Source organism: Streptomyces sp. NBC_00096, from assembly GCF_045041305.1.
Lineage (GTDB): Bacteria > Actinomycetota > Actinomycetes > Streptomycetales > Streptomycetaceae > Streptomyces.
In genome coordinates this window covers 5,315,030-5,371,100 of the sequence record NZ_CP108221.1, presented here as the reverse complement: position 1 = coordinate 5,371,100, position 56,071 = coordinate 5,315,030, and the positions used below count along the sequence as shown (strand labels likewise).

Genomic DNA, 56,071 nt, shown 5'->3' with positions numbered 1-56,071 from the left:
AGCTCGGCGGACCGGGCCCCGACCAGCGGGTGCACGATGCCGTTGAGGGTCCGGAGCTTCGCCGGGTCGGCGAAGACGATCGATCCCAGCCCGGGCCGGTCCAGCTCGCCCCCGGAAGTCAGCACGGACTCCCCGAAGGCCGCGACGACGGCCGCGAGCCCGGGCGTGCCCGGTTCCACGACCTCCCGCGCGATCCGGTCGGCGTCCACGACGACCGCCCCGTACCCCGCCAGCAGCCGCGAGACCTCGCTCTTGCCGGCGCCGATTCCGCCTGTCAGGCCAACTTTCAACATGCCCGGCAGACTAACCCCCGCGCCCCGGCCCCCGTACAGCCCCCCGAAGGGAAGGCTTCCGGGGAGCGGGGACCGCTCAGCCCTCGCCCTCGCGCTCGGCCAGGAACCGCTCGAACTCGAGCCCGATCTCGTCCGCGGAGGGAATCTCCGCGGGCTCGGCGATCATGTTGCCCCGGGTCTCGGCGCCCGCCGCCGCGTCGTACTGGTGCTCCAGCCCCTGCACCAGGCTGACCAGCTCCTCGTCGCCCTCCCGGATCTGCCGGTCGATCTCCGTCTGGGTGCGGTGCGCCTCGGTGCGCAGCGCGTGCGCGACCGACGGCAGTACCAGCCCGGTCGCGGCGGTGATCGCCTCCAGGGCCGTCAGCGCGGCGTCCGGGTACGGCGAGCGGGCCACGTAGTGCGGGACGTGGGCGGCGACGCCCAGGACGTCGTGCCCGGCCTGGCCGAGGCGGAACTCCACCAGCGACTCGGCGCTGCCCGGCACCTGCGCCTCGTCGAAGGGGCTGCGGTGCCCCGGCATGAGGTCGGTCCGGTTGCCGTGCGGGGTGATCCCGACGGGCCGCGTGTGCGGGACGCCCATGGGGATGCCGTGGAAGTTGACGGAGAGCCGCACGCCCAGGCGCTCGACGATCTGCCGGACCGCGACGCAGAACCGCTCCCACTCCACGTCCGGCTCGGGGCCGGACAGGAGCAGGAAGGGCGCACCCGTGGCGTCCTGGACGAGGCGCACCTCTAGGAGGGGCTCCTCGAACTCCGTCCAGTGGTCGCGCTGGAAGGTCAGCAGGGGCCGGCGCGCCCGGTAGTCCACCAGGCGGTCCGCGTCGAAACGGGCCACGACCTGGTGGGGCAGCGTGTCGAGCAGCCGCTCGACGATCTGCTCACCGGTCTCGCCCGCGTCGATGTACCCCTCGAAGTGGTAGAGCATGACCAGCCCGGCCGAGTCCTGGGCGAGCGCCAGGTCGGCCACCGCCAGGCCCTTGGCGTCCCATTCGTACAAACCCTGTGGATCAAGCACCGCCACCACTCCTCCTTCGCCTCGTTCCCTGGCAAGAACGTCCAAGGAGCCGTGACCATTCCCCAGTTGACGGTATTCGCGAGAACCCGCAGCGGATCCTCGGTGGGCCCGCGCAACGCGGTAAGGCCCGCCCCCCTGAGGGGACGGGCCTTACCGTTGAACATCAACTCAGCTCACACCGCACGCGAGCGGCGGTGCGTCCGTGCTGCTGCGATCAGCTCTGGCCGCCGGCCAGCTTCTCGCGGAGCGCGGCCAGGGCCTCGTCCGACGCCAGGGCGCCGGAGGTCTCGTCCGCACCCTCGGAGGAGTACGAACCACCCGAGATGCCCGCACCGGCGCTGCTGCTGCCACCGGCGGCCGGAGCGGCCGCACCCTCGGCAGCGGCGGCCTCGTCGGCCTCGCGGCTCTTGATGACCTGGGCCTGGTGCTGCTCGAAGCGCTGCTGCGCCTCGGCGTACTGGCCCTCCCAGGCTTCGCGCTGCTTGTCGAAGCCCTCGAGCCAGTCGTTGGTCTCGGGGTCGAAGCCCTCGGGGTAGATGTAGTTGCCCTGGTCGTCGTAAGACGCGGCCATGCCGTACAGGGTCGGGTCGAACTCGACCGACGCCGGGTCGGCACCGAAGGACTCGTTGGCCTGCTTCAGCGACAGCGAGATCCGGCGACGCTCGAGGTCGATGTCGATGACCTTGACGAAGATCTCGTCGTTGACCTGGACGACCTGCTCCGGGATCTCCACGTGGCGCTCGGCCAGCTCGGAGATGTGGACCAGACCCTCGATGCCCTCGTCCACGCGGACGAACGCACCGAACGGAACCAGCTTGGTGACCTTACCCGGGACGACCTGACCGATCTGGTGCGTCCGGGCGAACTGCTGCCACGGGTCTTCCTGCGTCGCCTTCAGCGACAGGGAGACGCGCTCGCGGTCCATGTCGACGTCGAGGACCTCGACGGTGACTTCCTGGCCGACCTCGACAACCTCGGACGGGTGGTCGATGTGCTTCCAGGACAGCTCGGAGACGTGGACGAGACCGTCGACGCCACCCAGGTCCACGAAGGCACCGAAGTTGACGATCGAGGAAACGACGCCGGAGCGGACCTGACCCTTCTGCAGGGTGGTGAGGAACGTCTGGCGAACCTCGGACTGGGTCTGCTCGAGCCAGGCGCGGCGGGACAGGACCACGTTGTTGCGGTTCTTGTCCAGCTCGATGATCTTCGCCTCGAGCTCCTTGCCCACGTAGGGCTGGAGGTCGCGGACGCGACGCATCTCGACGAGGGAGGCCGGCAGGAAGCCGCGGAGGCCGATGTCGAGGATGAGACCACCCTTGACGACCTCGATGACGGTACCGGTGACGATGCCGTCTTCTTCCTTGATCTTCTCGATCGTGCCCCAGGCGCGCTCGTACTGCGCACGCTTCTTGGACAGGATCAGACGGCCTTCCTTGTCCTCCTTCTGGAGAACCAGGGCCTCGATCTCGTCGCCGACCTTGACGACCTCGTTCGGGTCGACATCGTGCTTGATCGAGAGCTCGCGGCTCGGGATGACGCCCTCGGTCTTGTAACCGATGTCGAGGAGAACCTCGTCACGGTCGACCTTCACGATGACGCCGTCGACGATGTCGCCGTCGTTGAAGTACTTGATCGTCTCGTCGATCGCGGCGAGGAACGCGGCCTCGTCACCGATGTCGTTGACCGCAACCTGCGGGGTGGTGGCGGTGGTCTCGGTGCTGCTCGTCATGTGGGTAAGGGCTCCGGTTACGGACAGAAAGTCGTAGGTACTGCTACGCCGGGAGCCCTTATCGGCATCTGCCGAAGAAGCCGGACAGCCAAGGAAGCCCCAGTTCCGCGTGAGCGGGGTGGGGGCCTCGAAAACCGAGGGGTCATCAACAGATACAAGCGCAGCCTGCTAGGTCTGAGGAGCACAGGCTCGCAGCGCAACTTGTAGCATACGGGGGCAGCCGGACAGGGTCAATGCGCGAAGGCGCACACCCCGGGCAGATCACCGCACAACCGGCACAATTAGTGGGCAGGCAGGCGCCGATGGCCCTTCCCGCCCGCTTTTCGCAGACATTCGCAGACTACGACGACGGGCCCCATGAACCAAGAGGACTACGCCACCGAAGAAGCGTACGAAGCCGGCCCGGCCGCCGGGGACGACTCCGAGGCCACGCGGCGTGACGCGGGGGAAGCGGAGAGCAGCCGGGCCAGCCGCGGCTGGTGGGACCGCAACGCCGACGAGTACCAGAACGAGCACGGCGCCTTCCTCGGCGACGACCGCTTCGTCTGGGGTCCCGAAGGTCTGGACGAGGCGGAAGCGGCCCTCCTCGGCCCCGCCGCCTCCCTCAAGGGCAAGGACGTCCTGGAGATCGGCGCCGGCGCCGCCCAGTGCTCGCGCTGGCTGGCCGCCCAGGGCGCCCGCCCCGTGGCCCTGGACCTCTCGCACCGCCAGCTCCAGCACGCCCTGCGCATCGGCGACGACGTTCCCCTGGTCGAGGCCGACGCCGGAAGGCTCCCCTTCCGCGACGGCTCCTTCGACCTCGCCTGTTCCGCCTACGGCGCCGTCCCCTTCGTCGCCGACCCCGTGAACGTGATGCGCGAGGTCCGCCGCGTCCTGCGCCCGGGCGGCCGCTGGGTCTTCTCCGTGACCCACCCCGTCCGCTGGGCCTTCCCCGACGAGCCCGGTCCCGAGGGGCTTTCCGTCGCCGCCTCCTATTTCGACCGCACCCCGTACGTCGAGCAGGACGAGCAGGGCCGCGCCGTATATGTGGAGCACCACCGCACCCTCGGCGACCGGGTACGGGACGTGGTCTCGGGCGGCTTCCGCCTGCTCGACCTGGTGGAGCCGGAGTGGCCCGCCTGGAACAGCCAGGAGTGGGGCGGCTGGTCCCCGCTGCGCGGCAACCTCATCCCCGGTACGGCGATCTTCGTGTGCGAGCGGGACTGAGCCCGTGATCCGTACCGCCGACCTCGACGCCCTTCCCGTACGGGAAGTCCTGCCCGCGCTCGTCTCCGCGCTCGACGCCCGCGGCGCCGCCGTGCTCTGCGCCCCGCCGGGCACCGGCAAGACCACGCTGGTGCCGCTGGTACTGGCGGGGCTGGTGGGAGCCGGGGCCGCGGGACTCGGTCCGCGTCGCCGGATCGTGGTCGCCGAACCCCGCCGGATCGCCGCCCGGGCGGCGGCCCGGCGGATGGCCTGGCTGCTCGGCGAGCAGGTCGGCGCCTCGGTGGGCTTCACGGTGCGCGGGGAGCGGATGGTGGGACCGTCCACGGTGGTCGAGGTCGTCACCACCGGGGTACTGCTCCAGCGGCTCCAGCGGGACCAGGAACTCTCCGGGGTCGACCTGGTGATCCTGGACGAGTGCCACGAGCGGCACCTCGACGCGGACACGGTCGCCGCCTTCCTCCTGGACGTACGGGAGACCCTGCGACCGGAGCTGCGGATCCTCGCGGCCTCGGCGACCACCGACGCGGCCGGCTGGGCTCGGCTCCTGGGCGGCGCTCCCGTCGTGGAGGCCGCCGGGGTCTCGTACCCCGTGGAGACCGTGTGGGCCCCGCCGGTCCGCCCGCTGCGGCCGCCGCACGGGATGCGGGTGGACCCGGCGCAGCTGACGCACGTGGCCTCGGTGGTGCGGCGGGCGCTGGCGGAACGTTCCGGCGACGTCCTGTGCTTCCTGCCCGGAGTCGGGGAGATCGCCCGGGTCGCCGGGCAACTCGGCGGGACCGACGCGGAGGTCCTCCAGATACACGGCCGCGCTCCGGCCTCCGTCCAGGACGCGGCGCTGTCCCCCGCCCCGCACCGCCGGGTCATCCTGTCCACCGCCGTGGCGGAGTCCAGCCTGACCGTGCCCGGCGTACGGATCGTGGTGGACTCGGGCCTGGCCCGCGAACCCCGGGTCGACCACGCGCGGGGCCTGGGAGCGCTGGCCACCGTACGGGCCTCCCGTGCGGCCGGCCGCCAGCGCGCGGGCCGCGCCGGGCGTGAGGCACCGGGCACGGTGTACCGCTGCTGGGCCGAAGCGGAGGACGGGCGGCTGCCCGCCTACCCCGCCCCCGAGATCCGGATCGCGGACCTGGCGCAGTTCGCCCTCCAGGCCGCCTGCTGGGGCGATCCCGACGCGGCCGGGCTGGCGCTGCTCGACCCGCCCCCGGCCGGAGCCATGGGCGCTGCGCGGGAGGTGCTGCTCGCGGTGGGCGCGGTGTCCCCGGACGGGCGGCCGACCCCCCGGGGGCTGCGGATGGCCCGCCTCGGCCTGCACCCGCGCCTGGCCCGGGCCCTGCTCGACGGCTCCGCCGCGCTGGGGCCCCGGCGGGCGGCGGAGCTGGTGGCCCTGCTCAGCGAGGAGCCGCCCCGGGAGTACGGGGACGACCTGGCCGCCGCCTGGCGCCGGGCCCGTGCGGGCGGCGACCCGTACGCATCGCGCTGGCGTGCGGAAGCCCGCCGCCTGGAACGCGCGGCAACCGGAGGGGGCCCTGCGGGGCATTCCCCCACCCCGCCCCTTCCCGAAACCGGGGCTCCGCCCCGGACCCCCTCGGGGGCTCCGCCCCCGGACCCCCTCGCCTCAAACGCCGGCGAGGCCGAATTGCCCGGTGGGCAATTTCAGCCCGCCCGGCGCTTGAGGGCCGGGTCCGGGCAGAGCCCGGTTTCGGGAAGGGGCGGGGTGGGGGAAGAGTCCCTCCCCGACGACGCCGCCGCCGGGCTCGTGGCCGCACTGGCCTTCCCCGAAAGGGTCGCCAAGGCCAAGGGCCAGGGGGCCTTCCTCATGGCCTCCGGGACCGGGGCCGAGCTCGGCGAGGGCTCGGGCCTGCGCAGCGCGCCCTGGCTGGCCGTCGCCGTCGCCGACAGGCCCCCGCACTCCGCCTCCGCCCGCGTCCGGCTCGCGGCCCTCATCGACGAGGACACCGCCCGCGCGGCCGCCGGCCACCTGTTCCGCTCCGGCGAGGAGGTGCACTGGGAGGACGGAGACCTGGTCGCCCGCTCCGTGGAACGGCTCGGCGCCATCGAGCTCGCCGCCCGCCCCCTGCGCGATCCCGACCGGGCGCTGGTCAGGGCCGCCCTGCTCGAGGGCATGCGCACCGAGGGCCTCGGCCTGCTCCGCTGGACCGCGGACGCGCAAGCGCTCCGGGCCAGGCTCGGCTTCCTGCACCGCACGCTCGGCGCGCCCTGGCCCGACGTGGCGGACGCCGGGGCCCTGCTGGAGCGGGCCGACGACTGGCTGGAGCCCGAGCTGTCGCGGGCCCGTCGCCGCTCCGACCTCGCGCGGATCGACGCCGGGCAGGCGCTGAACCGGCTGCTGCCCTGGGCCACCGGCGAGGCCTCCCGCCTCGACGAGCTGGCCCCGGAGCGGATCGAGGTGCCCAGCGGCTCGCGGATCCGCGTCGACTACGCCGCCGAGCACGGTCAGCCCGTGCTCGCCGTCAAGCTCCAGGAGCTCTTCGGGCTGGCCGAGACCCCCCGGATCGCGGGGGTCCCCGTGCTCGTCCATCTCCTGTCGCCCGCCGGCCGGCCCGCCGCCGTCACCGCCGACCTGGCCTCCTTCTGGCAGGGCGGCTACCGCGCCGTCCGTGCCGAGCTGCGCGGCCGCTACCCCAAGCACCCGTGGCCGGAGGACCCGGCGACCGCCGCGCCCACCCGGCACACCAACGCCCGGCTCAGGCGCTGAACGGCTCCTCGTGCCGGGGGCGCCTGCCGCGCGCCTCCAGCCAGAGCGCGAGCCCGAAGAGCGCGAGCCCGCCGGCCGCCAGACCGGCGGGAGCGTAGGTGTGCAGCGCGAGGACCTTCGTGCGGTTCGCCTTGACCAGGTCGACGGTGTAGTTGCTGTAGTCCTCGCGCATCTTCACGTGGCCGGCGAAGACGGTGAGCCTGCCGTCGGGCGCGGCCGCGGCGATGCTGCCGCCCCGCATCTCCTGCTGGATCTCCTGCTCGGCGTTGACGGGGGCGCCGGTCACCGGGTCGACCCAGAACATCGCCTTGGTCGAGTACCAGAGGGAGGTGCCGGTGGTCTGCTCGAAGGTGGCCGGGTCTATGCCCTCGATCGGCATCTTCTTCGGCAGCGAGACCTTCGTCCAGGGGATCGTCTGCTCGTAGTAGTAGACGTCCATGCCCTTGAACTTGCGCGGGCCCACGTAGTGGATGGGCGAGGAGGTACGGGTCTGCTGGTCGAAGTACAGGTAGTCGCGCGGCTCGGTGAAGAACGGCCACTTGAACTCGATGCCCTCGCGCTTGACCGGGTCCCCGTCGACCGCCTCTCCGGTGGCGTGCACCGGGTCCTGGGAGTGGGCGTCGAAGATGTAGCGCTCGGGGATCTGGGAGACCATCTTCCCGTCCGGGCCCGTGATGTAGGTCAGCGTGTCCCAGACGACCACGTCCTTGCCCGCGCTGGCCTCGATCTCCCTGGACGCCTCGACGTTGCCCTTCAGGGTCTGGACGATGGTGACCTTGTCGACCTTCTTCGGCTGCATGCCCGCGTTGTAGTCGAGCAGGGTCGCGTCCTTCGCCTCCAGGACCACTTCCTGGTACTGGTTCGGCGGGATCTTCGCGAGCCTCGGGTACGCGTACCAGCGCAGCAGCGGTGCGAGGGCTGTGCAGAACACGGCTACGGCTAGCAGGACGAGGCTTGCTCTGCGTCGCATGGCCGGGCCCTCCTCTACTTTCCGGGCGCGGCGGGCGCGGTGGTGAGCAGGGGCTTCGGTGAGGTCTTGCCTTCCGGCGTCCCCATCGCCGTGATGGCGAAGACGAGGAGCACCGCGAGGACGAGACCGCTGGCGGCGGCGACGATTGCGCGCATGCCGGGGCCTCCGGAATCTGATTGGTCGTCAGGGCGGGGGCACCGTAGCAATGCGGGTGACAGATGAGAACCGTTTGCGCCACTGATCACGCGGTGACGCCGGGCGGCCCGGCCCGGGCGCGGGGCCCGGACCGCCGCCGCGGGGTGTCAGGGGGTCGCCGCGGGCGCCTGAGCGGCGGTGGACGGGGACGCCGACGGCTTGGGAACCGGTGAGCCGGACGGGCTGGGCCTGGGCTTCGGCGACGGGGAGACGGAGGCCGAGGGACTCGGCGTCGGCCCGGGCTTCGGGGTCGGCGAAGGCGTTGGGGTCGGCGTTGGGGTCGGGGTCGGCGAAGGCGTCGGGGTCGGCGTTGGAGTCGGAGTCGGCGAAGGCGTCGGGGTCGGCGTTGGAGTCGGAGTCGGCGAAGGCGTCGGCGTGGGCGTCGGCTTCGTCGGCGTAGGCGAAGGGGTCGGCGTAGGCGCAGGTCGCGCAGGCGCAGGCGCAGTACCACCGCTGCCGGGGCCGTCCGGGACCTCGTGCGCGCCCTTCAGGTAGTAGGTGAACCACGACCGCACCGTCCGCAGGTACGCGGAGGACGCGTTGTACGACAGCACGGCCCGGTCCAGATCCCCGTCCACCCGCAGGTCCCGCGTACCCGCGCACAGGTAGCGTCCGGCCGCGAGCGCCGCGTCGTGCACGTTGTTGGGGTCGCGCCGGCCGTCGCCGTTGGCGTCCTGGCCCCACGAGGCCCAGGTGGACGGGATGAACTGCATCGGCCCGACCGCCCGGTCGTACCGGGAGTCCCCGTCGTAGGCCCCGCCGTCGCTGTCCCGGATGTTCGCGAAGCCGTTCCCGTCGAGTACGGGGCCCAGGATCGGCCGCAGCGTCGTACCGCCGGCGTCGACCCGGCCGCCGCGTGCCTGCCCGGACTCGACCTGGCCGATCGCCGCGAGGAGTTGCCAGCGCAGTCCGCACCCGGGGTCGCTCGCGCCGATCGTCCCCTCCGCGTTGCGGTACGCGGCGAGCACGCTCGCCGGTATCCCCTGCGCACCCTCCACCCCGCCCATGGCCACGGGTTCGTTGTGCGGGACCGCCTCGGCGGCGGCCGGTGCCACGGGCGGCGGCGCCGCTCCGTCTTCGGGCAGCAGCACGGCCGGCGGCTCGGGGCTCACCAGTGGCGGGAGGGCGGTGAAGTAGGAGCTGTCCCCGGCGGATTCCCCGGCGGACGCGGCGGGTCCAGCGGCCTGCGGGCCGCTCCCGCCGCCCGCGGTGAGCCCGTCCCGGCCGGCCCCCGGCCCCTGCGAGGCGGTCATCGCGGCGGCCACCAGGGCGGAGACGAGGACGGCTGCCCCGCCCTTGCGCACCGCCCGGCCGAACCGGCCGCCTGCCTGCGCCGGCAGGCGCACGGGCTTGGACACTGCCGGTATGCGGATCCTGGGCGTCATGAGCCGGACCCCCCTCCCCCTCGACGTCCGCGTGACCCTACGTCAACTCGCTGCGCAGGGCACGCATCGTGGGCCGGAATTCACGATTTCCCCATGAGTTCCGCAGCCCGCCCATACTGGTGCGCACCGTTCGAAGAGCCGAGACGAGGTCCCATGCCGTTCACCCTCAGCCACGCGGCCGCCGTGCTTCCGGGCGTCCGCCGGACCGGGCGTGCGCGCGGTCCACTCGTCGCCTCGGCCCTGGTCCTCGGGTCCTTCGCCCCGGACGTCTTCTACTTCGCCGACGCGGTCGTCCCGGGCCTGCGGCCGTACGGCACCTTCACGCACTCCCTGCCCGGCGTGGTCACCGCCGACGCGGCGCTCACCGCCGTCCTCACGGCGTTCTGGCTGCTGCTCCGCGAGCCGCTGATCGCGCTGCTGCCGCGCGGCCGGCGGGGCAAGGCGCACGCGTTCGTACGGGGCGAGGAGTGGCGCGGGCGGCGACTGCCCTCCCTGGCCCTCCGGTTCTACCTCTCGGCGGTCGCCGGTTCGCTCACGCACGTGGTGTGGGACAGCTTCACGCACCTCGACCGCTGGGGTACGCGCGCGCTGCCGGAGCTGGGCGAGCCGCTCGCCTTCGGCCTGCCCCTCTACTCGTACCTGCAGTACGGCACTTCGGCGGCCGCGGCCTGCGCCCTGGTCTGGTTCACGGTGACCGCGCTGCGCCGGCTGCCGTCCTCACCGGTCCCCGCGGCCGTCCCGGTGCTCGGCCGGGCCGAGGTGTACGGAGCGCTCGCGCTGGTCCTGGTGTGCGTGGCCGTCGGGGTCACCCTGCGCGTGCTGCGCTTCTTCACCTTCTTCGACCGGATCGGCACCCCGCTCGACATCATCCCGACGGTCTGCTTCGGCGCGGGCGGCGGGCTCTCGGTGGCCCTGCTGCTCTACGGGGTCCTCGTCCGCCTGCGCCACCGCCGCGGCCGCGGCCGCCCGGGCCCGGACGCGGTCTCCGGCTCCGGCTCCGGCTCCGGCTCCGGCTCGGACGAGGAAACGCGAACGCCCGTCCCCGCCCGGTAGGCGGAGACGGGCGCGGCCCGAACGGTACGACGGGTCAGTGCGCGGCGGACTCCCAGTCCGGGCCGACGCCCACGGACACGTCCAGCGGGGCCCGCAGGTCGACGGCGGCGGCCATCTCCCGGCGCACCAGCTCCTCCACCTGCTCCCGCTCCCCGGGGGCGATCTCCAGCACGATTTCGTCGTGGACCTGGAGCAGCATCCGCGACTTCAGCCCGGCTCCGGTGATCGCCTTGTCCACGCGCAGCATCGCGACCTTGACGATGTCGGCGGCGGTGCCCTGGATCGGCGCGTTCAGCGCCATCCGCTCGGCGGCCTCGCGGCGCTGGCGGTTGTCGCTGTTGAGGTCCGGGAGGTAGCGGCGGCGGCCGAAGACGGTGGCCGTGTAGCCGGTGGCGCGGGCCTCCTCGACGACGCGGCCCAGGTAGTCCCGGACCCCGCCGAAGCGCTCGAAGAAGGTCTCCATCAGGCCGCGGGCCTCACCGGGCTCGATGTTCAGCTGCTGGGCGAGGCCGAACGCGGAGAGCCCGTAGGCCAGGCCGTAGGACATCGCCTTGATCTTGCGCCGCATCTCGGCGTCGACCTCGGAGCGCTCGACGCCGAACACCTGGGAGGCGACGGTGGTGTGCAGGTCCTCGCCCGTGAGGAACGCCTCGATCAGGCCCTCGTCCTCGGAGAGGTGGGCCATGACGCGCAGCTCGATCTGGCTGTAGTCGGCGGTCATGAGCGATTCGAAGCCCTCGCCGACGACGAAGCCGCGGCGGATGGCCCGGCCCTCGTCGGTGCGGACCGGCACGTTCTGCAGGTTGGGGTCGGTGGAGGACAGGCGGCCGGTCGCGGCGACGGTCTGGCTGAAGCTGGTGTGCACCCGGCCGTCGGCGGCGATCGTCTTGACCAGGCCCTCGACGGTGACGCGCAGCTTGGCCTGCTCCCGGTGGCGGAGCATGATCACGGGCAGTTCGTGGTCGGTCTGGGTGGCCAGCCAGGCCAGCGCGTCCGCGTCCGTGGTGTAGCCGGTCTTGGTCTTCTTCGTCTTCGGCAGGTCCAGCTCGCCGAAGAAGACCTCCTGCAGCTGCTTGGGCGAGCCGAGGTTGAACTCGTGGCCCACCGCCGCGTGCGCCTCCTTCACCGCCTGCTGCACCGCGGCGGCGAACTGCTGCTCCATCGCTTCGAGGTGGCTGTGGTCGGCGGCGATGCCCGACCGCTCCATCCGGGCCAGCAGCTCGGAGGTGGGCAGCTCCATGTCGTGCAGCAGCTCGGCCGCACCCACCTCGGGCAGCTTCACCGCGAAGGCGTCGCCGAGGTCCAGGACGGCGCGGGCCTGCGCCATCAGGGCCTCCGCCTCGGCGGTCTCGTCGGCGCCGAAGGCGAGCTGCCCCTCGGCGGCGGCGGGCGCCAGCTCCCGGTGCAGGTACTCCTGGGACAGCACGTCCAGGGCGAAGGACCGGCGGCCCGGCTTGACCAGGTACGCCGCGAGCGCGGTGTCCATGACCACCCCGGCCAGGGTCCAGCCCTGCTCCGGGAAGACCCGCATCAGGGCCTTGGCGTTGTGCACCACCTTGGGCCTGCCCGCGTCGGCGGCCCAGGCGGCGAAGGCCTGCTCGTCGGCCGCGTCCAGTGCGGACGGCTCGAACCAGGCGGCCGCGCCGTCGGCCGAGGCCAGCGCGATCTCGGCGACGTCGCCGGTGCCCAGGGCCCAGCTGTCGACGGTGGAGATGCCGAGCGGGGCGCCCGCGTGGCTCTCCAGCCAGGGCGCGAGCTCGCCGGTGCCCAGGACGGAGCCGTCCAGCTCCACGGCGACCGCCGCGGGGGCGGGAGCCTCTTCGGCGGCCGCGCCCGGGTCGACGGCGAGCAGGCGCTCGCGCAGCGAGGCGTTGCGGATCTCCAGTACGTCCAGGACGCCGGTGACGGCGGTCCGGTCGTAGGGGGCGCGTTCCAGATCGGCCGGGGTCTTGGGCAGGGCGACGTCCTTGACCATCTCGGTCAGGACGCGGTTGAGCTTCACGGCCTCCAGGTGGTCCCGGAAGTTCTGCCCGGCCTTGCCCTTGACCTCCTCGGCGCGCTCCACGAGCTCCGCGAACGACCCGAACTGGGTGATCCACTTGGCGGCGGTCTTCTCGCCGACGCCCGGGATGCCGGGGAGGTTGTCGGACGGGTCGCCGCGCAGGGCCGCGAAGTCCGGGTACTGCTGGGGAGTGAGCCCGTACTTCTCCTCGACCTTCTCCGGGGTGAAGCGGGTCAGCTCGGAGACGCCCTTGGTCGGGTAGAGCACGGTGGTGTGCTCGGAGACCAGCTGGAAGGAGTCCCGGTCGCCCGTGACGATCAGCACGTCGAAGCCGAGGGCCTCGGCCTGCGTGGCGAGCGTCGCGATCACGTCGTCGGCCTCGAAGCCGTCGACCGCGAAGCGCGGCACGCTCATGGCGTCGAGGAGCTCGCCGATCAGCTCCACCTGCCCCTTGAACTCGTCGGGGGTCTTGGAGCGGTTCGCCTTGTACTCCGGGAACTCCACCGAGCGCCACGTCTTGCGGGACACGTCGAACGCCACCGCGAAGTGCGTGGGCGCCTCGTCGCGCAGCGTGTTCGCCAGCATCGAGGCGAACCCGTAGATGGCGTTGGTCGGCTGCCCCGTCGCGGTGGTGAAGTTCTCCGCGGGCAGCGCGAAGAACGCCCGGTACGCCAGGGAGTGCCCGTCCATGAGCATCAGGCGGGGGCGGTCCGCTGCGGTCGGCTGGTCGGTCTTCTTCGATGCTGAATCTGCCACGCCCCCGATCCTAGGCGCCGCCACTGACAAATCCGGACGGGCTGCGCGGCCCGTCCGATGCGGCCGGTCGGATCCGGCATCGGCGATGACGGCGGAGCGTGACAGGATCGGAAGCGGACGAAGAAGACCGCTCAAAGACGAAGAAGACTGCTCAAAGGGGAGCGACATGGCCACCAAGCCGCCCGCAGGTGATCCAGTACAGGACGCGCCGCAGGTCGCGCCCCCCAAACACGCGGCCGCGGGTCTGCCCGCCATCGGGCACACCCTGAAGATCGCGCAGCAGCAGATGGGCCTGGCCCGTACCGCCCGCACCCTCCTCAAGGTCAACCAGAAGGACGGGTTCGACTGTCCCGGCTGCGCCTGGCCCGAGGGCGACAAGCGGCACACCGCCGAGTTCTGCGAGAACGGCGCCAAGGCCGTCGCGGAGGAGGCCACGCTGCGCCGGGTCACCCCGGAGTTCTTCGCCGCGCACCCGCTGGCCGATCTGGAGACGCGCTCGGGCTACTGGCTGGGCCAGCAGGGCCGGATCACCCAGCCGATGTATCTGGCGGACGGCGGCGACCGGTACGAGCCCGTCAGCTGGGAGCGGGCCTTCGCGATCATCGCGCAGGAGCTGCGCGCCCTGGACTCCCCCGACGAGGCCCTCTTCTACACCTCGGGCCGCACCAGCAACGAAGCCGCGTTCCTCTTCCAGCTCTTCGTCCGCGAGTTCGGCACCAACAACCTCCCCGACTGCTCGAACATGTGCCACGAGTCCTCGGGCTCCGCACTGAACGAGACGATCGGCATCGGCAAGGGCAGCGTCTCCCTCGAAGACCTCCACCAGGCCGACCTGATCATCGTCGCCGGGCAGAACCCCGGCACCAACCACCCGCGCATGCTGTCCGCGCTGGAGCAGGCCAAATCCGCTGGCGCGAAGATCATCTCGGTGAATCCGCTGCCCGAGGCCGGCATGGAGCGCTTCAAGAACCCGCAGACCCCCCTCGGCATGCTCAAGGGCACCGCCCTCAACGACCTGTTCCTCCAGATCCGCATCGGCGGCGACCAGGCCCTCTTCCGCCTCCTGAACAAGCTCGTCCTGGAGGCCGGGGCCACCGACCGGGAGTTCATCCGCGAGCACACCCACGGGTACGAGGAGTTCGCGGCCGCCGCCAAGGACACCGACTGGGCCGACACCCTGACCGCGACCGGCCTGAGCCGCCCCGACATCGAGGCCGCCCTGGCCATGATCCTGGCCTCGGAACGCACCATCGTCTGCTGGGCCATGGGCCTCACCCAGCACAAGCACTCCGTCGCCACCATCCGCGAGGTCGTCAACCTCCTCCTCCTGCGCGGCAACATCGGCCGCCCCGGCGCGGGCGTCTGCCCCGTCCGCGGCCACTCCAACGTGCAGGGCGACCGCACCATGGGGATCTTCGAACGCCCCGCGCCCGCCTTCCTCGACGCCCTCGACAAGGAATTCGGCATCACCTCGCCGCGCGAGCACGGCTTCGACGTGGTCCGCTCCATCCAGGCCTTGCGCGACGGCGAGGCCAAGGTGCTGTTCGCCATGGGCGGCAACTTCGTCGGCGCCACCCCCGACACCGAGGTCACCGAAGCCGCGATCCGCCGCGCCTCCCTGACCGTGCACGTCTCCACCAAGCTCAACCGCTCGCACGCGGTCACCGGCCGGCGCGCGCTGATCCTGCCGACCCTGGGCCGCACCGACAAGGACGTCCAGGCCGGCGGCAAGCAGTTCGTCACCGTCGAGGACTCCATGGGCATGGTCCACTCCTCCCGCGGCAACCTCGCCCCCGCCTCCCCGCACCTGCTCTCCGAGCCCGCGATCGTGGCCCGCATGGCCCGCGCCGTCCTCGGTGAAGCCTCCCGGACCCCGTGGGAGGCGTTCGAGCGGGACTACGCCGCCATCCGCGACCGGATCTCCCGTGTCGTCCCCGGCTTCGAGGACTTCAACGCCCGCGTCGCCCGCCCCGGCGGCTTCCAGCTGCCGCACGCCCCGCGCGACGAGCGCCGCTTCCCCACCAAGACCGGCAAGGCGAACTTCACCGCCGCACCCGTGGAGTACCCCCGCCTCCCGGCGGGCCGGCTGCTCCTGCAGACCCTGCGCAGCCACGACCAGTACAACACCACCATCTACGGCCTGGACGACCGCTACCGCGGCATCACCGGCGGGCGCCGCGTCGTCATGGTCAACCCCGAGGACGCCGCCGAGCTCGGGCTCGCCGACGGCTCGTACACCGACCTCGTCGGCGAGTGGCGCGACGGCGTCGAGCGGCGCGCCCCCGGCTTCCGCGTCGTCCACTACCCGACCGCCCGCGGCTGCGCCGCCGCCTACTACCCCGAGACGAACGTGCTGGTGCCGCTCGACTCCACCGCGGACACCAGCAACACCCCCGCGAGCAAGTCCGTCGTCGTCCGCTTCGAACCGGCCTGATAGAACGACCCGAGCACAAGATGGTTAACGAACGTTGACGAACGGAGTCGGCCCATGGGCGAGCAGCAGGGCGAGCAGCACGCGGTGAAGTTCCCGCAGGAGGTCCTCGACGAGTACACGGCCCTGGGCATCGACCTGCCCTCGCTGTTCTCGGCGGGCGACCTCGGCAAGCGGATGGACATCCGGATCCTCGAAGCGTCCGCCGAGCGCGTCGTCGCCACCATGCCCGTCGAGGGCAACACCCAGCCGTACGGACTCCTCCACGGCGGGGCCTCCGCCGTGCTCGCCGAGACCATCGGCTCGGTCGGCGCGATGATGCACGGCGGCAGCACCAAGATCGCCGTCGGTGTCGACCTGAACTGCACCCACCACCGCGGCGCCCGCTCCGGCCTGGTCACCGGGGTCGCGACCCCCGTGCACCGCGGCCGCTCCACCACCACGTACGAGATCGTCATCACCGACGAGCAGGACCGCCGCGTCTGCACCGCCCGCCTCACCTGCCTGCTGCGTGACCTGAACCCGCAACAGGACGGCAACAACTAGACGTTGCCCTCACCGCGGCGCCGGTCTAGCGTTCCCGCATGGGATCCGGACCGGCGCCGCGGCGCACCGCGGCCGTGACGGCGGCAGCAGCGGCGCTGCTGGCCGGCGCACTGCCCGGCTGCTCCCCCGGCAGCCCCTCCGCGACCTCCGGCAGCCCCTCCGCGACCCCCGGCGCCCGCGTGACGACCCCGCCGGCGTCCGTCACGCCCGTCACGCCCGTCGCGCCCGTCGCGCCCGTCGCCCCCGAGCAGGTCTGCACCGAACTCATCACCCTCTGGGCCGGCCGGATCCTCGACGCCGGCGAGGGGGACGACGCCGTCCGCCTGGACTACCAGTCCATGGGCCTGTCCGGCGGCCAGAACGACATCCTGCGCGCCGTCGTCGCCGACGCCCGCGCCGAGCAGCGCGCCAAGGGCCCGGCCGCCGCGCACGAGCTCACCGACCGCGAGGCACGGCGCCGCTGCGCGGACCACTACCGCTCCGGCGCCCCGACCGGCGGTCCCTGGCAGTGAGCGGCGGCATCGGCCCGGTCGAACCCGGAGAGGGCACGGAGGCCCACGAGGGCCCGCGCCCCGGTACCCGTACGCCCCCGGCCGTCCGCAGGGTCCGCGAGGCCTACGAGGGCCACCGCCGGGCCGTCCTGGCCGTAGCGGCCCTGACCTGCGTGTCCGCCGTGCTCGCCGGCGGAGCGGCGCTGTACGCGGCCCGCCCGCGCCCTGTCCCGTACCGGCCGCCCGCGCCCTCGCAGGTGTTCTCCCTCGGCTATGTCGCGCCGGTCGAGCCGGCCTCCGCCGGCAGCGCCTTCGAGTTCACCGTGCGTGTGCGCGTCGCCTCCGGGCCGGCCATCACGCTGGAGCGGCTGACGCAGTCCTCGCGGGCGCTGACGGTGGACGTCCAGCCACCACTTCCGGCCACCCTCGCGCCCGGGGAAGCGCGTGACCTCGTCGTACGGATTCAGGTCACCGACTGCGTGCATGTAGCACGGAATTCCAGCCTCCCATTCCTCGAAGTAACCCTAAGTAATAAGTTTGAGAAAGAGGATCACAGCTACATCCCCGGTGACCGATATGCCAGGGATCTCTCCACCGCTCTGACCAGGGCCTGTCCCGTAGTCCGAGACGCGGACGCCCCGACTCCGTCATGACCAAACAGGCCCAGAGTCCTGGCACGACAGCACTCAAACCACCGAACGGTCCTCACCCGTCTCACCATGCGGACAAGACGAACCGGCCGGAATTCCCCCGTTCCACCCCCAGAGATCCGCTATGTATTACGCCGCGGCATAACAAGAGAGTCACATCATTGGCCTCAGCCCTCCATAACGCCCTGAGACCGGCTTAGAGTCACGGCCAGTCACCGCGACCAGCCGGATTCCTCGCAGTTCGGTTCCCCGCGTTCGACACGGTGCGTCCCACGGGGGACGCAGTGCCAGGAAAGGACTGATCGTGCGTCAGCGTTCTCTCATTGCCGTCACCGCCGCTCTCGCCGCGGGTGCCCTCACTCTCACTGCCTGTGGCTCGCGTGACGACAAGGGCGGCAGCACCGCCGACGGTGGCGACACCACGGTCGTCATCGGCGTCGACGCCCCGCTCACCGGTGACCTCTCGGCCCTCGGCCTCGGCATCAAGAACTCCGCCGACCTCGCCGCCAAGCAGGCCAACGAGAAGAAGTACGTCAAGGGCGTCACCTTCAAGATCCAGGCACTGGACGACCAGGCCCAGGCCTCCTCCGGCCAGCAGAACGCCACCAAGCTCACCGCCGACAAGGACGTCCTCGGTGTCGTCGGCCCGCTGAACTCCTCCGTCTCGGAGTCCATGCAGAAGGTCTTCGACGACGCCAAGCTCGTCCAGATCTCCCCCGCCAACACCAGCCCCTCCCTCTCCCAGGGACCCAAGTGGGCCACCGGCGACAAGGTCCGCACCTACAAGAGCTACTTCCGCACCGCCACCACGGACGCCATCCAGGGCCCGTTCGCGGCGCAGTACCTCTTCAACAAGGCCGGCAAGAAGAACGTCTTCATCATCGACGACAAGAAGACCTACGGCGCGGGCCTCGCCGGCACCTTCAAGGGCGAGTTCACCAAGCTCGGCGGCAAGGTCGTCGGCGAAGGCCACATCGACCCCGACAGCACCGACTTCGGCGCGATCGTCACCCAGGTCAAGAGCTCCGGCGCCGACGTCGTCTACTACGGCGGCGAATACCCCGCGGCCGGCCCGCTCAGCAAGCAGATCAAGGCCTCCGGCGCCAACATCCCGCTCATCGGCGGCGACGGCATCTACGACAAGAAGTACGTCGAGCTCGCCGGCGCCGGCGCCGCGGGCGACCTCGCCACCTCGGTCGGCGCCCCGGTCGAGAGCCTGCCCTCCGCCAAGGACTTCGTCGCCAACTACGCCAAGGCCGGATACAAGGAGCCCTTCGCCGCGTACGGCGGCTACTCCTACGACTCCGCCTGGGCGATCATCGAAGCCGTCAAGGCCACCGTCGACGCCAACAACGGCAAGCTCCCCGCCGACGCCCGCGCCAAGGTCCTCGCCGCAGTCCAGGGCGTCTCCTTCGACGGCGTGACCGGCAAGGTCTCCTTCGACGAGTTCGGTGACGCCACCAACAAGCAGCTCACCGTCTACAAGGTCGAGGGCACCGAGTGGAAGTCCGTCGAGTCGGGCACCCTCGGCGGCTGACCTCCCCAGGTCACCAACCGGTAGCCGGTAGTCCGCTCGAACGGCCAGCCACCGGAGCACCACCCACAACAGCAACACCCGCCGCGCGGGGCGCGCACAAAAGCGCCCCGCGCGGTGTCACATCCGTCGAAAGACTCGGAGGACCTGCGGTGCACGAACTGCCGCAACAGCTGGTCAACGGCCTGCTACTGGGATCCATGTACGGGCTCGTCGCCATTGGCTACACGATGGTCTACGGCATCGTCCAGCTCATCAACTTCGCGCATGGCGAGATCTTCATGACCGGCGGATTCGGGGCCCTCACCGTCTGGCTCATGCTCCCCACGGGCACCACCATGTGGATCGCCCTACCCCTCATGCTCATAGGCGCGATCATCGTCGCCACACTCATCGCAGTCGGCGCCGAACGATTCGCCTACCGCCCCCTGCGCACCGCCCCCCGCCTCGCCCCCCTCATCACCGCCATCGGCCTCTCCCTCGCCCTCCAGCAGGCGGTATGGGCCTGGTACCCGGGAGCGAAATCGAAGGTCGTCTTCCCCGAGATCCCCGGCGGCCCCTTCAACATCGGCAGCATCACCATCCAGACCGGTGACGTCTTCCTCCTGCTCGCCGCCCCCATCTCCATGGCCATCCTCGGATTCTTCGTCAAGAAGACCCGCACCGGCCGCGGCATGCAGGCCACCTCGCAGGACCCCGACACCGCCAAGCTCATGGGCATCAACACCGACCGCATCATCACGGTCGCCTTCGCCCTCGGCGCGGCCTTCGCCGCCGTCGGAGCCGTCGCCTACGGCCTCAAGTACGGCGAAGTCAACTTCCGCATGGGCTTCCTGCTCGGCCTCAAGGCCTTCACCGCCGCAGTCCTCGGCGGCATCGGCAACATCTACGGCGCCATGATCGGCGGACTCGTCCTCGGTCTCGCCGAAACCCTCACCACGGCCTACGTCGCCGACATCCCCGGCTTCGAACAGCTCGGCGGACAGACCTGGGGCAACACCTGGGCGTTCGTCCTCCTCATCCTCGTCCTCCTCTTCAGGCCACAAGGCCTGCTGGGCGAGCGCGTCGCGGACAGGGCGTGAGAACCATGACGACCACCACCACGGACACCACGACCATGAACGCAGCGAACGCACCCAAGGGGTTCATCCCCCTCCCGGAGAAGACCGGCCGCGCCCTCGCCACCGCAGGCGGCGCCCTCACCGTCGTCTCCTGCTTCCTCTCCTGGACCTGGACCTCCGCCTTCCCCGGCGACCTCACCGTCTACGGGTACCCCGGCGGACTCCAGTGGCTCGTCCTCGTCGGCGGCCTCCTCACCACCCTCTTCGGCCTCTCCTCCTACGGGATCAAGGGCCTCGGCTGGCTCACCCCCGCCGGCGCCGACGCAGCGATCAAGCTCGCAGCACTCGCCGCCTTCGCCACCGCCTGGTACGCGATCATCGCGATCGTCACCACGCTCGGCGGAGTGGTCAACCTCGAACCCGGCGGCTACGTCGTCGCCCTCGTCACCCTGCTCGCCCTCGTCGGCGCCCTCGCACTCCCCTTCGAACACCCCGTGCTCGAAGGACCCGACCCCGACGACACCAGCTGGGAACAGAGCAAGCACAACGCGCGCAACCGGCTCACCACCGCGAAGGCCGCATTCGCCTCCGGCCCGGCCAAGCCCGCCCGCGCACTCCCCGCCTGGACCGAGATCCTCCTGATCGCCGGCATCCTCGCCATCGGCCTCGCCGTGTTCACGTACGGCATCACCACCCCGTACCAGGAACTCTTCATCGGCTTCCTGATCACCGCCGCCTTCGGCTTCGCCGCCTTCAACAAGGCCGGCGTCATGGCCCGCATCACCACCCTCACCACCCGCCACCGCAACGTCGCCCTCATCGGCGCCTTCGCAGCCGCGGCCGCCTTCCCCTTCACCCAGTCCGACGACCAGTACGCGACCCTCGGCGTCAACATCCTCATCTTCGCCACCGTCGCACTCGGCCTGAACATCGTCGTCGGCCTCACCGGCCTCCTCGACCTCGGCTACGTCGCCTTCCTCGGCGTCGGCGCCTACACCGCGGCCCTGGTCTCCGGCTCCCCCAACTCCCCCTTCGGAGTACAGCTCCCCTTCTGGGCCGCCATCCTCATCGGCGCCGCCGCCTCCATGGTCTTCGGCGTCCTCATCGGCGCACCCACCCTGCGACTGCGCGGCGACTACCTCGCCATCGTGACGCTCGGCTTCGGTGAGATCTTCCGCATCTCCATGAACAACCTCGACGGCGTCTCCGGCCCCGACATCACCAACGGGCCCAACGGCGTCGCCAACATCCCCAACGTCGACCTCTTCGGATTCGACTTCGGCGCCGCCCACTCCATCGGCGGCTTCACCATCGGACGCTTCGCCAACTACTTCCTGCTGATGCTCCTGATCACCCTCATCGTGGTCATGGTCTTCCGCCGAAGCTCCGAATCCCGCATCGGCCGCGCCTGGGTCGCCATCCGCGAAGACGAAACCGCCGCCGAAGCCATGGGCATCAACGGCTTCCGCGTCAAGCTCATCGCCTTCGCCCTCGGCGCCACCCTCGCCGGACTCGCAGGCGCCGTACAGGCCCACGTGAACTACACCGTCACCCCGGACCAGTACGTATTCGCCAACGCCGTACCCCCGAACTCAGCCTTCCTCCTCGCCGCCGTCGTCCTCGGCGGCATGGGAACCATCTCCGGCCCCCTCGTCGGCGGATCACTGCTCTTCCTGCTCCCCAACAAGCTCCAGTCCCTGGGCGAGTACCAGCTCCTCACCTTCGGCGTCGCACTCATCATCCTGATGCGCCTGCGCCCCGAAGGCCTCATCCCCAACCGGCGCAACCAGCTCGAACTCCACAAGGACATGGAAGCGCCCACGGTCCTCGGCAAGGCAGGGGTCTGACCCATGACGACCACCACCACCGAAACCCCCGCCACCACGGCGGAGACCGTCCTCGACGCACGAGGCGTCACCATGCGCTTCGGCGGCCTCACCGCCGTCAAGAACGTCGACCTCACCGTGCGCAGCGGCGAGATCGTCGGACTCATCGGCCCCAACGGCGCCGGCAAGACCACCTTCTTCAACTGCCTCACCGGCCTCTACATCCCCACCGAGGGCGAAGTCCGGTACAAGGGCACGGTCCTGCCCCCCAAGTCCTTCAAGGTCACCGCGGCCGGCATCGCCCGCACCTTCCAGAACATCCGTCTCTTCAACAACATGACGGTCCTGGAAAACGTCCTCGTCGGCCGCCACACCCGCACCAAGGTCGGCCTCTGGTCCTCCCTGCTGCGCCTCCCCAGCTTCAGCCGGGAAGAAGCCGCCAGCCGCAAGCGGTCCATGGAACTCCTCGAGTTCATCGGCCTCGAGCACAAGGCCGACCACCTCGCCCGCAACCTCCCCTACGGAGAGCAGCGCAAGCTCGAGATCGCCCGCGCGCTCGCCAGCGACCCCGGCCTCATCCTCCTGGACGAGCCCACCGCCGGCATGAACCCGCAGGAGACCCGGACCACCGAAGAGCTCATCTTCGCCATCCGGGACCAGGGCATCGCCGTCCTCGTCATCGAGCACGACATGCGCTTCATCTTCAACCTCTGCGACCGCGTCGCCTGCCTCGTCCAGGGCGAAAAGCTCATCGAAGGCACCGCCGCCGAGGTCCAGGGCGACGAACGCGTCATCGCCGCCTACCTCGGCGAACCCTTCGAAGGCGCCCCCGGCGCCGAAGAAGTCGCCGAGGTCGAAGCAGCCGAAGCACACAGCGAGGCCGCACACAGCGAGACGACGCACAGCACGACGAGCACGGACGGAACGGACGGAGAAGACCGGTGACCGCACTCCTGGAGGTCGAGGACCTCCGCGTCGCCTACGGCAAGATCGAAGCCGTCAAGGGCATCTCGTTCAGCGTCGACGCCGGCCAGATCGTCACGCTCATCGGCACCAACGGCGCCGGCAAGACCACCACCCTGCGCACCCTGTCCGGGCTCATCAAGCCCCGCGGCGGACAGATCAAGTTCCAGGGCAAGTCGCTGAAGAAGATCCCCGCGCACGACATCGTCGCGCTCGGACTCGCCCACTCCCCCGAGGGGCGGCACATCTTCCCGCGCATGACGATCGAGGACAACCTCCTCCTCGGCGCCTTCCTCCGCAAGGACAAGGACGGCATCCACAAGGACGTCCAGCGCGCCTACGACCTCTTCCCGATCCTGGGCGAGCGTCGCAAGCAGGCCGCGGGCACCCTCTCGGGCGGCGAGCAGCAGATGCTGGCCATGGGCCGCGCGCTCATGTCCCGGCCGAAACTGCTGATGCTCGACGAGCCCTCCATGGGCCTCTCGCCGATCATGATGCAGAAGATCATGGCGACCATCGCCGAGCTCAAGTCACAGGGCACCACCATCCTGCTGGTCGAGCAGAACGCCCAGGCGGCGCTCTCCCTGGCCGACCAGGGCCACGTGATGGAGATCGGCAAGGTCGTCCTCTCGGGCCCGGGCCGCGAGCTCCTGGTCAACGAGGACGTCCGCAAGGCGTACCTCGGCGAGGACTGAGCCCGTACCCACGTACGAGTGAGGCCCGCCTCCGGATCCTGGATCCGGAGGCGGGCCTCACTGCTTCTCCCGCGGCTGCTACTCGCCCTTGGCGGCGGCCTTCTTCTCCTCGGCGTCCTCGATGACCGCCTCTGCGACCTGCTGCATGGACATCCGGCGGTCCATGGAGGTCTTCTGGATCCAGCGGAACGCGGCCGGCTCGGAGAGCCCGTACTGCGTCTGCAGGATGCTCTTCGCGCGGTCCACCAGCTTGCGGGTCTCCAGGCGCAGCGAGAGGTCGGCGACCTCCTTCTCCAGCGCACGGAGCTCCGCGAAGCGGGACACGGCCATCTCGATGGCGGGTACGACGTCGCTCTTGCTGAAGGGCTTCACGAGGTACGCCATGGCCCCGGCGTCCCGCGCCCGCTCCACCAGATCCCGCTGGGAGAACGCGGTCAGCATCAGCACGGGCGCGATGGACTCCTCCGCGATCTTCTCGGCGGCGGAGATCCCGTCCAGGACGGGCATCTTCACATCGAGGATCACCAGGTCGGGGCGGTGCTCGCGGGCCAGCTCGACGGCGGTCTGCCCGTCTCCGGCCTCACCGACGACGGCGTAGCCCTCCTCTTCGAGCATCTCCTTGAGGTCAAGACGGATGAGCGCCTCGTCCTCGGCGATGACGACGCGCGTCGTCAGCGGCGGAACGTGCGACTGGTCGGCGTCGGGCGTGGGCGTCGACTCGTGCTCGGCGGTCACGAAAGGCTCCTCTTTGCGGGGCATATCAAGCTCCCCTGAGCCTACCTACCTCCTGTAAGGTGGTGTCGCACAGGGCTCCCCCGAGCCTTTGTTTCTTAGGCCCCAGTACTCCAACTGGTTAGAGAGGCCGCTCTCAAACAGCGGACAGTGTGGGTTCGAATCCCACCTGGGGCACATAACTTGGATTCCATGGTCACGCGAGTTTCGCGTGACCATCGCCCTTTCTGGCGAAGTCTGCCGAAATCCAACATGCGGACGTATCGCCTGCAGCAGCGTCGGCCACATGTACGACGTCGCCACGCGCATACGCACCCTCGACCTACTCGCCGACGGCCGCAGCATGAACTCTGTGAGCAAGGAGACCGGGATATCCCGGGCTGCGATCCGCTCCTGGATAAAGCGAGTGGACCCCCTCCTCAACCCGGCCGCACCTTGCGCAACCCCTACCAACGCCGCCTCCTACTCCTACCTACTCGGCCTCTATCTCGGCGATGGCTACATCAGCCAGCCCCCGGGTCACCGCGTGCCGAGCCTGAGGATCACCTGCGACGACAAGTGGCCCGGCCTCATGGACTCCGCGGAACAGTCGATGCGGCAGGTGTTCCCCTTCAACCGGGTGTGCCGGGCACGGAAGGCCGGCTGCCACGACGTCAAGGTGTACTCGAAGCACCTCACCTGCCTGTTCCCACAACACGGCCCAGGCAAGAAGCACGAACGCCGCATCACCCTTGAGGACTGGCAGCAGGCCATCGTCGACGCCCACCCCTGGGAGTTCCTCCGGGGGCTGATCCACTCCGACGGGTGCCGGGTCACCAACTGGACCGTCCGCAACGGCAAGCGCTACGAGTACCCGCGGTACTTCTTCACCAACAAGTCCGACGACATCCGGAAGCTCTGTACCGACACCCTCGCCAAGGTCGGCGTCCAGTGGACGGTCCTGGCCCGCGGCTGCGATCCCTTCAACGTGTCCATCGCCCGCAAGGCGTCCGTCGCGCTCATGGACGAACACATCGGGCCGAAGTACTAGCGGCGGCCCGTGAGGCCGCCCAGGACCGTCGAAACGTGGGCCTCCGCCTCCGCCGGGTCCAGCGGGGCGTGGGCGACCAGGAGGCGGTACCAGAAGGGGCCGAAGACCAGGTCGGTGGCGTGGGCCAGGTCGGTGGCGGCGGGGAGTTCGCCGCGGGTGACGGCCCGGGTCAGGAGCGTCGCGACGACCTCGCGGCGGGTGGCGACCCAGGCTCGGAAGGGTTCCGCGAAGGCCGGGTCCAGCTGGGCTTCGGCCATGAGGCCGGTCAGGGCCTTGGCGCGGACGGGGTCGCGGCCGATGCCGTAGAGGTCGGCGACGAAGGTGGTGAGGTCGCCGGCGAGGGTGCCGGTGTCGGGTTCGGGGACGCGGGCGGCGGTTTCGTGGGTGTAGGCGTCCATGACGAGGGCGGGCTTGGACTTCCACCAGCGGTAGACGGTGCTCTTCGCCACGTTGGCGCGCTTGGCGACGCCCTCGATGGTGAGGGCGCCGTAGCCGTTCTCGACGAGGAGTGCGGCGGTGGCTTCGAGGACGGAGTGGTGGGCGTCTTCGCTGCGGAGGCGGCCGCCGGTGCGGGGGGTGCCCGAAGGAGTGATTGACACGGCTTCAAGATAAGCCCTACCGTTTTATCAAAACGCGGCGGAGCGTTTTGATTTAGGGATCGAGCGGAGCAGGGGGCGGAGCCATGGGCAAGGTCGTGATCGCGCACGGGTACGGGATGAACGGCGGGGAGCACTGGTATTCGGCGGCCGGTGAGGAGTTCGCCGCCGAGGGGCACGAGGTGCGGATTCCGAACTTCCCCGAGCCGTTCGCTCCGGAGGCCGATGTGTGGCTGAGGGAGTTGGAGGAGGAGGCGGCGGGGGCGCCGGCCGGTGAGACCGTGCTGGTGGGTCACAGCCTGGGTGGGGTGAATGTGCTGCGGTTGCTTCAGCGGCACGATACGGAGGCTGAGGGGGCGTTCGCGGGGGTGGTGCTGGTGGCGTCGATGTCGGGCGAGGTGGGGTATGACGCGCTGGCGCCGTTCTTCACGCCGGAGTTCGACTGGCGGCGGATCCGCAGGGCGGCGCGGGAGTTCCGGGTGCTGCACGCGGCGGACGATCCGGTGACCGGGGAGGCGACGGGTGAGCATGTGCTGCGGTTCGTGCGGGAGCTTGGCGCCGAGGCGCGGGTGACCGCGTCGGGCGGGCACTTCCCGAGTGCGGGTGAGAGCCGGTTGGAGTTGCCCGACGCGGTGCGTCTTATACGTGAGGTGCTGTAGCCGGCGCGCGGTGTCAGCGGGGGCGTCAGCGGACGGCGTCGCCGATGTGGTGGACCCGGACGAGGTTGGTGGATCCGGTGACGCCGGGGGGTGAGCCGGCGGTGATGACGACGACGTCGCCGGGTACGCAGCGGCCGATGCGCAGGAGCTGTTCTTCGACCTGGGCGACCATGGCGTCGGTGGAGTCGACGTGTGGGCCGAGGAAGGTTTCGACGCCCCAGGTGAGGTTGAGCTGGGAGCGTGTGGAGGGGTCGGGGGTGAAGGCGAGGAGGGGGATGGGTGAGCGGTAGCGGGAGAGTCGGCGGACGGTGTCTCCGCTCTGGGTGAAGGCGACGAGGAATTTGGCGCCGAGGAAGTCGCCCATTTCGGCGGCGGCGCGGGCGACTGCTCCGCCTTGGGTGCGGGGCTTGTTGCGGTCGGTGAGTGGGGGGAGGCCCTTGGCGAGGATGTCTTCTTCGGCGGCTTCGATGATGCGGGCCATGGTGCGGACGGTTTCGATGGGGTATTTGCCGACGCTGGTCTCGCCGGAGAGCATGACTGCGTCGGTGCCGTCGATGACGGCGTTGGCGACGTCGGATGCTTCGGCGCGGGTGGGCCGGGAGTTGTCGATCATCGAGTCGAGCATTTGGGTGGCGACGATGACGGGCTTGGCGTTGCGCTTGGTGAGTTTGACGGCTCGCTTTTGGACGATGGGGACTTGTTCCAGGGGCATTTCGACGCCGAGGTCTCCGCGGGCGACCATGATTCCGTCGAAGGCGGCGACGATGTCGTCGATGTTCTCGACTGCCTGGGGCTTTTCGACCTTGGCGATGACGGGGAGGCGTCGGTTCTCTTCGTCCATGATGCGGTGGACGTCTTCGATGTCGTGTCCGCTGCGGACGAAGGAGAGGGCGATGACGTCGGCGCCGATGCGCAGGGCCCAGCGGAGGTCTTGGATGTCTTTTTCGGAGAGGGCGGGTACGGAGACTGCGACGCCGGGGAGGTTGAGTCCCTTGTGGTCGGAGACCATGCCGCCTTCGATGACGCGGGTGTGGACGCGGGGGCCGTCGACTGCGGTGACTTCGAGGGTGACGCGGCCGTCGTCTACGAGGATGCGTTCGCCGGTGGTGACGTCGGTGGCGAGGCCTTTGTAGGTGGTGCCGCAGGTGTGGCGGTCGCCTTCGTGGTCTTCGACGGTGATGGTGAACTCGTCGCCGCGTTCAAGGAGTACGGGGCCTTCTCGGAAGCGGCCGAGGCGGATCTTCGGGCCTTGAAGGTCTGCGAGGACGCCGACGCTGCGGCCGGTTTCGTCGGAGGCCTTGCGGACGCGCTGGTAGCGCTCTTCGTGTTCGGCGTAGGTGCCGTGGCTGAGGTTGAAGCGGGCGATGTCCATTCCGGCTTCGACCAGGGCTTTGATCTGGTCGTATGAGTCGGTGGCGGGGCCCAGGGTACATACGATTTTCGCTCGGCGCATGGGGCGAGCGTATGCCCCTACCAGGGAGTAGGAAATTGGTTCCGGGTGTCCACTCAACAACCTTTGAGCAAAAGGTTGTTGACAATTGTTGAATGTGCATGGGGGTGCTCTGATGAGCACCCCCGGGGTGCCGTTTTTTCAGGTTTTCACAGCTGGGGAGGGGTCATGGTGAAGCGTGCGTTCACCTGCGCGTAGACGGTCTGGCGCTGGGGTTCGAGGTCGAGTGCGGGGGCTGTGGTGTCTTCTTGTCCGCTGAAGGCCATGGTGCGCATGCCGCCTCCGCCGGGACGGGCTCCCTGGAAGGGGGTTGGGGCTTCGGCTCCGAGGTCGGCGAGTTCGACGAGGGCGGCGAGGTTGGCTCCGAGGGCGGCGGCGTATTCGCGGGCGCGTTGGACGGCTTCGAGTACGGCTTGGCGGCGGGCTTCGCCGTGGGCGGGTGAGGTGGGGCGCAGGGCCCACCAGGGGCCGTCGACCTGGGTGAGTTCGAGGTCGGCGAGGCGGGTGGTGAGTTCGCCGAGGGTGGTGAAGTCGTTGAGTTCGGCGGTGAGGTGGACGCGTCCGTGGTAGGCGCGGATGCGTTCGCCGCGGCCGTGGCGGGTGAGTTCGGGGGTGATGGAGAAGGCGCCGGTTTCGAGTTTTTCGACGGGGTCGCCGTAGCTTTTGACGAGGTCGAGGACGGCGTTGTTGCGGCGGGTGAGGTCTTCGAGTGCGGTGCGCCGGTCGGTTCCGCGGGCGCTGACGGTGATGCCGATGCGGGCGATTTCGGGGTCGACTTCGAGGGTGGCTTCGCCGCGGACTGCGACGCGGGGGACTTCGGGGGTTCCGTAGGGCTGGTGCGATGCGTCCTGGGTCATGGTTTCACTGTCGCACTGCTGCTCGTATGGGTGTGGTCATCGGATCGAAACCTGGTGGGGGTGTTGCGGCTTGTTACTGGTGGGTCAGAATCTACGCGCGTTGCCTGCATGTACACACGCACCTCACAAGGGGAGATGGCATGGCGTTCGACCGTAGGACATTTCTGGGCACTTCGGCTGCGACGGGTGCGGCTGTGGCGTTGGCGGGGGCCACGAGCACCCCGGCCGCCGCGGCTGACGCGTCGGCCGGCAGGGCTTCGGCCGCGGGGCCGAGGACGTACGCGTTCACGGTGATGGGGACGACGGACCTGCACGGGAACGTCTTCAACTGGGATTACTTCACGGACAAGGAGTTCGACGACAAGGCGCACAACGATGTGGGTCTGGCGAAGATCTCCACGCTGGTGAATCAGGTGCGGGCGGAGAAGGGGCGGTGCAACACGCTGCTGATCGACGCGGGTGACACCATTCAGGGCACTCAGCTGTCGTACTACTACGCGAAGGTGGATCCGATCACCGCGCGGCGTGGTCCGGTGCATCCGATGGCGCAGGCGATGAATGCGATCGGATACGACGCGGCGGCGCTGGGGAACCACGAGTTCAATTACGGCATTCCGGTGCTGCGGAAGTTCGAGGAGCAGTGTGATTTCCCGCTGCTGGGTGCGAACGCGCTGGATGCGCGGACACTGCGGCCGGCGTTCGCGCCGTACAGCATGCACCGGCTGCGGACTCCGCACGGGCGGGATGTGAAGGTGGCGGTGCTGGGTCTGACGAATCCGGGGATCGCGATCTGGGATAAGGCGAACGTGCAGGGGAAGATGACGTTCCCGGGTCTTGAGGAGCAGGCTGCGAAGTACGTTCCGCGGTTGCGGTCGCTGGGTGCGGATGTGGTGATCGTGTCGGCGCATTCGGGGTCGAGCGGTACGTCGAGCTACGGGGACCAGCTTCCGTACGTCGAGAACGCGGCGGCTCTGGTGGCGGAGCAGGTGCCGGGGATCGACGCGATCCTGGTGGGGCACGCGCACACGGAGATCCCGGAGTACCGGGTGAAGAACAAGGCGACGGGCAAGGACGTGGTGCTGTCGGAGCCGTTGAAGTGGGGGCAGCGTCTGACGCTGTTCGACTTCGAGCTGACGTGGGCGAAGGGTTGCTGGTCGGTCGCGAAGGTGTCGGCCCGGGTGGTGAACTCGAATACGGCGGTGGAGGATCCGAAGATCGTCGGTCTGCTGTCGGACGAGCACCGCAAGGTCGTGGCGTATGTGAACCAGGTGATCGGTACGTCCACGCAGGCGATGTCCTCGGCGGACGGTCCGGTCAAGGACGTGGCGATCATCGATCTGATCAACCACGTGCAGGCGGAGACGGTGAAGGGCGCGTTGGCGGGTTCGGAGTGGGCGGCGCTGCCTGTGCTGTCGCAGGCTTCGTGTTTCTCGCGGACGGCGTCGATTCCGGCGGGGCAGGTGACGATCAAGGATGCGGCGGGTCTGTATCCGTTCGAGAACACGCTGGAGGCGCGGCTGCTGACGGGTGCGCAGGTGAAGGCGTACCTGGAGTACTCGGCGCGGTACTACGTGCGGACCGCTCCGGGTGAGGTGGTGGATCCGGCGAAGCTGACGAACGCGGAGAGCACGCCGGACTACAACTACGACGCCGTGTACGGGCTGGTGTACGACATCGACATCTCCGAGCCGGTGGGTTCGCGGATCTCGGGGCTGTCCTTCCAGGGCAAGCCGGTGGATCCGGCGGCGCAGTTCGTGCTGGCGGTGAACAACTACCGGGCTTCGGGTGGTGGGAACTTCCCGCACGTGCCGCAGGCCAGGCAGGTGTGGGCGAATTCTGAGGAGATCCGCAACACGATCATCCAGTGGGTGAAGGCGAAGGGGACGGTGGACCCGGCTCAGTTCGCGTCCGTGGACTGGCGTCTGACCCGGGCCGGGATACCGGTCTTCTGAGCAATGGTCTGCTGAACGTTTCTTCTTACGGGTGCTCGACCAGGGGGAGCAGTTCGCCGGCGGGTTGGGGCCGGGTGTGCTCCCGCTGTTCGAGTCCGAAGGTGGTGAAGGCGGTGCGGTGGGGCTGCGGGTAGGGCTCCTTGCCCGTCAGGGTGTTCAGGATGGCGGCGCTGCGCCAGGCGGCGAGGCCGAGGTCGGGGGCTCCGACGCCGTGGGTGTGGCGTTCGCCGTTCTGGACGAAGATGCTGCCGCTGACGGCCGGGTCGGTGATCATCCGGTAGCGGTCGTCGATGCGGGGGCGGCCGGAGGAGTCCTTGCGCAGGTAGGGGTCGAGCCCGGCGAGGATGCGGCTGTGCGGTCGTTCCTTGTAGCCGGTGGCGAGGACGACGGCGTCGGTGGTGAGGCGGGAGCGGGTGCCTTGCTCCATGTGTTCGAGGTGGAGTTCGACCTTGGTGGTGGCGACGCGGCCGGCGGTGCGGACGCTGACTCCGGGGGTGAGGACGGCGTCGGGCCAGCCGCCGTCGAGGGTGCGGCGGTAGAGCTCCTCGTGGATGGCGGCGATGGTGGCGGCGTCGATGCCCTTGTGGAGCTGCCATTGGGCGGGGACGAGGCGGTCGCGGACCGGTTCGGGGAGGGAGTGGAAGTAGCGGGTGTAGTCGGGGGTGAAGTGTTCCAGGCCGAGCTTGGAGTACTCCATGGGGGCGAAGGAGGGGGTGCGGGCGAGCCAGGTGAGGCGTTCGTGGCCGGCGGGGCGGGAGCGCAGCAGGTCGAGGAAGACCTCGGCTCCGGACTGGCCCGATCCGATGACGGTGACGTGGTCGGCGCCGAGGATGCGTTGGCGGTTGTCGAGGTACTCGGAGGAGTGGATCACCGGGACGGTGGGGGCTTCGGCGAGGGGGCGCAGCGGTTCGGGGACGTAGGGGGCGGTTCCGATGCCGAGGGCGAGGTTGCGGGTGTAGGTGCGGCCGAGGGCTTCGGCTTCGCCGTCGGCATCGAGTTGGGTGAAGTCGACTTCGAAGAGGTCCCGTTCGGGGTTCCAGCGGACGGCGTCGACCTGGTGGCCGAAGTGGAGTCCGGGTAGGCGGCCGGCGACCCAGCGGCAGTAGGCGTCGTATTCGGCGCGCTGGATGTGGAAGTTTTCGGCGAAGTAGAAGGGGAAGAGCCGTTCCTTGTGCTTGAGGTAGCTGAGGAAGGACCAGGGGCTGGCCGGGTCGGCGAGGGTGACGAGGTCGGCGAGGAAGGGGACTTGGAGGGTGGCTCCGTCGATGAGGAGTCCGGGGTGCCAGCGGAAGTCGCGGCGCTGGTCGTAGAAGGCGGTGGCCAGTTCTCCGGCGCCTTGGTGGGGCAGGCCGTGGGCGAGGGCGGCGAGGGAGAGGTTGAAAGGGCCGATGCCGATTCCGACGAGGTCGTGGGGTGCATCGAGCTGGGCGGTCATCGGTGGGTGCTGCCTTCCAGGAGGTTCACGAGGGCGTCCAGGTCCCCCGCCGTGGTGTGGGGGTTGAGCAGTGTGGCTTTGAGCCACAGGCGGCCGTCGGCGGTGGCCCGGCCCAGTACGGCGCTGCCGTCGAGGAGGAGGGTGCGTCGCAGGGCGGCGAGGGCCGTGTCATCGGCGTGGGTGGGCCGGAACAGGACGGTGCTGATGGTGGGCGCCGCGTGGAGTTCGAAGGCGGGGTGTGCTTCGAGGAGTTGGGCGAGCTGGTCTGCGAGTGCGCAGGTGCGGTCGATGAGGTCGGTGAGGCCGTCTCGGCCGAGGGAGCGCAGGGTGGTGGCGATTTTGAGGGCGTCTGCGCGGCGGGTGGTGCGCAGGGAGCGGCCGAGGAGGTCGGGTAGGCCGGCTCGGGTGTCGTCGGGGGCGTTGAGGTAGTCGGCCCGGTGGTCGAGGGGGGCCAGGAGGCTGGTGTCGGGGACGGTGAGGAGTCCGGCGGCGATGGGTTGCCAGCCGAGTTTGTGCAGGTCGATGGTGATCGACCGGGCGCGGCCCAGGCCGGTGAGTTTGGGGCGGTGGCGGGGGCTGAGGGTGAGGAGGCCGCCGTAGGAGGCGTCGATGTGGAGGTCGGCGCCGTGGTGGTCGCAGAGGTCGGCGAGGGGGCCGAGGGGGTCGATGAGGCCGGCGTCGGTGGTGCCGGCGGTGGCGGTGACGAGGACGGGGCCGGTGGTGGTGGCGAGGGCCTCGGCGAGGGTGGCGGGGGTGAGGGTCCCGGTGGGGGTGGGGAGGGTGCGGGCGGGTGGCAGGCCCAGGAGCCAGGCGGCGCGGGGGATGGAGTGGTGGGCGTTGGCGCCGTGCAGGACGGTCAGCTGGGGGCCGTGGCGTTCGCGGGCGAGGAGGAGTGCCAGTTGGTTGGCTTCGGTGCCGCCGGTGGTGAGGACGGCGTCGGGGTGGGGGGTGTCGTGGAACTCGGCGGCGAGGGTGCGCGTGAGGAGGGTTTCGAGGGCGGAGGCTGCGGGGGCCTGGTCCCAGGAGTCGAGGGAGGGGTTGAGGGCGCTGGTGGCGAGGTCGGCGGCGGCTGCGACGGCGAGCGGCGGGCAGTGCAGGTGGGCGGCGCACAGGGGGTCGGCGGGGTCGGCGGCGCCTGCGGTGAGGGTGTGGACGAGGGTTCGCAGGGCTTCGTGGTCTCCGTGCCCGTGTTCGGGCAGTACGTCGCCCAGTGCGGCGGCGACGCGGGCGGCCACGGCGTGGGGTCCGCCGGCCGGGAGTGGTCCGCCGCGGGCGCGGGCTCCGGTGCGGAGCGCCTCGAGGACGGTGTCGAGGAGGGGTCGCAGGGCGTCCGGACCGTGGGCTCCGCCGGCGAGTGGGGCCGTGCCGCGTCTGCCTGTGCCGGGGGGCGCTGTCATGCGGTGTCCTCACGGGAACGGTTCGGCGGCGGGCGGGCGTTGCCGCGCGGGCGGGCGGGTTCGGGTACCCGGCCGGTACAACGATCCGACCCGAATGGGGTAACCGCCCGGGTTTATGGAGGGGCGATTTCCGGCCGGTGCGAGTGCCCTGGCCGGGCGGTGAACGGGGCCGGGGTGGGGTGGGGTGGGGTGGGGTGGGGCCGGGGTGGGGTGTTGGCCGGGACTGCATGATTTATGGCGCCCGGGGTGGTGCTTCGATTGCTACTGGGCTTGCGCGCCACAAATCACGTTTTACGTCCCGGCCAACACCCCACCCCGTCCCCGTCCCCGGCCCGGCTGAGTCCCCCAAAACGTGTTCCCTCAGGCCCGGCCCGGCCGAGTCCCTTGGACCAGGTTCCCGCCCGGCCCGGCCGGGCCTCTTGGGCTGGGCTCCCTCCGGCCCGGCCCCGCCCGGCCGGGTCAGGAGCGGGTGCGGAGGGCGCGGGACAGGTCGTCGAGTTGGTCGACCAGTTTGCGGTGGAGGAGGGGGGTGATGGCCGGGTCTGCGAGGCAGGTGTGGCCGGCTTGGAGGTTGGCTTCGGTGATCTCGTGGCCGGGGAAGGCCCAGCGGCCGGCGGCGTCGGCGATGGCGGGGCCGCGGCGGGCGGCGAGGGCGACGGCCTCGGGGTAGAAGCGCGGTACGTACTCCCGTACCAGATCGGCCTGTTCGGGCTGCCAGAAGCCCTGGGCGGTGGCGGTGAAGAGGTAGTTGGACAGGGTGTCGTCGTGGAAGAGCCGGTCCCAGGCGGCGGCCTTGGCGCCGGCCGTCGGGATGGCGGCGCGGCAGCGGGCGGCGCCTTCCTGGCCGGTGGCGCTGGGGTCGGCGGCGAGCGCTTCGGCGATGTCGCTCTCGCCGGTCGCGCCGAGGACGGACAGCCGGGCGAGGATGCGCCAGCGCAGCTCGGGGTCGAGTTCGGGGCCGCCGGGGACGGTGCCTTCGGCGAGCCAGGCGGCCACGGTGTCGGGCTGGGTCGCGCTGTCGATGAAGGCGCGGACGGCGACCAGCCGCAGGCCGGGGTCGGAGCCGTCCTCGGTGTGCCGCAGCAGGGCGCGGGCGATGGAGGTGAGGGTGGTGAGGGCCTGTGTGCGGTGTTCCGGGGTGAGGTGGCGGTCGGCGATCTGGCTGCGGGCGAAGGTGAGTACGGCCTGGACGATCGCCAGGTCCGTCTCCTGCGGTACGTGGGCCTCGGCGGTGGCGAGGTAGTCGGCGGCGGCCAGTTCGCCGTCGCGGACCATGTCGCGCAGGGAGTTCCACACGACGGCCCGGGTGAGGGGGTCGGGGATGCGGGAGACGCCGTTCAGGGCGCTTTCCAGGGAGGTTTCGTCGAGGCGGACCTTGGCGTAGGTGAGGTCGCCGTCGTTGAGGACGAGGAGGGCGGGGCGCGGGCCGCCGGCGGAGAGGACCTCGTCGGAGGGGACGTCGAGGGCGAGGACCTCGCGGAGTTCGAGGGCTCCGTCGGGGCTGCGGTCGTAGAGGCCGGCCGCGATGTGGTGGGGGCGGCTTCCGGTGCGGTCGACGGTGAGGGTCCAGCCGCCGGTGCTCTCCTCGATCCGCGGGGTGAGGGTGTCGACGCCGGTGGTGCGCAGCCAGATCCCGGCCCAGGCGTGGACGTCGCGGTCGGTGTGGGCGGCGAGGGAGTCCACGAAGTCGGCGAGGGAGGCGTTGGCGAACTTGTGGCGGGCGAAGTGGGTGTTGATGCCGGCCAGGAAGTCCTTCTCGCCGAGCCAGGCGACGAGCTGGCGCAGGGCGGAGGCGCCCTTGGCGTAGGAGATGCCGTCGAAGTTGAGGAGGGCGGAGGCGGTGTCGGGGACGGCGGAGGCGTCGGGGGCGACGGGGTGGGTGGAGGGGCGCTGGTCGGCGTCGTAGCCCCAGGGCTTGCGTTCCATGCCGAATCCGGTCCACGTCTCGGTGAAGCGGGTGGCTTCGATGAGGGTCTGGTAGCCCATGAATTCGGCGAAGGATTCGTTCAGCCAGATGTCGTCCCACCAGCTGAGGGTGACGAGGTCGCCGAACCACATGTGGGCCATCTCGTGGGCGATGGTGACGGCGCGGCGCTGGCGTTCGGCGTCGGTGACGGCGGAGCGGAAGACGTATTCGTCGCGGAAGGTGACCAGGCCGGGGTTCTCCATGGCGCCGGCGTTGAACTCGGGCACGAAGGCCTGGTCGTAGGAGTCGAAGGGGTAGGGCTCGGTGAATTTCTCGTGGAAGCGGTCGAAGCAGGCGGTGGTGATGTCGAGGATTTCGGCCGCGTCCGCGTCGAGGTGGGGGGCGAGGGAGCGCCGGCAGTGGATGCCGAAGGGGAGGCCCGCGTGTTCGGTGCGGATGCTGTGCCAGGGGCCGGCGGCGACGGCGGCGAGGTAGGTGGAGATGACCGGGGTGGGGGCGGACTTCCAGACGGCGCCGCCGGTGGCGCCTGCGCCGCTGTCGCCGGTGCGGGTGGTGATGCCGTTGGCGAGGACGGTCCAGTCGTCGGGGGCGGTGACGGTGAACTCGAAGACGGCTTTGAGGTCGGGCTGGTCGAAGGCCGGGAAGACGCGCTGGACGTCGTCGAGGAACATCTGGGTGTAGACGTACGTCTCCCCGTCCGCGGGGTCGGTGAAGCGGTGCAGGCCCTCGCCGGTGCGGGAGTAGTGCATGCGGGCGTCGACGCGGAGCTCGTGGGGGCCTTCGGCGAGGCCGGTGAGCGGGAGGCGGCCGTCGGTCAGGTCGGCCGGGTCCAGGGGGTGTCCGTCGAGCTCGGCGGAGCGCAGTTCGTCCGGTTTCAGCTCGACGAAGGTGTTTCCGGCGGTGCGGGTGGTGAACCGGATGACGGTGCGGGACTCGAAGGTCTCGTCGCCGGTCGTGAGGTCGAGGGCGACCTCGTACTGCTGGACGTCGAGGAGCTGGGCTCGGAGCTGCGCTTCGTTGCGCGTCAATGCGGACATGGGGCCCATGCTGCCGGATAACGGCGCCGGGCCCCAGGGGGCTACTCTTCGCCCGCGGCGATCGTCTCGTGGTGGCGGATGACCTCGGCGATGATGAAGTTGAGGAGCTTCTCGGCGAAGGCGGGGTCGAGTTTGGCGTTCTCGGCGAGCTGGCGCAGCCGGGCGATCTGGCTGGCCTCGCGGCCCGGGTCGGCCGGGGGCAGCTGGTGGCGTGCCTTGAGGTGGCCGACCTGCTGGGTGCACTTGAAGCGCTCGGCGAGCATGTGGACCACGGCCGCGTCGATGTTGTCGATGCTGTCCCTGAGCCGGGCCAGCTCGGCGCTGACGCTCTCGTCGATGTCCCTGGTGTTCATGGTTCCTGAGAATACGTGGCGTGCGCGGGCGGTTCCTCGGCCGGTCGGCCATTGAGACGGGTGGCTGCGCGGGTGGGGCGGGGCCCGGGGGCGGGGGTCTTCGGGGACGCTGCTCGCCGGCTTCCCGGGGCGCCGCCCCGGACCCCGCGCCTCAAACGCCGGCGGGGCTGGATTTACCCGGCGGGACTGGAATTGCCGGGGGGGGGGGGGGTGACAGTACCCGTCGGGGCCAGGGTCGCCGGGAACGCCGGCCGCCGGCCTCCTGGGGCGCCGCCCCAGGACCCCGCGCCTCAAACGCCGGCGGGGCTGGGTTTGCCCGGGAGGGCTGGAATTGCCTGGTGGGGCTGGAATTGCCCGGTGGGGCCGGCAGTACCCGTGGGGCCTGGGGCGGCGGGCGCGTTTTCAGAGTGGGAGGAGTGCTGTGACCAGCCAGCCGCCTTCGGGGGCGGGGCCTGCGGTGAGGGAGCCGCCCAGGGCTTCGGCCCGTTCGGCCATGCCTACGAGGCCGTAGCCGCCGCCTCGGGCGTTCTCGGAGAGTCGGGCGGGTCGGCCGCCGTCGTCGGCGATGCGGACCTCCAGGCCGGCCGGGACGGTGCGCAGGCCGATCCGTACGGCGGTGGCGGTCGCGGCGTGCTTGCCGATGTTGGTGAGGGCTTCGAGGACGATGCGGTGGGCGGTGGCGGCGACGTCGGCGGGGAGCTTGGTCTCCAGGCCCTGCTCCATGTAGAGGGCCACGGGCGGGCCGGTGGCGGCGAACCGTTCCGTCAGCCCGCGGATCTCCCGGAGACCGGCGACGGGGGCGGTGTCGGCTGCGCCGCGCGAGCCCGGGCCTGCTCCCGGGCCTGCTCCCGGGCCCGGGCTCGTGTCCTGGGCGCCCTCGCGGAGGATTTTGACCAGGCGGCGCATGGAGCCGAGCGCCTCGTCCCCGGCGGTCTCGATGCGGCCGAAGATCTCGGCGGCGCGTTCGGCGGAGACCTTGGTGTAGCGGGCGGCCCGTGCCTCGACGACGATCCCCGTCACGTGGTGGGCGACGAGGTCGTGCAGCTCGCGTGCCAGCTCCAGGCGCTCGGCGCTTCGTACGGCGCGCAGCTCGCGGACGCGCTGGACCGACTGCAGGCGCAGCAGCAGGGAGTACGCGGTGACGACGACGGTGAGCACGGAGAAGAGCAGGGTGAACCGGCCGGGGTCGGCGTCCCGCACGGGCACCGCCATGCAGCCGAGGCCGAGGAGCGGGCCGAGGACGGCGGCGGTGCGGGCGGGGGTGCGGAGCAGGATCTGGGAGAGCAGGACGAGGAGGGCGATGGCCTCTCCGCCGCCCCAGACGACGAGGGGGTGGTTGCCGAAGATCAGGAGGAGGCTGACGGTCCAGGTGACGACGACGGCGAACCAGGAGCGTACGAGGAGGGGGATGCCCGGCCAGGGCGCGGCGCTGAGGCAGACGAGGATGCCGGACACCCAGACGGCGGCGTGCGGGGTGCTGGGCTGGCGGGCGAGGACGACGCCCTCGAAGGTGACGAGGGCGAGGAGGGTGACGGAGAGGAGGATGCGGATCCAGTCCGCGGCGTAGGGGTGGCGGCGGGCCCATGGCCCCAGGGGGCTCATGGGTGTGTCCCGGCGTTGTGGAGCCCCCTGGTGGTGGTCCCGCCGGGCTTTCGGAGCCCCCTGGTGGTGCGGGGGCTCCGGCCCGCACCCGTGGGGGCGGGGGTCGTCGGGGACGCTGCGCGCCGGCCTCCCGGGGCGCCGCCCCGGACCCCGCTCCTCAAACGCCGGAGGGGCTGGAACTGCCCGGCGGCGCCGACAGCACCCGTGGGGGCCGGGGTCGACGGGGACGCTGCGCGCCGGCCTCCCGGGGCGCCGCCCCGGACCCCGCTCCTCAAACGCCGGAGGGGCTGATTTCGCCCGGCGGCGTCGGAAGGTCGGCCAGGGGACCCGCAGCGCGCCGCGGCGGTGCGGGAGGTGGCCGGGGGCGGTGTCGGGTGGTGCCGGTGGGTCACGCTGGGGTGCCTGCCAGGCCGCTTTCCCAGGCCCAGGCGGCGATTTCCACGCGGTTGCGGGCGTCCAGTTTGGCCTGGACGTTGGCGAGGTGGGTCTTGACCGTGGAGAGGGAGACGAAGAGTTCCCCGGCGATCTCGGCGTTGGTCAGGCCGCGCGCGAGGCAGCGTACGACTTCGCGTTCCCGTTCCGTCAGGGGTTCCGCGGGGCGGCGGGCGGGCGGGGAGGCCTGTGTGCGGCGGGCCATTTCGCGCAGCAGGCGGACGGTGATGGCGGGTGAGACGAGCGAGTCCCCGACGGCTGCCGCCCGGACCGCTTCAACCAGCATGGCCGGGCTCGCGTCCTTGAGGAGGAAGCCGGACGCGCCGCCCTGGATCGCCGCGTGGACGTACTCGTCGAGGTCGAAGGTGGTGACGATGACGATGCGGGGGGTTTCCTGGCCGGAGAGCCGGCGGGTGACTTCGAGTCCGTCGAGTTTGGGCATGCGGATGTCGAGGAGCAGGACGTCCGGTCGGTGTTCGGCGACGGCCGCGAGGGCCGCTTCGCCGTCGACGACGTCCGCGACCACCTCGATGTCGGGCTGGCTCTCGAGGATCATCCGGAAGCCGGTCCTGACCATCTCCTGGTCGTCCGCGATGATCACTCTGATCGCCATGCGCCGCCTGCCCCACTGTCGCCCGCTGCCTGTGCCGTCCCACCCGGAGGGTTCTTTCCATGGGACCTGCGGGCGACGGGGCCCGCAACCGCACAGCAGACCGCCGGGAGCATGCCGCGGGGCCGGAACGGCTCTGTTCCGGCCTCGCGGTACTTCCGCCGACCTTACGTACATGTGGGGCAAAACGCCTCATCCTTCCGGCCCGTACCGGGCGGGCCCGGGGGGCCGGAAGGTTGAGGCGGCGGACTCAGAGCGTCGCGGCCGCGCTCGCGATCGCGGCGGCGAAGGTGGAGACCTCGGTGTAGACGCCGGGGTAGTCGGGGCGGGCGCAGCCCTGGCCCCAGCTGACTATGCCGACCTGGATCCAGGCGTTCGCGTTGTCCCGGCGGAACATGGGGCCGCCCGAGTCGCCCTGACAGGTGTCGACGCCGCCTGCGGCGAATCCGGCGCAGATCTCCTCGGCGGGCACCAGCTCGCCGTTGTAGGAGGCCTGGCAGGAGGCGTCGGAGACGAAGGGGACGGTGGTCTTCATGAGGTAGCGCTGCTGGCCGCCGCCTTCGCGGGTGGCTCCCCAGCCGGCGACGGTGAAGGTGCCGTTGTCGTAGGCCTTGGTGTCGGCGATCTTGAGGGTGGGGAGGTTGATGGGCTTGGCGAGCTTGATGAGGGCCCAGTCCTTGCCCGAGCCGTTGTAGCCGGGGGCCTGGAGCACCTTGGTGGACTTGACCTTGATGGCGCTGGAGCTGTTGAGGTCGACGACCCCGGCGGTGGCGGTGATGGAGGTGTTGTTGCCGGAGCCGTTCACGCAGTGGGCTGCGGTGAGGACGATCTGCTGGGTGTAGAGGGCTCCTCCGCAGCCCATGGAGAGGCGCACCATGAAGGGGAACTCGCCCTGGGCGGCGCGGGTTCCGCCGACCACGGGGGCCTGGGAGGCGGTGGCGGAGCCGGGCTGGAGGCTGACGGCGGCGAGGGCCACCGCGCCGACGGCGAGGGCGCGCTTGAGTGCACTGGCAAGGGTGGACACAGTCGACACACTGCCTTTCGTGGGGGGTTGGGCCGTGCGTGCCGTTCGGGTGCCTGGCGCACTCGAACGGCGTCGAATGGTTCGTGTGACGGGTACATGACACACCGCGCGCGCGAGCGTCTTCAAGAACGCCTTTTCGGACAACTTCCGGCAGGAGGGACCCCATGACGCAGAACCGTCGGCGCAGCAGTCCGGTCCAGCACGGATTTCCTCATGTCGAGACGGTCCGCCGGTCCATCACCGCGCTGTTCCGGCGGCTCTCCGGCGACGGGCTCCGGGCCTACGACACGTCCTTCGCCCCCGCCGACGCGGCCTTCTCCCCCACCGAGGACCTGTACCCCGGCGCGCACCGGGTGGCTTCCGAGATGGTCCGGGCGCTGCGGCTGCCCGACGCGCGGATCGTGGTGGGCTTCCGCGCGATGCGGGACGCCGCGGCCGTGGAACTGACCGCCGGCCCGGAGTACTTCGTCGAGGTCAACGACCGCTTCCGCACCCACCGCCGCGATCTGGCGGCCGCCCTCGCCCATGAGGTCACGCACGTCCTGCTGCACCGCTTGGACCTGCGGTTCGCCACCACCGCCGACAACGAGATCCTCACCGACACCGCCGCCGCCTACCTCGGCGCCGGCTGGCTGCTGCTCGACGCCTACCGGGAGGACGAGCTCAGCCACCAGAAGCTCGGCTACCTCACGCCCGAGGAGTTCGGCTACGTCCTCGCCAAGCGCGGCCGCTTCCTCGGCGGCGAGGACCTCTCGGCGTGGTTCACCAGTCCGCAGGCCTACGAGGCGTACGTGCGCGGCCGCGCCCTGGCCGATCAGGACCTGCGCCGGGCCCCCCTGGCGGCCGCGGGCCGGCCGGAGCGGCGCCGGTACGCCCGGGACCGCAGGCGGGCCGAGGACCACCCGGCGGCCCCAGCGGCCCCAGCGGCCCCGGCGGCCCCCGGGCAGGGGGCGGCGTACCGCTTCGAGGAGCACGGGGACGGGCTGCGGGTGAGCTTCGCGTGCCCGGTGTGCGAACAGCGGCTGCGGCTGCCGGCCGGGCAAGGGCCGCTGCGGGCCCGCTGCGGGCTGTGCCGCACGGTGCTGGACTGCGATACGTAGCGCGGCCCACGACAGGGGTTCACCGGCCGGCCACGAAAAGTTACTTACCAGCCAGTAGACACGGGGGCGGCCACTGCCCAATCTGGTCACGTACATGCCAATGAATGACCGAGGAGCGTCCCCCATGCGCAGCCCCCGCCACACCGCCGCCGCAGTGGCCGCAGCAGCGGCCGTACTGGCCCTGGTTCCGGCCGCCGCCGCCCAGGCGGCCCCCGCCGCGGCCCCCGCGAAGACGGTCGCCCCGGTCGCCACCGCGTCCGCGCCCGGCGGCAACGCGGTGTTCCTCGGCCTCGACTACGCCACCTGGCAGCGCGACGTCGCCGCCGTCGTCGACGCGGCCCGGCCCGGGATCGAGCAGCGCATCGCCGCCGCGCCCGCCGGTGAGAAGCCCGCGATCGTCCTCGACATCGACAACTCCTCGCTGGAGACGGACTTCCACTGGTTCTGGACCTCCCCGACACCCGCGATCGCCAAGGTCCGCGACCTGACCCGGTACGCGAACGACCGCGGGGTCGCCATCTTCTTCGTCACCGCCCGGCCCGGGATCGTGTACTCCCTCACCGAGCGCAACCTCAAGGCGGTCGGCTACCCGGTCTCGGGCCTCTACGTCCGCGATCTGCCCGCCCTGTTCGGCGAGGTCAGCGCGTACAAGACGGCCAAGCGGGCCGAGATCGAGGCGCGCGGCTACACGATCATCGCCAACATCGGCAACAACGAGAGCGACCTGACCGGCGGCCACGCCGAGCGCACCGTCAAGCTGCCGGACTACGACGGCAAGCTCTCCTAGGCCGTGTCCAGCCGGGCCGCGATCGCGTTGACGGCCGCCCAGCCGAAGGCCATCGCGGGGCCGATCGTCGCGCCCGGCCCGGGATAGGTCTCCCCCATGACCGCCGCCGAGCAGTTGCCCGAGGCGTAGAGCCCCTGGATCGGCGAGGAGTCCTCGCGGAGCACCCGCCCGTCGGTGTCCGTGACGAGGCCGCCCTTGGTGCCGATGTCCCCCGGCTGCACGGGGACCGCGTAGAAGGGGCCCTTCTCTATCGGCGCCAGGTTCGGGTTGGGCAGCGTCGGGTCGCCGTAGTAGCGGTCGTAGACGCTTTCGCCCCGCCCGAAGTCCTTGTCGATCCCCGCCTCCGCGAAGGTGTTGAAGCGGCTGATGGCGGCGGGCAGGCCGGGGGCGGAGATCCGGCGGGCCAGTTCCTCCACGGTGTCCGCCTTCTTCAGGAAGCCGCTCTCCAGCCACTTCCGGGGGAAGGGCTGCCCGGGGAAGAGCCCGGCGAAGATGTACCGGGCCTTGGAGCGGGCGTCGAGGATCAGCCAGGAGGGCACGGTCGTCGCTCCGGGCCGGTCGGCGGCGTACATCCGGTCCACGAACGCGTGGTAGGGCAGGGCCTCGTTGGCGTACCGCTCCCCCGCCTCGTTGACGATGACCATGCCCGGGATGCCCCGGTCGGCGACGAGGAAGAAGGGCTTCTCCCCCGGCGGGCACACGGACGGCGCGCCCCACACCTTGTCCAGCAGGTCGGTGGCGGCCCCCAGTTCCCCGCCGAGCGTGAGGGCGTCGCCGGTCTGGCCCTCCGAGGCGTGCGTCCACGCCGTGGAGGTGGGCGCGGGCAGGTGCTTCTCGCGCAGGGCCTGATCGTGCGAGAACCCGCCCGAGGCCAGCACCACCCCGCCCCGCGCCGCCACGGTCACCTCGCGGCCCGCGCGCAGGACCCGTACGCCCGTCACCCGCCCGGCCGGGTCGGTGACCAGGGCGGTCAGCGGCGCCGACAGCCACAGTTCGCCGCCGAGCCGGTCCAGGGAGAGCCGCATGCGGGCGACGAGCGCCTCGCCGAGGGAGAGCAGCTTGCGGCCGGTGGCCAGCGCCTTGACGGCGCGCAGGCCGACCTTGACGGAGGTCTTCTTGCCGGCCCAGGTGCGGCTGACCATGTTCAGGAAGCGGAAGTCGTAGGAGGTCATGGTGAGCCCGTAGGTGGGCAGTCCGGCCCGGCGCATGGAGGCGCCGAGCTCGCCGAGCCGTTTGAAGTCGACGATGCACGGTTCGACGGAGCGGCCCTGCGCCATGCCGCCCTGGGCCTCGGGGAAGTAGTCCGAGTAGCCGGGGGTGTACATGAAGCGGATCTCGGTGCGGTCGTGGAACTCCCGGACCATGCGCGGCCCGTGGGCGAGGTACGCGTCCTTGCGCGCGGCCGGGACCCGGTCGCCGACGGTGGCGTCAAGGTAGGCGCGGGCCTTCTCGCGGGTGTCGGCGAGGCCGGCACGGTCGAGGTGGAAGTTGCCGGGGACCCAGATCGCGCCGCCGGACAGGGCGGTGGAGCCGCCGTACTTGTCGGTCTTCTCGACGACGAGGACGCTCAGGCCCCGCAGCCGGGCGGTGACGGCGGCGGCGAATCCGGCGGCGCCGGAGCCGACGACCACCACGTCGTAGGCGTGCTCAGTTGTCATCCGAAGGCTCCCGTGGCGTAGTCGCTGCGGTAGTACAGCAGGGGTGATCCACCGTCCCGGGCCGTCAGTTCGAGGACCCGGGCGGTGACGAGGTAGTGGTCGCCGGCCTCGTGGACGGCTTCGAGGGCGCAGTCGACGGTGGCGAGGGCGCCCCGCACGCGGACGGCGCCGTGGGCGGAGAGTTCCCAGTCGACGCCCGCGAACTTGTCCTCGCCGCGCCTGCCGAGGGCTTCGCACACGGCGCGCTGTTCCTCGGCGAGGATGCTGACGCCGAAGCGGCCGGCGGCGCTGACCCTGGGCCAGCTGGAGGAGGCCTTGCCCACGCAGAGCAGGACCAGCGGCGGGTCGAGGGAGAGCGAGGCGAAGGACTGGCAGGCCAGCCCGGCGGGGCGGCCGTCGTCGGCGAGGGCAGCGACGACGGTGATGCCGGAGGCGAAGGCGCCGAGCACCTCGCGGAACGCGGCGGGATCGACGGGGCCGGCGAGGGCGACGGGGCCGGTGGGGTCGACAGGGCCGGTGGGGTCCACGGGTCCGGTGGGCCCGGTCAGCCGTTCCACTGGTGGCCCCAGAAGCTGTCCGAGGTGATCTCTTTCGCGGTCCAGGTCGCGGGGTCGACGAGGAGGCCGTCCCAGCCGTACTCGACCTGGAAGCCGCCGGGAGCCTGGGCGTAGAAGGAGACCATGTGGTCGTTGGAGTGCCGGCCGAGGGTGGAGGCGATGGGGATCCCCGCCTTGTTCATGCGGTCGAGGCAGTAGCCGACGTCGTCGAGGGTCTCCAGTTCGACCATGAAGTGGACGATGCCGGGCGGCAGCGCGCCCGGGTAGAGCCCGAGGCTGTGGTGGCGCCGGTTGGGGCTGAGGAAGTGCATCCAGTGGAAGTCCCGGCCGGGCTTGCCGGTGGGGACGGCGACGGGGGGCAGCCGCATCGAGTCGCGCAGCTGGAAGCCGAGGAGGTTCTCGTAGAAGTCCAGGGTGGCCTCGGTGTCGGCGGCGGGCAGGACCACGTGGCCGAGGCCCAGGTTCGCTTCGGGTCCGTGGGGTCCGCCGGTGACGAACCGGTTGCCGTACGGGGTTCCGAGCGGGGTGTGGTCCTGGGCCTGGCCCCAGTAGATCTCCAGGGGGTTGCCGCTGGGGTCCTCGCAGTGGATGAGGCCCTGGACGCGCCGGTCGGCGAGGGTTTCGGCGTCGCCCTGCTTGACGGGGTGTCCGGCGCTCTCCAGTTCGGCGGCGGCCTCCTCCAGCGCGCGGGCGTTCGCGACCTCGAACCCGGCGGCGAGCAGCCGGTCCTGGGTGCCGGCGAGGAACTGGAAGCGGTGGGTGCGGTCGTCGATGCGGATGTTGAGGCGGGTGTCCGTGGTGCCTGCGGCTTCGACCATGCCGAGGATGTCGAGGACGTAGGTGCGCCAGGCGGCGAGGTCGGCGGTCTCGATGCGGAGGTAGCCGAGTGCGCGGATGTCCATGCGGGAACTCCTCGGTGGGATCAGTGGAGGAAGAAGTCGGTGGCGAGGCGGTTGAACTCTTCGGCGGCTTCGGTCTGCGCCCAGTGTCCGCAGTGCGGGAAGACGTGCAGGCGGGCGTCGGGGATCGTCTTCAGCGCGAGGAAGGCTCCGTCGACGGGGTTGACGCGGTCCTCGCGGCCCCAGGTCAGCAGGACGGGCCGGCTGATGCGGTGGGCTTCGCGCCAGAGCATGGTGTCCTCGGGCCACTTGGCGAAGGAGGCGCCCATGCGGGCGTTGCCGAGCCGGGCCTCGGGGTCGGTGGCCTGGGCGTAGCGCTCCTCGACGAGGGCGTCGGTGACGATCGCCGGGTCGTGGGCGAGGGTGGTGAGGAAGGTCCGCATCTGCTCGCGGGTGGGCTCGGGGGCGAGGCTGAACTCGAAGAGCCGCTTGATGCCTTCGGTGGGGTCGGCGGAGAAGAGGTTGAGCGAGATGCCGCCGGGTCCCATGAGCAGGAGCTTGTCCACGCGGCCGGGGTGGTCCAGGACGAGGCGGGTGGCGGTGCCGCCGCCGAGGGAGTTGCCGATGAGGTGGGCCCGTTCGATGCCGAGTTCGTCCATGAGGGCGAGGACGGCGTTCGCGCTGAAGCTGAAGTAGTCGCGGTCGGGTTCGGGCTTGTCGGAGCGGCCGTAACAGGGCTGGTCGACGAGCAGGGTGCGGAAGCGGGCGGCGAAGTGGGGCAGGTTGCCGCCGAAGTTGGACCAGCCGGAGGCTCCGGGGCCGCCGCCGTGCAGCATGATCACGACGGGGCCGTCCGGGGGGCCCGCCTCGTGGTAGTGCAGGGTCAGTGCGCCGGCCCGGGCGGTGCGGGAGGTGTTCTCGTACGTGTGGGCCGGTGTGCTCACGGCATCGCGCCCGGTCGCCGCATCGTGTCCGGTCACAGCATCGCGCCCGGTCGCCGCATCGTGTCCGCTCACAGCATCGTGTCCTGGATGTCGAGGCCGAGTGCGCCCTGTCCGAAGAGGGCCAGGGCCCGCTCCGGGTCGTTGGCGGCGTGGCCGCGGCCGGTGTGGACGTCGCGCCAGGCGCGCTGGACGGGGTTGGCTCCGGTGCGCATGGCGCTGCCGCCCGCGTTCTCCATGAGGAGGTCGACGGCGGCCACGCAGCGTTCGGTGGCGAGGACCTGGTCGCGGCGGGCGCGGGTGCGCAGCGGCATGGGGAGTTCCCCGCCGCTTTCGGCGATGGCGTAGAGCTCGGCGATGTTGCGCCGGAGCTGGAGCCAGGAGGCGTCGATGTCGCTGGCGGCGCGGGCGATGCGGACCTGGGCGAAGGGGTCTTCGGCGACCTGCTGGCCGTAGGAGATGCGGAAGCGTTCGCGGGTGGCGTCGACGTAGCCCTCGTAGGCGCCTTCGGCGATGCCGACGATCGGGGTGGAGATGGTGGTGGTGAAGACGGAGGCGTACGGGAGCCGGTAGAGCGGCTCGGGGTTGATGCGGTGGCCGGGTACCTGGAGGGCGGTGACGGGGCCGAAGCTGAGGGCGCGGTGGTCGGGGACGAACACGTCCTCGACGTGGATGTCGTTGGAGCCGGAGCCGCGCAGGCCGACGGTGTCCCAGACCTCGTCGACGCGGTACTGGGAGCGCGGGATCAGGAAGGTCCGCATGTCGACGGGGCGGCCTTCGGCGTCGGTGACCAGTCCGCCGAGCAGGGCCCAGTCGGCGTGGTCGCAGCCGGAGGAGAAGTGCCAGCGGCCGCTGACGGTGAATCCTCCGTCGACGGGGACGATCCTGCCGGTGGGGGCGTAGGAGGAGCAGATCCGCGTGTCGGGGTCCTGGCCCCAGACCTCTTCCTGGGCGCGGGGGTCGTACAGGGCGACGTGCCAGGGGTGGACGCCGAGGACGGAGGCGACCCAGCCGGTGGAGCCGCAGGCCTTGGCGATGTCCTTGACGGCGGCGTAGAAGAGGGCCGGGTCGGCCGCGCGGCCGCCGTACGCCCTGGGCTGGAGCAGCCGGAAGAAGCCGGTGGCGGCCAGTTCTTTGATGCTCGCCTCGGGTACCTTGCGCTGCGCCTCCGCCTCGGCACTGCGCTCACGGAGTGCGGGGGCGAGTGCGCGGACTGCTTCGAGGACGTCTTCGTCGCTCATCGGTGTCCCTTTCTCGGGGTCGTCGGGGTCGTCGGGGTCGTCGGCTTCGAGGTGCGGTGAACGTACGCCGGGGTGTCGGGGGCGTGGAACGTGTCGTTCCCGCTGAGTGGGAAGGGCCCTGCGGGAGTCGGCGATACCCGGCGTGGGACCCGGATCCACCTATCCGAAGTATTACTGAATGAAATACCTCCCTCCCGGTGCTTCCCCTCCGGCCAGGAGCCGTGGCAGGGTCGCCCCAACGCCTCACGCAGGGGGTTTTCTCGTGCTTGACCAGGTCATGGACACCGAGCTCGCACCGCTGTCGCTGCTGGAGAAGGCCGCGCGGGTGCTGGGCGCCTTCGAGGGTCCGCAGCCGCGGCTGTCGCTCACCGAGGTCGTGCGCCGCTCCGGAATCCCACGCTCTTCCGCCCACCGGATCCTCGACCAGCTGGTGCAGCTGCGCTGGCTGGACCGGGAGTGCCGGGACTACCGCATGGGCATGCGCATGCTGGAGTTGGGTGCGCTCGCCTCCCACCACAACCGGCTGCGCCGGGCCGCGCTGCCGCTGCTGCACGCGCTGCACGAGCAGACGGGCCGGGTGGTGCACCTGTCGGTGCTCGACGGGGCCGAGGTGGTGTGCCTGGAGCGCATCGGCGGTTCGGAGACCACCACGGTGCCCTCGCGGGTCGGCGGCCGGATGCCGGCGTACTGCACGGCCACGGGCAAGGCGATCCTCGCGTTCAGCGATCCGGCCGCGGTGGAGCACGTCATCGCGCAGGGGCTGCGGCCGCGTACCGCCCGCACGCTGATCCGGCCGCTCGCGCTGCGCTCGGAGCTGGCGGCGGTCCGCGAGCGCGGTGTGGCCCACGACCGGGAGGAGAGCTTCCGGGGCATCTCCTGCGTGGCCGCTCCGCTCCGGGGCGCCGGGCGGGCCGTGGCCGCCGTGTCGGTGTCCTCCGGCCGGGGGGACCGGGAATCGGACCGGCTGGCCCCGGCGGTACTGGCCTGCGCGCGGGCGGTGTGGCGGGAGCTGTACGGACCGGGCCGGCCGGGGCGGGCCGCGGCCGCGCCGGCCCGGGACCTGGAGCCGGCCGTCTCCGCGCAGGCGATGGACAACATGATGGGGTGGCTGCGGTTCAGCGAGTGGATGTAGTGGGTAGTGATATCGCGACGCACGAATGAACGAGTCCGGGCCCGACCCCTCGCCAGGGGGCCGGGCCCGGGTTCGTTCCCGCCGCCGGTTCAGCCCTCGTAGGTGAGGCGGACCCGGTCGCCGAGCGGCAGGGCCTGGCAGGCCAGGACGTAGCCGTCGGCCAGGTCCTCGCGGTCCAGGACCTCGTTGCGGACCATCGTGACCTCGCCCTCCAGCACCCGGCAGCAGCAGGCGCTGCAGGCGCCCTCGCGGCAGGAGTACGGGGCGGGGACGCCCGCGGCGAGCAGCGCGTCGAGGAGCGGGGTCCCGGCCGGCCAGTCCACGGTGTGCACGGCCCCGTCGAACTCCACCTCGGCGGTGGCTCCCCCGGCGGAGGCCGGGGTCGGGGCGGGGGCCTGGTCCGCGCTCCCGGCGGCCGGGGCGGGGGCCGGGGTCGGGGCGGGGGCCCGGGTCGCGGTCGGGGTGGGGGCGGGGGCCCGGGTCGCGGCCGGGGTGGGCTGCGTGAAGACGTCCGCGCTCAGCGAGAAGTACCGCTCGCGGTGGATCGCCCGGCCCCGTCCGCCCGCGGAGCGCACCGCGGCCTCCGCGGCGTCCATCAGCGGAGCGGGCCCGCAGAGGTAGGTTTCGCGGCTCGCGTACGGGGCCACCAGCGGGCCCAGGCGCGGGGCGGTCGGCAGTCCCTGGAGGGTTTCCAGCCAGTGGACGAGGGTGAACCGCCCGGGGTGTTCCTCGGCGAGCCCCCACAGCTCGTCGCGGAAGATCACCGAGTCGGGGTCGCGGTTGGCGTACACCAGCGCGACGTGGCCCCGGCCGGCCGCGAGGGCCGATCCGGCGATGGAGAGCACCGGGGTGATCCCGCTGCCGCCCGCCACCAGCAGGAGGTCCCGGTCCAGGTCGGGCGGGGTGAAGGTGCCGGCGGGCGGCAGGATCTCCAGCTCATCGCCGACGCCGACGTCCTGGCAGAGCCAGCCGGAGCCCCTGCCGCCGGGGACCCGTTTGACGGTGATGCGCAGCGGGTCGCCGGCGTGCGGGGAACCGGCCAGGGAGTAGCAGCGGGCCGCGCCGTCGGGGATCCGCAGGGTGAGGAACTGCCCGGGGCGGTACGGGAGTTCCGCGTCGAGTACGAGGGAGACCGCCTCGGGGGTCTCCTGGATGCGTTCCGTGACGCGGACCAGCAGCCTGCCGCTGGCTCCGCCCGGGGCGGATGCCGGGGCCGCGCTCCGGACCTCCGCCGCGCGGGCCGGCGTACGTTCTTGGGTGTCGGCGGTGTCAGACATCGGCCGGCACCTCCAGGCGGCCCTCCAGGACGGCGGCCGCGATGCTCGCGCCCAGGGCCGGGCAGGAGCGGACGCGGGCGCTCGGCCGGCCCGCCCCGACCTCGGCGGCGATGCGGGGGCAGGCGGTGGCGGCGTCCTCGGTCCACTGGACCTGGGTGTGGGCGGGGCTGAACTTCTCGCACAGCACGCGCGCGGCGCACTCCCCGCACCGGACGGGGGTCATCACGGGGCACCGGCCGCGCGGCGGGCGAGGTTCCCGGCGACCTCGGCCTTCCAGGCGGCGGTGGCGCGGGCGGTGTCGATCTCGAACTCGAAGCGGCGCACCATCTCGTCCCTGACGTCGGCGGCGTCCACGTAGAACTGCTCGTACCAGCGGCGGAGTTGGTAGACGGGGCCGTCCTCCTCGGTGAGGAGGGGGTTGTCGATGCGGGTCTTGTTCTTCCAGATCTCCACGTCCTGCTCGAAGCCGACGGCCAGACCTTCGGAGGTGAGGCGGGCGGCTTCGGCGGCCTGTTCGTCGCTCATGCCGGGGAGCTTGCGGACGATGGTCCCGTACATGAGCACGAAGCTGTTCTCGTCGATCGGGTAGTGGCAGTTGATGAGGACGGATTCGAGCTCCACGCCGCCGCCGACATCGCTCCACAGCTTGTCGATCATGTAGGAGGGGCCGTAGTACGAGGCGTCGGAGCGCAGTCCGCCGCCGGTGGAGAGGGTGCCGAGGTCCACGTCGCCGCGCGGGGTGGACTCCATGTACTGGGTGGCGACGTGGCCGTCGAAGACGTTCTTGAAGTAGTGCGGGAAGGCGTAGTGCACGTAGTAGAAGTGCGCCATGTCGACGACGTTGTCGACGATCTCGCGGCAGTTGGCGTTCTCGACGCGCAGGGAGTTCCAGCTCCAGTCGCTCCACTCGGGGTCGCCGAAGCCCTCGATGACGGGGATCGTGACCTCGGGCGGTGGCGGGTTGCCCTCCGGGTCGTGCCAGACGTAGAGCTGGCCGTTGCGTTCCAGGGAGGTCCAGGCGCGGGTCCTGGCGCGGGGCGGGACGCGGCGGGCGTAGGGGACGGCGGCGCAGCGGCCGTCGCCGGACCAGCGCCAGTCGTGGAAGGGGCAGGCGACGGTGTCGCCCTTGACGGTGCCGTGGGCGAGGTTGCCGCCCATGTGGGGGCAGTGCGCGTTGAGAACGCTGAGCTCGTCGTTCTGCTCGCCGCGGAAGACGACGAGTTTGGTGCCGAAGGCTTCGACCTCGTGCGGGGTTCCGTCCCGGAAGGTGGCGGCGAGGCCCAGGCAGTGCCAGCCTCGGGCGAACCTGGTGGGTACGGGTGCCGCCTCGATGACGCGGGGTTCTTCGTCGACTGCGGTCGTTTCGGCCATGGGATGGCCCTCCACTTCGTTGTGGGGTGGTGGGGGTGCGGTACGCGGCTGGGCCGTCTCCCGGGGCGCCGCCCCGGACCCCGCGCCTCAAACGCCGGCGGGGCTGGGTTCTGCGGAGCCTGATTGGGCGGGGCCGGATGCGGCCAGTTCGACGGCGATGTCGATGAGTTGGTCCTCCTGGCCGCCGACGAGGCGGCGTTCGCCCGCGCGCAGCAGGATCTGCGCGCCGGAGACCCCGTAGCGCTCGGCCTGGCGGTAGGCGTGCTTGAGGAAGCTGGAGTAGACCCCGGCGTGGCCCATGAGCAGGGCCATGCGGTCGAGCGTGCACTCCTCGTCCATGACGGGGCGGACCACGTCCTCGGCCGCGTCGATGATCTTCAGGACGTCGATGCCGGTGCGGATGCCCATCTTCTGGCAGACGGCGGCGAAGGCCTCGACGGGCGTGTTCCCGGCGCCCGCGCCGAGGCGGCGGGTGGAGCCGTCGATCTGGAGCGCACCGGCCCGGACCGCGGCGACCGAATTGCCCACGCCCAGGCCGAGGTTCTCGTGGCCGTGGAAGCCGACCTGGGCGTCGGCGCCGAGTTCGGCGACCAGTGCCGCGACCCGGTCGGTGACCTCGTCCATCACCATCGCGCCGGCGGAGTCGACGACGTACACGCACTGGCAGCCGGCGTCCGCCATGATCCGGGCCTGCCGGGCGAGGTTCTCGGGGGTGGTGGAGTGGGCCATCATCAGGAACCCGACGGTCTCCAGGCCCATCTCGCGGGCGAGCCCGAAGTGCTGGACGGCGATGTCGGCCTCGGTGCAGTGGGTGGCGATCCGGCAGATCTGCCCGCCGTTGCCGTGGGCGGCGCGGATGTCGTCCTTCACGCCGAGCCCGGGCAGCATCAGGAAGGCGATCCTCGCGTTCCGGGCCGTCTCCGCCGCGATCTTGATGAGCTCTTGCTCGGGGGTCTTGGAGAAGCCGTAGTTGAAGGAGGAGCCGCCGAGTCCGTCGCCGTGCGTGACCTCGATGACGGGGACGCCCGCGCCGTCGAGGGCGGACACGACCGCCCGTACGTCCTCGCCCGTGAACCGGTGGCGCTTGGCGTGCGAGCCGTCGCGCAGCGAGGAGTCGGTGACCCGGATGTCGAGGGTGTCGGAGTACGTGTACGCGTTCACGCGGTGAGTCCCTTCGCGAACTCCTCGCCGACCTTGGTGGCGGCGGCGGTCATGATGTCGAGGTTCCCGGCGTAGGGCGGCAGGTAGTCCCCGGCGCCCTCCACCTCCAGGAAGATCGCGACCCGGGCCGTGCCGCCGTTGAGCGGGGAGGGGTCGTCGAACTGCGGCTCGGTGCGCAGCCGGTAGCCGGGTACGTACGTGGCCACGTCGGCGGCGACCCGTTTGACGGAGGCGGCGACGGCCTCGCGGTCGGCGTCGGCCGGGATCGCGCAGAAGACGGTGTCGCGCATGATGACCGGTGGGTCGGCGGGGTTGAGGATGATGATGGCCTTGCCGCGGGCGGCGCCGCCGATCTCCTCGATGCCCCGGGCGGTGGTGCGGGTGAACTCGTCGATGTTGGCGCGGGTGCCGGGGCCGGCCGAGACGGAGGCCACCGAGGCGACGATCTCGGCGTAGGCGACGGGGACCACGCGGGAGACGGCGTACACCATGGGGATGGTGGCCTGGCCGCCGCAGGTGATCATGTTGACGTTGGCCCGGTCGAGGTGGGCGGTCAGGTTCGCGGGCGGCACCACGGCGGGTCCGACGGCGGCCGGGGTCAGGTCGATCGCCTTGATGCCGAGCTCGGCGTAGCGCGGGGCGTTGGAGCGGTGCACGTAGGCGGAGGTGGCCTCGAAGACCAGGTCCGGCAGCTCGTCCCGGGCCAGCAGCCAGTCGACGCCCTCGTGGGAGGCGTCGAGTCCGGCGCGGCGGGCCCGGGCGAGGCCCTCGCTGCCGGGGTCCACGCCGATCATCCAGCGGGGTTCTATGTGGGGGGAGCGCTGGAGCTTGTAGAGCAGGTCGGTTCCGATGTTCCCGGAGCCGACGATGGCGGCGGTCGCTTTCCTGGTGTTCGTCATGGCACCTCAGATGAAGGAGAGGGACACCGGGCCGAGCCCTGTGAAGTCGGCGGTGTAGGTTCGCCCGGCGGCCACGTCCACGGCGCGGGTGCAGGACCCGGGCAGGATCAGGTGGCCCTTGCGCAGCTCGACCCCGAAACGGGCGACGGTGCGCGCCAGCCAGGCGACGGAGGCGGCGGGATCGCCGAGCACGGCGTCGCCGCGGCCTCGCGCCAGGGTGTCGGGGCCGCTGGTCAGGGTGGCTTCGATCGCCTTCAGGTCCAGCGCGCGCGGGTCGCGTCCCTCGCCGATGACGTACCCGGCGGAGGAGGCGTTGTCGGCGATGGTGTCGGCGATGGCGATGCGCCAGTCGGCGATGCGGCTGTCGATGAGCTCCAGGGCCGGGACGACCCGCTCGGTGGCGTCCAGTACGTCGGCGGCCGTGCAGCCTTCGCCGGGGAGATCGGCGCCGAGCACGAAGCCGACCTCGACCTCGATGCGGGGCGCGCAGTACGCGGCGGCGGGGACCGGGGTGTCCTCGCGCAGCTCCATGCCGGCCAGCAGGTGACCGTAGTCGGGCTCGTCGACGCCCATCATGGCCTGCATGACGGGGGAGGACAGCCCGACCTTGTGGCCGGTGACGCGGTCGCCGGCGGCGCAGCGGTCGCGGATGTTGAGGAGCTGGATCTCGTACGCGTCCTGCGCGTCGATCCCCTCGTACAGCTCGGCCAGCGGCCGTACGGGCGCCCGCCGCAGCTCGGCCGTGCGCAGCAGGTCGGCGGCTTCGTGCCGGAGCCGGTCGTTGAGCATGGGGTCCTCCCGGCTGCGTGGTGTGTGGTGCGGCAGACGGTAGGCGGGGCCGGCCGGGGGGCGGGAGGCCGTGTTCCCGCTGAGCGGGAAAGGGTGCGGGCCGGGACCTGTTCAGGTCCCGGCCCGCGTGTACTGCCGTGTACTGCCGGGTGCCTACAGGGCCCCGACGAAGGCGGCGAAGGCGGCGTGGCCGACGGTGAAGGCGGGGCCGTCGGGGCTCTTGGAGTCCCGGACGGCGACGAGGCAGGGCTGGGCGGCGACCTCGACGCACTCGCCGCCGGTGGTGCCGCTGTACGAAGCCTTGCGCCAGGCGGCGGCGCCGAGGGGGGCGCACTCGACGCAGTCGCCACCATTGGTGCTGCTGTACGACGCCTTACGCCACACCGCGCCAGTCAGGTTTGGGCTGGTCCCCATAGCGTTCCTCCATTACGTGGCCGATGAGCCGGGCCGATTCCTCCGGCGAGAGAGCGGCGGCCTGCAATCGAGCGTATCCGACCGAACGCTCCCTCATCACAGATGGGTTGGCGGTCATGTGCCCCTGGCTGTAGCCCTCCTCGTAGAAGAGATCCGGGTCGTCCTCGAAGCGCAGAAGGTTGAACGATCCGATCATTCCCGTGTGGCGACCAACCGAGAAGGGGAGCACCTGGATCTTCACCCACGGGTTTCCGAGGAAGGTCGACAGGTGGGCGAGCTGGTCTCGCATGACCTCACAGCCGCCGACCTCCTGGTGCAGCACCGCCTCAGCGAGCACCACCCAAAGGGCGGGCGGATGCTCGCGCTGCAGAATCCGCTGCCTTTCCATGCGGGCGGCTACCAACTCGTCCACCTGGTCTTGGTGGTCAACGCCCAGGAGGTCCCGCGCGTACGCCTCCGTCTGCAACAGCCCGTAGACAACTTGCGCCTGGAACGTCGAGATGTAGTCCGCCTTGGCCTCCATCTCCGCATACGGCTGGAACCAGGTCGGCAACTGACTCCGCAGCACCAGCCCCACCAGCCGGGAGAACACCCCACCCGTCCCCAGCGCCGCGTCCACCCGCTCCGAGAAGTCCCGGGTCGGGACCTTCCGCGCCGTCTCGATCTGGCCGATCAGCGACGCCGTACAGAAGACGATGCCGCCCAGCTGCCCCTGTTTCAGCCCGGCGGCCTCTCTCAGCCGCCGCAGCTCGGAGCCGTAGTAGTCCAGCGGAGACGCGCTGGGATCGAGATCGCGGATGTTGACCACGAGGCGGTCACCCCCAAGTTCACGCTCTACGGCGTCCGTTCAGGTCTGTAGCCGAGCGTAACCAGGTCACCACCCGGTGGTGACCTGAATCACGCAACTCTCCTACCGGGGGTACCAGATCACCCCCGCGAAGGCTCCCCCGAGCGTGGTGATCAGGGTGAGGAAACGGTGCGGGACGTGCTCGACGGTGAGGTGCAGACCCCGGACCCGGATCTCCAGGAACGGGCGTGTCTCGTGGTCGGTGGTGCGTAGGGTGCGCGGCATGGCGGGTTTCTCCTTCTTCCCCGGCCCGGTGGTGGGCCGCTGGAGCAAGAGAAGTTCCCGGACGTCATGTTGGCGACGCCGCAAGCCGGTCTTGTGCGACAGAGCGCAACTTGCGCGCCTCGCAAGAGGGAGAAGGTGCATGTCGGAGCAGCCCTTGAGCACCCGCGGGCCCCAACCGCCCCAACGGCTCAGCCCCCTGTCAGGGCTGAGCGAGGAGGAG

Annotated in this window: 51 protein-coding genes and 1 tRNA gene (2 of these 52 cut by a window edge); 20 read left to right on the top strand and 32 right to left on the bottom strand. The window is 71.1% G+C overall.

Annotated elements, in window-relative coordinates:
• The 3 genes from coaE to rpsA form a co-directional block, all read right to left on the bottom strand.
• Window positions 1-293, bottom strand: partial view of a dephospho-CoA kinase gene (coaE, locus tag OG904_RS23710; RefSeq protein WP_405494130.1) — the beginning only. 301 nt of this gene lie to the left of the window's left edge; only the first 293 of its 594 coding nucleotides appear in the window; it begins with the start codon at window positions 291-293; the stop codon falls past the left edge of the window.
• A 76-nt stretch (window positions 294-369) separates the two neighbouring features.
• Window positions 370-1,308 (bottom strand): PAC2 family protein, encoded by a 939-nt coding sequence (locus tag OG904_RS23705; RefSeq protein ID WP_266909595.1) that lies wholly within the window; start codon window positions 1,306-1,308, stop codon window positions 370-372.
• A 214-nt stretch (window positions 1,309-1,522) separates the two neighbouring features.
• The gene (rpsA, locus tag OG904_RS23700) at window positions 1,523-3,040 is read right to left on the bottom strand and encodes a 30S ribosomal protein S1 (protein ID WP_254383748.1); all 1,518 of its coding nucleotides are present in this window, start codon (window positions 3,038-3,040) and stop codon (window positions 1,523-1,525) included.
• A 357-nt stretch (window positions 3,041-3,397) separates the two neighbouring features.
• Here rpsA and OG904_RS23695 point away from each other — a divergent pair, with 357 nt between their 5' ends.
• The gene (locus OG904_RS23695; protein WP_405494127.1) at window positions 3,398-4,246 is read left to right on the top strand and encodes a class I SAM-dependent methyltransferase; all 849 of its coding nucleotides are present in this window, start codon (window positions 3,398-3,400) and stop codon (window positions 4,244-4,246) included.
• Between the two features lie 4 nt (window positions 4,247-4,250).
• Window positions 4,251-6,962, top strand: coding sequence for an ATP-dependent RNA helicase (locus OG904_RS23690; protein ID WP_405494125.1), 2,712 nt, complete (start codon window positions 4,251-4,253; stop codon window positions 6,960-6,962).
• Here the strand turns inward: OG904_RS23690 and OG904_RS23685 are convergent.
• From OG904_RS23685 to OG904_RS23675, 3 genes are all read right to left on the bottom strand, one after another.
• The gene (locus tag OG904_RS23685) at window positions 6,952-7,932 is read right to left on the bottom strand and encodes a DUF3068 domain-containing protein (RefSeq protein WP_405494123.1); all 981 of its coding nucleotides are present in this window, start codon (window positions 7,930-7,932) and stop codon (window positions 6,952-6,954) included. The genes OG904_RS23690 and OG904_RS23685 overlap by 11 nt on opposite strands.
• 14 nt (window positions 7,933-7,946) lie before the next feature.
• Entirely contained in the window at window positions 7,947-8,087 is a 141-nt protein-coding gene (locus OG904_RS23680) for an SPW_0924 family protein (RefSeq protein WP_405494121.1), read from the bottom strand.
• 147 nt (window positions 8,088-8,234) lie between these two features.
• Window positions 8,235-9,485, bottom strand: a complete 1,251-nt coding sequence (locus OG904_RS23675) for a lytic murein transglycosylase (RefSeq protein ID WP_405494119.1) — start codon at window positions 9,483-9,485, stop codon at window positions 8,235-8,237.
• A gap of 180 nt (window positions 9,486-9,665) precedes the next feature.
• Here OG904_RS23675 and OG904_RS23670 point away from each other — a divergent pair, with 180 nt between their 5' ends.
• Window positions 9,666-10,565: a DUF4184 family protein gene (locus OG904_RS23670; RefSeq protein WP_405494117.1), complete on the top strand. Its 900-nt coding sequence runs from the start codon at window positions 9,666-9,668 to the stop codon at window positions 10,563-10,565.
• 34 nt (window positions 10,566-10,599) lie between these two features.
• On the opposite strand, the gene polA is transcribed toward OG904_RS23670, so the two are convergent.
• Complete coding sequence (gene polA, locus OG904_RS23665; protein ID WP_405494115.1) at window positions 10,600-13,323, bottom strand: DNA polymerase I; 2,724 nt, start codon at window positions 13,321-13,323, stop codon at window positions 10,600-10,602.
• Between the two features lie 166 nt (window positions 13,324-13,489).
• Between polA and OG904_RS23660 the strand changes: the two genes are divergently transcribed.
• The 9 genes from OG904_RS23660 to OG904_RS23620 all read left to right on the top strand — a co-directional run bounded on the left by OG904_RS23660 (window position 13,490) and on the right by OG904_RS23620 (window position 23,520).
• Window positions 13,490-15,757, top strand: a complete 2,268-nt coding sequence (locus tag OG904_RS23660; protein ID WP_405494113.1) for an FdhF/YdeP family oxidoreductase — start codon at window positions 13,490-13,492, stop codon at window positions 15,755-15,757.
• A 54-nt stretch (window positions 15,758-15,811) separates the two neighbouring features.
• On the top strand, window positions 15,812-16,300 hold the full coding sequence (locus OG904_RS23655; RefSeq protein WP_405494111.1) for a PaaI family thioesterase: 489 nt from the start codon (window positions 15,812-15,814) through the stop codon (window positions 16,298-16,300).
• 38 nt (window positions 16,301-16,338) lie between these two features.
• A complete protein-coding gene (locus tag OG904_RS23650; protein WP_405494109.1) occupies window positions 16,339-16,812 on the top strand; it encodes a hypothetical protein in 474 nt (157 codons plus the stop codon).
• Entirely contained in the window at window positions 16,809-17,444 is a 636-nt protein-coding gene (locus OG904_RS23645) for a Tat pathway signal sequence domain protein (RefSeq protein ID WP_405494107.1), read from the top strand. The genes OG904_RS23650 and OG904_RS23645 overlap by 4 nt, the downstream gene beginning before the upstream one ends.
• 301 nt (window positions 17,445-17,745) lie before the next feature.
• Window positions 17,746-18,978, top strand: a complete 1,233-nt coding sequence (locus OG904_RS23640; protein WP_405494105.1) for a branched-chain amino acid ABC transporter substrate-binding protein — start codon at window positions 17,746-17,748, stop codon at window positions 18,976-18,978.
• 149 nt (window positions 18,979-19,127) lie between these two features.
• Window positions 19,128-20,057 carry a branched-chain amino acid ABC transporter permease gene (locus OG904_RS23635; protein WP_405494103.1) on the top strand — a complete coding sequence of 310 codons (930 nt, stop codon included), beginning with the start codon at window positions 19,128-19,130 and terminating at the stop codon, window positions 20,055-20,057.
• A gap of 5 nt (window positions 20,058-20,062) precedes the next feature.
• The gene (locus OG904_RS23630; protein ID WP_405494101.1) at window positions 20,063-21,883 is read left to right on the top strand and encodes a branched-chain amino acid ABC transporter permease; all 1,821 of its coding nucleotides are present in this window, start codon (window positions 20,063-20,065) and stop codon (window positions 21,881-21,883) included.
• Window positions 21,884-21,886: 3 nt separating this feature from the next.
• Entirely contained in the window at window positions 21,887-22,807 is a 921-nt protein-coding gene (locus OG904_RS23625; RefSeq protein ID WP_405494099.1) for an ABC transporter ATP-binding protein, read from the top strand.
• Window positions 22,804-23,520: an ABC transporter ATP-binding protein gene (locus OG904_RS23620; protein ID WP_215030005.1), complete on the top strand. Its 717-nt coding sequence runs from the start codon at window positions 22,804-22,806 to the stop codon at window positions 23,518-23,520. Before OG904_RS23625 ends, OG904_RS23620 begins: the two co-directional genes overlap by 4 nt.
• Before the next feature lie 78 nt (window positions 23,521-23,598).
• Here OG904_RS23620 and OG904_RS23615 read toward each other — a convergent pair whose 3' ends face one another.
• Entirely contained in the window at window positions 23,599-24,255 is a 657-nt protein-coding gene (locus tag OG904_RS23615; RefSeq protein WP_405494097.1) for an ANTAR domain-containing response regulator, read from the bottom strand.
• A 99-nt stretch (window positions 24,256-24,354) separates the two neighbouring features.
• On the opposite strand from OG904_RS23615, the gene OG904_RS23610 reads away from it, so the two are divergent.
• Both OG904_RS23610 and OG904_RS23605 read left to right on the top strand, forming a co-directional pair.
• A tRNA-Leu gene (locus OG904_RS23610) sits at window positions 24,355-24,429 on the top strand.
• A 109-nt stretch (window positions 24,430-24,538) separates the two neighbouring features.
• Complete coding sequence (locus OG904_RS23605) at window positions 24,539-25,282, top strand: transcriptional regulator (RefSeq protein ID WP_405494095.1); 744 nt, start codon at window positions 24,539-24,541, stop codon at window positions 25,280-25,282.
• On the opposite strand, the gene OG904_RS23600 is transcribed toward OG904_RS23605, so the two are convergent.
• Window positions 25,279-25,881 (bottom strand): TetR/AcrR family transcriptional regulator, encoded by a 603-nt coding sequence (locus OG904_RS23600; RefSeq protein WP_405494093.1) that lies wholly within the window; start codon window positions 25,879-25,881, stop codon window positions 25,279-25,281. The genes OG904_RS23605 and OG904_RS23600 overlap by 4 nt on opposite strands.
• Before the next feature lie 83 nt (window positions 25,882-25,964).
• On the opposite strand from OG904_RS23600, the gene OG904_RS23595 reads away from it, so the two are divergent.
• Window positions 25,965-26,537, top strand: coding sequence for an RBBP9/YdeN family alpha/beta hydrolase (locus OG904_RS23595; protein WP_405494091.1), 573 nt, complete (start codon window positions 25,965-25,967; stop codon window positions 26,535-26,537).
• A gap of 25 nt (window positions 26,538-26,562) precedes the next feature.
• Here the strand turns inward: OG904_RS23595 and pyk are convergent, their stop codons facing one another.
• Window positions 26,563-27,990 carry a pyruvate kinase gene (gene pyk / locus OG904_RS23590; protein WP_405494089.1) on the bottom strand — a complete coding sequence of 476 codons (1,428 nt, stop codon included), beginning with the start codon at window positions 27,988-27,990 and terminating at the stop codon, window positions 26,563-26,565.
• Window positions 27,991-28,136: 146 nt separating this feature from the next.
• Window positions 28,137-28,844, bottom strand: coding sequence for an SIMPL domain-containing protein (locus OG904_RS23585; RefSeq protein WP_405494087.1), 708 nt, complete (start codon window positions 28,842-28,844; stop codon window positions 28,137-28,139).
• 140 nt (window positions 28,845-28,984) lie between these two features.
• On the opposite strand from OG904_RS23585, the gene OG904_RS23580 reads away from it, so the two are divergent.
• The gene (locus OG904_RS23580) at window positions 28,985-30,796 is read left to right on the top strand and encodes a bifunctional metallophosphatase/5'-nucleotidase (RefSeq protein ID WP_405494085.1); all 1,812 of its coding nucleotides are present in this window, start codon (window positions 28,985-28,987) and stop codon (window positions 30,794-30,796) included.
• A gap of 25 nt (window positions 30,797-30,821) precedes the next feature.
• On the opposite strand, the gene OG904_RS23575 is transcribed toward OG904_RS23580, so the two are convergent.
• The 7 genes from OG904_RS23575 to OG904_RS23545 form a co-directional block, all read right to left on the bottom strand.
• Window positions 30,822-32,231 (bottom strand): lysine N(6)-hydroxylase/L-ornithine N(5)-oxygenase family protein, encoded by a 1,410-nt coding sequence (locus OG904_RS23575; RefSeq protein ID WP_405494083.1) that lies wholly within the window; start codon window positions 32,229-32,231, stop codon window positions 30,822-30,824.
• Window positions 32,228-33,628, bottom strand: coding sequence for a pyridoxal phosphate-dependent decarboxylase family protein (locus OG904_RS23570; RefSeq protein WP_405494081.1), 1,401 nt, complete (start codon window positions 33,626-33,628; stop codon window positions 32,228-32,230). Before OG904_RS23570 ends, OG904_RS23575 begins: the two co-directional genes overlap by 4 nt.
• Window positions 33,629-34,087: 459 nt before the next feature.
• The gene (gene pepN / locus OG904_RS23565; protein WP_405494079.1) at window positions 34,088-36,592 is read right to left on the bottom strand and encodes an aminopeptidase N; all 2,505 of its coding nucleotides are present in this window, start codon (window positions 36,590-36,592) and stop codon (window positions 34,088-34,090) included.
• 41 nt (window positions 36,593-36,633) lie between these two features.
• On the bottom strand, window positions 36,634-36,945 hold the full coding sequence (locus tag OG904_RS23560) for a chorismate mutase (protein ID WP_328298074.1): 312 nt from the start codon (window positions 36,943-36,945) through the stop codon (window positions 36,634-36,636).
• Between the two features lie 402 nt (window positions 36,946-37,347).
• Entirely contained in the window at window positions 37,348-38,547 is a 1,200-nt protein-coding gene (locus OG904_RS23555) for a sensor histidine kinase (RefSeq protein ID WP_405494077.1), read from the bottom strand.
• A 388-nt stretch (window positions 38,548-38,935) separates the two neighbouring features.
• A complete protein-coding gene (locus tag OG904_RS23550) occupies window positions 38,936-39,592 on the bottom strand; it encodes a response regulator (protein WP_405494075.1) in 657 nt (218 codons plus the stop codon).
• A 247-nt stretch (window positions 39,593-39,839) separates the two neighbouring features.
• On the bottom strand, window positions 39,840-40,622 hold the full coding sequence (locus tag OG904_RS23545; RefSeq protein WP_405494073.1) for a serine protease: 783 nt from the start codon (window positions 40,620-40,622) through the stop codon (window positions 39,840-39,842).
• Window positions 40,623-40,777: 155 nt separating this feature from the next.
• On the opposite strand from OG904_RS23545, the gene OG904_RS23540 reads away from it, so the two are divergent.
• Entirely contained in the window at window positions 40,778-41,713 is a 936-nt protein-coding gene (locus OG904_RS23540) for a hypothetical protein (RefSeq protein ID WP_405494071.1), read from the top strand.
• A gap of 124 nt (window positions 41,714-41,837) precedes the next feature.
• Window positions 41,838-42,500, top strand: a complete 663-nt coding sequence (locus tag OG904_RS23535; protein ID WP_405494069.1) for an HAD family acid phosphatase — start codon at window positions 41,838-41,840, stop codon at window positions 42,498-42,500.
• Here OG904_RS23535 and OG904_RS23530 read toward each other — a convergent pair.
• The 5 genes from OG904_RS23530 to hsaA all read right to left on the bottom strand — a co-directional run bounded on the left by OG904_RS23530 (window position 42,497) and on the right by hsaA (window position 47,736).
• Window positions 42,497-44,158, bottom strand: coding sequence for an FAD-dependent oxidoreductase (locus tag OG904_RS23530; protein ID WP_405494067.1), 1,662 nt, complete (start codon window positions 44,156-44,158; stop codon window positions 42,497-42,499). The genes OG904_RS23535 and OG904_RS23530 overlap by 4 nt on opposite strands.
• A complete protein-coding gene (locus OG904_RS23525) occupies window positions 44,155-44,715 on the bottom strand; it encodes a flavin reductase family protein (RefSeq protein ID WP_405494065.1) in 561 nt (186 codons plus the stop codon). Before OG904_RS23525 ends, OG904_RS23530 begins: the two co-directional genes overlap by 4 nt.
• Entirely contained in the window at window positions 44,703-45,617 is a 915-nt protein-coding gene (locus tag OG904_RS23520) for a VOC family protein (protein ID WP_405494063.1), read from the bottom strand. Before OG904_RS23520 ends, OG904_RS23525 begins: the two co-directional genes overlap by 13 nt.
• Window positions 45,618-45,637: 20 nt before the next feature.
• Window positions 45,638-46,498, bottom strand: a complete 861-nt coding sequence (gene hsaD / locus OG904_RS23515) for a 4,5:9,10-diseco-3-hydroxy-5,9,17-trioxoandrosta-1(10),2-diene-4-oate hydrolase (protein WP_405494061.1) — start codon at window positions 46,496-46,498, stop codon at window positions 45,638-45,640.
• A 68-nt stretch (window positions 46,499-46,566) separates the two neighbouring features.
• Window positions 46,567-47,736 carry a 3-hydroxy-9,10-secoandrosta-1,3,5(10)-triene-9,17-dione monooxygenase oxygenase subunit gene (gene hsaA / locus OG904_RS23510; protein WP_405494059.1) on the bottom strand — a complete coding sequence of 390 codons (1,170 nt, stop codon included), beginning with the start codon at window positions 47,734-47,736 and terminating at the stop codon, window positions 46,567-46,569.
• A gap of 262 nt (window positions 47,737-47,998) precedes the next feature.
• Between hsaA and OG904_RS23505 the strand changes: the two genes are divergently transcribed.
• Window positions 47,999-48,868, top strand: coding sequence for an IclR family transcriptional regulator (locus OG904_RS23505; RefSeq protein WP_405494057.1), 870 nt, complete (start codon window positions 47,999-48,001; stop codon window positions 48,866-48,868).
• An 89-nt stretch (window positions 48,869-48,957) separates the two neighbouring features.
• Here the strand turns inward: OG904_RS23505 and OG904_RS23500 are convergent, their stop codons facing one another.
• The 9 genes from OG904_RS23500 to OG904_RS23460 form a co-directional block, all read right to left on the bottom strand.
• Window positions 48,958-50,145, bottom strand: a complete 1,188-nt coding sequence (locus OG904_RS23500) for a 2Fe-2S iron-sulfur cluster-binding protein (RefSeq protein WP_405494055.1) — start codon at window positions 50,143-50,145, stop codon at window positions 48,958-48,960.
• Window positions 50,138-50,368 carry a hypothetical protein gene (locus tag OG904_RS23495; RefSeq protein WP_405494053.1) on the bottom strand — a complete coding sequence of 77 codons (231 nt, stop codon included), beginning with the start codon at window positions 50,366-50,368 and terminating at the stop codon, window positions 50,138-50,140. Before OG904_RS23495 ends, OG904_RS23500 begins: the two co-directional genes overlap by 8 nt.
• A complete protein-coding gene (locus OG904_RS23490; RefSeq protein ID WP_405494051.1) occupies window positions 50,368-51,516 on the bottom strand; it encodes a Rieske 2Fe-2S domain-containing protein in 1,149 nt (382 codons plus the stop codon). The genes OG904_RS23495 and OG904_RS23490 overlap by 1 nt, the downstream gene beginning before the upstream one ends.
• Window positions 51,517-51,603: 87 nt before the next feature.
• On the bottom strand, window positions 51,604-52,677 hold the full coding sequence (gene dmpG, locus OG904_RS23485; RefSeq protein ID WP_405494049.1) for a 4-hydroxy-2-oxovalerate aldolase: 1,074 nt from the start codon (window positions 52,675-52,677) through the stop codon (window positions 51,604-51,606).
• Window positions 52,674-53,576, bottom strand: a complete 903-nt coding sequence (locus OG904_RS23480) for an acetaldehyde dehydrogenase (acetylating) (RefSeq protein ID WP_405494047.1) — start codon at window positions 53,574-53,576, stop codon at window positions 52,674-52,676. The genes dmpG and OG904_RS23480 overlap by 4 nt, the downstream gene beginning before the upstream one ends.
• A gap of 6 nt (window positions 53,577-53,582) precedes the next feature.
• The gene (locus OG904_RS23475) at window positions 53,583-54,365 is read right to left on the bottom strand and encodes a 2-keto-4-pentenoate hydratase (protein ID WP_405494045.1); all 783 of its coding nucleotides are present in this window, start codon (window positions 54,363-54,365) and stop codon (window positions 53,583-53,585) included.
• 153 nt (window positions 54,366-54,518) lie between these two features.
• Window positions 54,519-54,779: a DUF397 domain-containing protein gene (locus OG904_RS23470; RefSeq protein WP_405494043.1), complete on the bottom strand. Its 261-nt coding sequence runs from the start codon at window positions 54,777-54,779 to the stop codon at window positions 54,519-54,521.
• On the bottom strand, window positions 54,739-55,587 hold the full coding sequence (locus tag OG904_RS23465) for a helix-turn-helix domain-containing protein (RefSeq protein WP_405494041.1): 849 nt from the start codon (window positions 55,585-55,587) through the stop codon (window positions 54,739-54,741). The genes OG904_RS23470 and OG904_RS23465 overlap by 41 nt, the downstream gene beginning before the upstream one ends.
• Before the next feature lie 102 nt (window positions 55,588-55,689).
• Window positions 55,690-55,851 (bottom strand): hypothetical protein, encoded by a 162-nt coding sequence (locus tag OG904_RS23460; RefSeq protein WP_405494039.1) that lies wholly within the window; start codon window positions 55,849-55,851, stop codon window positions 55,690-55,692.
• A gap of 139 nt (window positions 55,852-55,990) precedes the next feature.
• Between OG904_RS23460 and OG904_RS23455 the strand changes: the two genes are divergently transcribed.
• Window positions 55,991-56,071 carry the 5' end (the start) of a helix-turn-helix domain-containing protein gene (locus OG904_RS23455; RefSeq protein ID WP_405494037.1) on the top strand. The gene runs 1,167 nt beyond the window's last position, so the window shows 81 of its 1,248 coding nt (coding positions 1-81); its start codon is at window positions 55,991-55,993; its stop codon lies beyond the right edge, outside the window.

Excerpts from the sequence above, each read along its gene's own strand:
- OG904_RS23555 (WP_405494077.1), bottom strand. The coding sequence starts at position 38,547 with ATGAGCCCCCTGGGGCCATGGGCCCGCCGCCACCCCTACGCCGCGGAC.
- OG904_RS23500 (WP_405494055.1), bottom strand. The coding sequence starts at position 50,145 with ATGTCTGACACCGCCGACACCCAAGAACGTACGCCGGCCCGCGCGGCG.
- OG904_RS23540 (WP_405494071.1), top strand. The coding sequence starts at position 40,778 with ATGACGCAGAACCGTCGGCGCAGCAGTCCGGTCCAGCACGGATTTCCT.
- OG904_RS23575 (WP_405494083.1), bottom strand. The coding sequence starts at position 32,231 with ATGACCGCCCAGCTCGATGCACCCCACGACCTCGTCGGAATCGGCATC.
- pepN (WP_405494079.1), bottom strand. The coding sequence starts at position 36,592 with ATGTCCGCATTGACGCGCAACGAAGCGCAGCTCCGAGCCCAGCTCCTC.
- OG904_RS23580 (WP_405494085.1), top strand. The coding sequence starts at position 28,985 with ATGGCGTTCGACCGTAGGACATTTCTGGGCACTTCGGCTGCGACGGGT.
- OG904_RS23685 (WP_405494123.1), bottom strand. The coding sequence starts at position 7,932 with ATGCGACGCAGAGCAAGCCTCGTCCTGCTAGCCGTAGCCGTGTTCTGC.
- OG904_RS23655 (WP_405494111.1), top strand. The coding sequence starts at position 15,812 with ATGGGCGAGCAGCAGGGCGAGCAGCACGCGGTGAAGTTCCCGCAGGAG.
- OG904_RS23495 (WP_405494053.1), bottom strand. The coding sequence starts at position 50,368 with ATGACCCCCGTCCGGTGCGGGGAGTGCGCCGCGCGCGTGCTGTGCGAG.
- OG904_RS23560 (WP_328298074.1), bottom strand. The coding sequence starts at position 36,945 with ATGAACACCAGGGACATCGACGAGAGCGTCAGCGCCGAGCTGGCCCGG.
- OG904_RS23535 (WP_405494069.1), top strand. The coding sequence starts at position 41,838 with ATGCGCAGCCCCCGCCACACCGCCGCCGCAGTGGCCGCAGCAGCGGCC.
- pyk (WP_405494089.1), bottom strand. The coding sequence starts at position 27,990 with ATGCGCCGAGCGAAAATCGTATGTACCCTGGGCCCCGCCACCGACTCA.
- OG904_RS23660 (WP_405494113.1), top strand. The coding sequence starts at position 13,490 with ATGGCCACCAAGCCGCCCGCAGGTGATCCAGTACAGGACGCGCCGCAG.
- OG904_RS23530 (WP_405494067.1), bottom strand. The coding sequence starts at position 44,158 with ATGACAACTGAGCACGCCTACGACGTGGTGGTCGTCGGCTCCGGCGCC.
- OG904_RS23605 (WP_405494095.1), top strand. The coding sequence starts at position 24,539 with ATGTACGACGTCGCCACGCGCATACGCACCCTCGACCTACTCGCCGAC.
- OG904_RS23550 (WP_405494075.1), bottom strand. The coding sequence starts at position 39,592 with ATGGCGATCAGAGTGATCATCGCGGACGACCAGGAGATGGTCAGGACC.
- OG904_RS23480 (WP_405494047.1), bottom strand. The coding sequence starts at position 53,576 with ATGACGAACACCAGGAAAGCGACCGCCGCCATCGTCGGCTCCGGGAAC.
- rpsA (WP_254383748.1), bottom strand. The coding sequence starts at position 3,040 with ATGACGAGCAGCACCGAGACCACCGCCACCACCCCGCAGGTTGCGGTC.
- OG904_RS23460 (WP_405494039.1), bottom strand. The coding sequence starts at position 55,851 with ATGCCGCGCACCCTACGCACCACCGACCACGAGACACGCCCGTTCCTG.
- OG904_RS23630 (WP_405494101.1), top strand. The coding sequence starts at position 20,063 with ATGACGACCACCACCACGGACACCACGACCATGAACGCAGCGAACGCA.
- OG904_RS23625 (WP_405494099.1), top strand. The coding sequence starts at position 21,887 with ATGACGACCACCACCACCGAAACCCCCGCCACCACGGCGGAGACCGTC.
- OG904_RS23680 (WP_405494121.1), bottom strand. The coding sequence starts at position 8,087 with ATGCGCGCAATCGTCGCCGCCGCCAGCGGTCTCGTCCTCGCGGTGCTC.
- OG904_RS23475 (WP_405494045.1), bottom strand. The coding sequence starts at position 54,365 with ATGCTCAACGACCGGCTCCGGCACGAAGCCGCCGACCTGCTGCGCACG.
- OG904_RS23570 (WP_405494081.1), bottom strand. The coding sequence starts at position 33,628 with ATGACAGCGCCCCCCGGCACAGGCAGACGCGGCACGGCCCCACTCGCC.
- OG904_RS23595 (WP_405494091.1), top strand. The coding sequence starts at position 25,965 with ATGGGCAAGGTCGTGATCGCGCACGGGTACGGGATGAACGGCGGGGAG.
- OG904_RS23520 (WP_405494063.1), bottom strand. The coding sequence starts at position 45,617 with ATGGACATCCGCGCACTCGGCTACCTCCGCATCGAGACCGCCGACCTC.
- OG904_RS23650 (WP_405494109.1), top strand. The coding sequence starts at position 16,339 with ATGGGATCCGGACCGGCGCCGCGGCGCACCGCGGCCGTGACGGCGGCA.
- OG904_RS23670 (WP_405494117.1), top strand. The coding sequence starts at position 9,666 with ATGCCGTTCACCCTCAGCCACGCGGCCGCCGTGCTTCCGGGCGTCCGC.
- OG904_RS23490 (WP_405494051.1), bottom strand. The coding sequence starts at position 51,516 with ATGGCCGAAACGACCGCAGTCGACGAAGAACCCCGCGTCATCGAGGCG.
- OG904_RS23470 (WP_405494043.1), bottom strand. The coding sequence starts at position 54,779 with ATGGGGACCAGCCCAAACCTGACTGGCGCGGTGTGGCGTAAGGCGTCG.
- hsaA (WP_405494059.1), bottom strand. The coding sequence starts at position 47,736 with ATGAGCGACGAAGACGTCCTCGAAGCAGTCCGCGCACTCGCCCCCGCA.
- OG904_RS23695 (WP_405494127.1), top strand. The coding sequence starts at position 3,398 with ATGAACCAAGAGGACTACGCCACCGAAGAAGCGTACGAAGCCGGCCCG.
- OG904_RS23585 (WP_405494087.1), bottom strand. The coding sequence starts at position 28,844 with ATGACCCAGGACGCATCGCACCAGCCCTACGGAACCCCCGAAGTCCCC.